The organism is Allobosea sp. GW823-FHT02B03 (assembly GCF_058797755.1).
The window spans coordinates 1-54592 of sequence record NZ_JBXAJY010000009.1; the positions used below are offsets into that span (position 1 = coordinate 1).

At 67.7% G+C, this 54592-nt stretch carries 58 protein-coding genes (1 of these 58 cut by a window edge); 31 read left to right on the forward strand and 27 right to left on the reverse strand.

The annotated features are described in order from the left end of the window. Positions 1-381: 381 nt before the first annotated feature. Together AC1REK_RS26620 and AC1REK_RS26625 are read left to right on the forward strand one after the other, a co-directional pair. Positions 382-2415 (forward strand): peptidoglycan DD-metalloendopeptidase family protein, encoded by a 2034-nt coding sequence (locus AC1REK_RS26620; protein ID WP_492270775.1) that lies wholly within the window; start codon positions 382-384, stop codon positions 2413-2415. Between the two features lie 31 nt (positions 2416-2446). Further along, positions 2447-3364, forward strand: coding sequence for an AEC family transporter (locus tag AC1REK_RS26625; protein WP_327524519.1), 918 nt, complete (start codon positions 2447-2449; stop codon positions 3362-3364). Between the two features lie 35 nt (positions 3365-3399). Here the strand turns inward: AC1REK_RS26625 and gluQRS are convergent, their stop codons facing one another. Next, on the reverse strand, positions 3400-4281 hold the full coding sequence (gene gluQRS / locus AC1REK_RS26630; protein ID WP_492270808.1) for a tRNA glutamyl-Q(34) synthetase GluQRS: 882 nt from the start codon (positions 4279-4281) through the stop codon (positions 3400-3402). 90 nt (positions 4282-4371) lie between these two features. On the opposite strand from gluQRS, the gene AC1REK_RS26635 reads away from it, so the two are divergent. Beyond that, positions 4372-5013: a DNA-3-methyladenine glycosylase family protein gene (locus tag AC1REK_RS26635; protein ID WP_492270776.1), complete on the forward strand. Its 642-nt coding sequence runs from the start codon at positions 4372-4374 to the stop codon at positions 5011-5013. Positions 5014-5115: 102 nt separating this feature from the next. Here the strand turns inward: AC1REK_RS26635 and AC1REK_RS26640 are convergent, their stop codons facing one another. Next, a complete protein-coding gene (locus tag AC1REK_RS26640; protein ID WP_316019909.1) occupies positions 5116-5901 on the reverse strand; it encodes an HpcH/HpaI aldolase family protein in 786 nt (261 codons plus the stop codon). A gap of 176 nt (positions 5902-6077) precedes the next feature. Next, entirely contained in the window at positions 6078-6401 is a 324-nt protein-coding gene (locus AC1REK_RS26645; protein WP_066473726.1) for a DUF1476 domain-containing protein, read from the reverse strand. Positions 6402-6800: 399 nt separating this feature from the next. Between AC1REK_RS26645 and purC the strand changes: the two genes are divergently transcribed. The 5 genes from purC to purQ all read left to right on the forward strand — a co-directional run bounded on the left by purC (position 6801) and on the right by purQ (position 9705). Then, the gene (gene purC, locus AC1REK_RS26650) at positions 6801-7595 is read left to right on the forward strand and encodes a phosphoribosylaminoimidazolesuccinocarboxamide synthase (protein WP_066473723.1); all 795 of its coding nucleotides are present in this window, start codon (positions 6801-6803) and stop codon (positions 7593-7595) included. Positions 7596-7636: 41 nt separating this feature from the next. Beyond that, a complete protein-coding gene (locus tag AC1REK_RS26655; RefSeq protein ID WP_492270777.1) occupies positions 7637-8185 on the forward strand; it encodes a hypothetical protein in 549 nt (182 codons plus the stop codon). Positions 8186-8267: 82 nt separating this feature from the next. Further along, positions 8268-8510: a phosphoribosylformylglycinamidine synthase subunit PurS gene (gene purS / locus AC1REK_RS26660; protein ID WP_316019912.1), complete on the forward strand. Its 243-nt coding sequence runs from the start codon at positions 8268-8270 to the stop codon at positions 8508-8510. Further along, positions 8507-9013 (forward strand): GNAT family N-acetyltransferase, encoded by a 507-nt coding sequence (locus AC1REK_RS26665; protein ID WP_492270778.1) that lies wholly within the window; start codon positions 8507-8509, stop codon positions 9011-9013. Before purS ends, AC1REK_RS26665 begins: the two co-directional genes overlap by 4 nt. Then, positions 9010-9705, forward strand: a complete 696-nt coding sequence (gene purQ / locus AC1REK_RS26670; protein WP_492270779.1) for a phosphoribosylformylglycinamidine synthase subunit PurQ — start codon at positions 9010-9012, stop codon at positions 9703-9705. Before AC1REK_RS26665 ends, purQ begins: the two co-directional genes overlap by 4 nt. A 143-nt stretch (positions 9706-9848) precedes the next feature. Here purQ and AC1REK_RS26675 read toward each other — a convergent pair whose 3' ends face one another. From AC1REK_RS26675 to AC1REK_RS26690, 4 genes are all read right to left on the reverse strand, one after another. After that, positions 9849-10448, reverse strand: a complete 600-nt coding sequence (locus tag AC1REK_RS26675; protein WP_492270780.1) for a DsbE family thiol:disulfide interchange protein — start codon at positions 10446-10448, stop codon at positions 9849-9851. After that, positions 10445-10621: a heme exporter protein CcmD gene (gene ccmD, locus AC1REK_RS26680; protein WP_327524511.1), complete on the reverse strand. Its 177-nt coding sequence runs from the start codon at positions 10619-10621 to the stop codon at positions 10445-10447. The genes AC1REK_RS26675 and ccmD overlap by 4 nt, the downstream gene beginning before the upstream one ends. Beyond that, positions 10618-11376, reverse strand: a complete 759-nt coding sequence (locus AC1REK_RS26685; protein ID WP_316019917.1) for a heme ABC transporter permease — start codon at positions 11374-11376, stop codon at positions 10618-10620. The genes ccmD and AC1REK_RS26685 overlap by 4 nt, the downstream gene beginning before the upstream one ends. A 106-nt stretch (positions 11377-11482) precedes the next feature. Then, complete coding sequence (locus tag AC1REK_RS26690; protein WP_327524510.1) at positions 11483-11725, reverse strand: hypothetical protein; 243 nt, start codon at positions 11723-11725, stop codon at positions 11483-11485. Between the two features lie 202 nt (positions 11726-11927). On the opposite strand from AC1REK_RS26690, the gene AC1REK_RS26695 reads away from it, so the two are divergent. Next, positions 11928-12140, forward strand: a complete 213-nt coding sequence (locus AC1REK_RS26695; protein ID WP_316019919.1) for a hypothetical protein — start codon at positions 11928-11930, stop codon at positions 12138-12140. A 21-nt stretch (positions 12141-12161) separates the two neighbouring features. Here the strand turns inward: AC1REK_RS26695 and ccmB are convergent, their stop codons facing one another. Together ccmB and ccmA are read right to left on the reverse strand one after the other, a co-directional pair. Then, on the reverse strand, positions 12162-12830 hold the full coding sequence (gene ccmB, locus AC1REK_RS26700; protein ID WP_492270781.1) for a heme exporter protein CcmB: 669 nt from the start codon (positions 12828-12830) through the stop codon (positions 12162-12164). Further along, on the reverse strand, positions 12827-13423 hold the full coding sequence (gene ccmA / locus AC1REK_RS26705; RefSeq protein WP_492270809.1) for a heme ABC exporter ATP-binding protein CcmA: 597 nt from the start codon (positions 13421-13423) through the stop codon (positions 12827-12829). The genes ccmB and ccmA overlap by 4 nt, the downstream gene beginning before the upstream one ends. Positions 13424-13681: 258 nt before the next feature. Here ccmA and acnA point away from each other — a divergent pair, with 258 nt between their 5' ends. The 11 genes from acnA (at position 13682) to AC1REK_RS26760 (ending at position 24502) form a co-directional block, all read left to right on the forward strand. After that, on the forward strand, positions 13682-16381 hold the full coding sequence (gene acnA, locus AC1REK_RS26710) for an aconitate hydratase AcnA (protein WP_492270782.1): 2700 nt from the start codon (positions 13682-13684) through the stop codon (positions 16379-16381). Between the two features lie 257 nt (positions 16382-16638). Beyond that, entirely contained in the window at positions 16639-16920 is a 282-nt protein-coding gene (locus AC1REK_RS26715; protein WP_066473700.1) for an acyl carrier protein, read from the forward strand. A gap of 279 nt (positions 16921-17199) precedes the next feature. Then, a complete protein-coding gene (locus tag AC1REK_RS26720; protein WP_492270783.1) occupies positions 17200-17661 on the forward strand; it encodes a 3-hydroxyacyl-ACP dehydratase FabZ family protein in 462 nt (153 codons plus the stop codon). Positions 17662-17663: 2 nt separating this feature from the next. Further along, a complete protein-coding gene (locus AC1REK_RS26725) occupies positions 17664-18794 on the forward strand; it encodes a beta-ketoacyl-ACP synthase (protein ID WP_492270784.1) in 1131 nt (376 codons plus the stop codon). 12 nt (positions 18795-18806) lie between these two features. Further along, a complete protein-coding gene (locus AC1REK_RS26730; RefSeq protein WP_492270785.1) occupies positions 18807-20090 on the forward strand; it encodes a beta-ketoacyl-ACP synthase in 1284 nt (427 codons plus the stop codon). Continuing rightward, positions 20087-20833: an SDR family NAD(P)-dependent oxidoreductase gene (locus tag AC1REK_RS26735; protein ID WP_327524506.1), complete on the forward strand. Its 747-nt coding sequence runs from the start codon at positions 20087-20089 to the stop codon at positions 20831-20833. The genes AC1REK_RS26730 and AC1REK_RS26735 overlap by 4 nt, the downstream gene beginning before the upstream one ends. A gap of 98 nt (positions 20834-20931) precedes the next feature. After that, positions 20932-21171, forward strand: a complete 240-nt coding sequence (locus tag AC1REK_RS26740; protein WP_492270786.1) for a CopG family ribbon-helix-helix protein — start codon at positions 20932-20934, stop codon at positions 21169-21171. Continuing rightward, positions 21168-21452 (forward strand): type II toxin-antitoxin system RelE/ParE family toxin, encoded by a 285-nt coding sequence (locus AC1REK_RS26745; protein ID WP_327524504.1) that lies wholly within the window; start codon positions 21168-21170, stop codon positions 21450-21452. The genes AC1REK_RS26740 and AC1REK_RS26745 overlap by 4 nt, the downstream gene beginning before the upstream one ends. A 13-nt stretch (positions 21453-21465) precedes the next feature. Beyond that, on the forward strand, positions 21466-22488 hold the full coding sequence (locus AC1REK_RS26750) for a zinc-binding dehydrogenase (protein WP_492270787.1): 1023 nt from the start codon (positions 21466-21468) through the stop codon (positions 22486-22488). A gap of 212 nt (positions 22489-22700) precedes the next feature. Further along, positions 22701-23681, forward strand: a complete 981-nt coding sequence (locus AC1REK_RS26755; protein ID WP_316019928.1) for a lipid A biosynthesis lauroyl acyltransferase — start codon at positions 22701-22703, stop codon at positions 23679-23681. Positions 23682-23749: 68 nt separating this feature from the next. Then, positions 23750-24502 carry a DUF1223 domain-containing protein gene (locus tag AC1REK_RS26760; RefSeq protein WP_492270788.1) on the forward strand — a complete coding sequence of 251 codons (753 nt, stop codon included), beginning with the start codon at positions 23750-23752 and terminating at the stop codon, positions 24500-24502. 42 nt (positions 24503-24544) lie between these two features. On the opposite strand, the gene AC1REK_RS26765 is transcribed toward AC1REK_RS26760, so the two are convergent. The 3 genes from AC1REK_RS26765 to AC1REK_RS26775 form a co-directional block, all read right to left on the reverse strand. Further along, complete coding sequence (locus AC1REK_RS26765; RefSeq protein ID WP_316019930.1) at positions 24545-25153, reverse strand: TPM domain-containing protein; 609 nt, start codon at positions 25151-25153, stop codon at positions 24545-24547. A gap of 1 nt (position 25154) precedes the next feature. Further along, positions 25155-25940, reverse strand: coding sequence for a TPM domain-containing protein (locus AC1REK_RS26770; protein WP_492270810.1), 786 nt, complete (start codon positions 25938-25940; stop codon positions 25155-25157). A 208-nt stretch (positions 25941-26148) separates the two neighbouring features. Continuing rightward, positions 26149-26760, reverse strand: coding sequence for a LemA family protein (locus AC1REK_RS26775; RefSeq protein WP_492270789.1), 612 nt, complete (start codon positions 26758-26760; stop codon positions 26149-26151). Between the two features lie 141 nt (positions 26761-26901). On the opposite strand from AC1REK_RS26775, the gene ggt reads away from it, so the two are divergent. Continuing rightward, entirely contained in the window at positions 26902-28665 is a 1764-nt protein-coding gene (ggt, locus tag AC1REK_RS26780) for a gamma-glutamyltransferase (protein WP_492270790.1), read from the forward strand. Here ggt and AC1REK_RS26785 read toward each other — a convergent pair. The 5 genes from AC1REK_RS26785 to AC1REK_RS26805 all read right to left on the reverse strand — a co-directional run bounded on the left by AC1REK_RS26785 (position 28662) and on the right by AC1REK_RS26805 (position 32766). Beyond that, a complete protein-coding gene (locus AC1REK_RS26785; protein ID WP_492270791.1) occupies positions 28662-29417 on the reverse strand; it encodes a hypothetical protein in 756 nt (251 codons plus the stop codon). The genes ggt and AC1REK_RS26785 overlap by 4 nt on opposite strands. 208 nt (positions 29418-29625) lie before the next feature. After that, positions 29626-29973 carry an RcnB family protein gene (locus AC1REK_RS26790; RefSeq protein ID WP_492270792.1) on the reverse strand — a complete coding sequence of 116 codons (348 nt, stop codon included), beginning with the start codon at positions 29971-29973 and terminating at the stop codon, positions 29626-29628. Positions 29974-30287: 314 nt separating this feature from the next. Continuing rightward, positions 30288-30767: a hypothetical protein gene (locus tag AC1REK_RS26795; RefSeq protein ID WP_327524498.1), complete on the reverse strand. Its 480-nt coding sequence runs from the start codon at positions 30765-30767 to the stop codon at positions 30288-30290. Positions 30768-30769: 2 nt separating this feature from the next. Further along, a complete protein-coding gene (gene rlmN, locus AC1REK_RS26800) occupies positions 30770-31996 on the reverse strand; it encodes a dual-specificity RNA methyltransferase RlmN (RefSeq protein WP_492270793.1) in 1227 nt (408 codons plus the stop codon). Between the two features lie 203 nt (positions 31997-32199). After that, positions 32200-32766, reverse strand: coding sequence for an invasion associated locus B family protein (locus AC1REK_RS26805; protein WP_492270794.1), 567 nt, complete (start codon positions 32764-32766; stop codon positions 32200-32202). Between the two features lie 219 nt (positions 32767-32985). Between AC1REK_RS26805 and AC1REK_RS26810 the strand changes: the two genes are divergently transcribed. After that, positions 32986-33957, forward strand: coding sequence for an NADPH:quinone oxidoreductase family protein (locus AC1REK_RS26810; RefSeq protein ID WP_492270795.1), 972 nt, complete (start codon positions 32986-32988; stop codon positions 33955-33957). A gap of 4 nt (positions 33958-33961) precedes the next feature. Here AC1REK_RS26810 and AC1REK_RS26815 read toward each other — a convergent pair whose 3' ends face one another. After that, positions 33962-34342: a YkvA family protein gene (locus AC1REK_RS26815; protein WP_327524495.1), complete on the reverse strand. Its 381-nt coding sequence runs from the start codon at positions 34340-34342 to the stop codon at positions 33962-33964. 159 nt (positions 34343-34501) lie between these two features. On the opposite strand from AC1REK_RS26815, the gene AC1REK_RS26820 reads away from it, so the two are divergent. After that, positions 34502-35287, forward strand: a complete 786-nt coding sequence (locus AC1REK_RS26820) for an SDR family NAD(P)-dependent oxidoreductase (RefSeq protein WP_492270796.1) — start codon at positions 34502-34504, stop codon at positions 35285-35287. 155 nt (positions 35288-35442) lie between these two features. Here the strand turns inward: AC1REK_RS26820 and AC1REK_RS26825 are convergent, their stop codons facing one another. Then, complete coding sequence (locus AC1REK_RS26825) at positions 35443-36075, reverse strand: septation protein A (RefSeq protein ID WP_327524493.1); 633 nt, start codon at positions 36073-36075, stop codon at positions 35443-35445. Next, entirely contained in the window at positions 36072-37286 is a 1215-nt protein-coding gene (gene ftsY, locus AC1REK_RS26830; RefSeq protein ID WP_492270797.1) for a signal recognition particle-docking protein FtsY, read from the reverse strand. The genes AC1REK_RS26825 and ftsY overlap by 4 nt, the downstream gene beginning before the upstream one ends. A 164-nt stretch (positions 37287-37450) precedes the next feature. Here ftsY and AC1REK_RS26835 point away from each other — a divergent pair, with 164 nt between their 5' ends. The 3 genes from AC1REK_RS26835 (at position 37451) to AC1REK_RS26845 (ending at position 40053) form a co-directional block, all read left to right on the forward strand. Beyond that, positions 37451-38131 (forward strand): RluA family pseudouridine synthase, encoded by a 681-nt coding sequence (locus AC1REK_RS26835; protein WP_492270811.1) that lies wholly within the window; start codon positions 37451-37453, stop codon positions 38129-38131. Positions 38132-38220: 89 nt separating this feature from the next. Then, a complete protein-coding gene (locus AC1REK_RS26840) occupies positions 38221-38871 on the forward strand; it encodes a DUF6875 domain-containing protein (protein ID WP_492270798.1) in 651 nt (216 codons plus the stop codon). Positions 38872-38892: 21 nt separating this feature from the next. Beyond that, positions 38893-40053, forward strand: a complete 1161-nt coding sequence (locus tag AC1REK_RS26845) for a GNAT family N-acetyltransferase (protein WP_492270799.1) — start codon at positions 38893-38895, stop codon at positions 40051-40053. 13 nt (positions 40054-40066) lie between these two features. On the opposite strand, the gene AC1REK_RS26850 is transcribed toward AC1REK_RS26845, so the two are convergent. The 4 genes from AC1REK_RS26850 to AC1REK_RS26865 form a co-directional block, all read right to left on the reverse strand. Then, on the reverse strand, positions 40067-40366 hold the full coding sequence (locus AC1REK_RS26850; protein WP_316019944.1) for a 4a-hydroxytetrahydrobiopterin dehydratase: 300 nt from the start codon (positions 40364-40366) through the stop codon (positions 40067-40069). Positions 40367-40370: 4 nt separating this feature from the next. After that, complete coding sequence (gene thpR / locus AC1REK_RS26855; RefSeq protein ID WP_316019945.1) at positions 40371-40949, reverse strand: RNA 2',3'-cyclic phosphodiesterase; 579 nt, start codon at positions 40947-40949, stop codon at positions 40371-40373. 237 nt (positions 40950-41186) lie between these two features. Continuing rightward, complete coding sequence (locus AC1REK_RS26860; protein ID WP_492270800.1) at positions 41187-42242, reverse strand: aldo/keto reductase; 1056 nt, start codon at positions 42240-42242, stop codon at positions 41187-41189. A 73-nt stretch (positions 42243-42315) separates the two neighbouring features. Further along, positions 42316-42909 carry an arylesterase gene (locus AC1REK_RS26865; protein WP_492270801.1) on the reverse strand — a complete coding sequence of 198 codons (594 nt, stop codon included), beginning with the start codon at positions 42907-42909 and terminating at the stop codon, positions 42316-42318. Positions 42910-43102: 193 nt separating this feature from the next. On the opposite strand from AC1REK_RS26865, the gene AC1REK_RS26870 reads away from it, so the two are divergent. From AC1REK_RS26870 to AC1REK_RS26880, 3 genes are all read left to right on the forward strand, one after another. Then, positions 43103-43822, forward strand: a complete 720-nt coding sequence (locus tag AC1REK_RS26870; protein ID WP_316019948.1) for an ABC transporter ATP-binding protein — start codon at positions 43103-43105, stop codon at positions 43820-43822. A 2-nt stretch (positions 43823-43824) separates the two neighbouring features. Then, positions 43825-46419: an ABC transporter permease gene (locus AC1REK_RS26875; RefSeq protein ID WP_492270802.1), complete on the forward strand. Its 2595-nt coding sequence runs from the start codon at positions 43825-43827 to the stop codon at positions 46417-46419. Between the two features lie 220 nt (positions 46420-46639). Beyond that, the gene (locus tag AC1REK_RS26880) at positions 46640-47413 is read left to right on the forward strand and encodes a Bax inhibitor-1/YccA family protein (RefSeq protein WP_316019950.1); all 774 of its coding nucleotides are present in this window, start codon (positions 46640-46642) and stop codon (positions 47411-47413) included. A 229-nt stretch (positions 47414-47642) separates the two neighbouring features. Here AC1REK_RS26880 and AC1REK_RS26885 read toward each other — a convergent pair whose 3' ends face one another. Further along, positions 47643-48011: a DUF2794 domain-containing protein gene (locus AC1REK_RS26885; RefSeq protein ID WP_066473614.1), complete on the reverse strand. Its 369-nt coding sequence runs from the start codon at positions 48009-48011 to the stop codon at positions 47643-47645. A gap of 346 nt (positions 48012-48357) precedes the next feature. Then, positions 48358-48906: a peroxidase-related enzyme gene (locus AC1REK_RS26890; RefSeq protein ID WP_492270812.1), complete on the reverse strand. Its 549-nt coding sequence runs from the start codon at positions 48904-48906 to the stop codon at positions 48358-48360. Between the two features lie 223 nt (positions 48907-49129). Between AC1REK_RS26890 and AC1REK_RS26895 the strand changes: the two genes are divergently transcribed. Then, positions 49130-53971: an NAD-glutamate dehydrogenase gene (locus AC1REK_RS26895; RefSeq protein ID WP_492270803.1), complete on the forward strand. Its 4842-nt coding sequence runs from the start codon at positions 49130-49132 to the stop codon at positions 53969-53971. Positions 53972-53983: 12 nt separating this feature from the next. Continuing rightward, entirely contained in the window at positions 53984-54196 is a 213-nt protein-coding gene (locus tag AC1REK_RS26900; protein ID WP_316019952.1) for a Trm112 family protein, read from the forward strand. Positions 54197-54247: 51 nt separating this feature from the next. Here AC1REK_RS26900 and AC1REK_RS26905 read toward each other — a convergent pair whose 3' ends face one another. Continuing rightward, a protein-coding gene (locus tag AC1REK_RS26905; protein ID WP_492270804.1) for a ubiquinone biosynthesis hydroxylase crosses the window boundary here: on the reverse strand, positions 54248-54592 show its end. It continues 909 nt past the right edge of the window; the window shows 345 of its 1254 coding nt (coding positions 910-1254); the start codon falls outside the window, past its right edge; the stop codon is at positions 54248-54250.

Genomic DNA, 54592 nt, shown 5'->3' on the forward strand with positions numbered 1-54592 from the left:
GTCGCCGTCTCGATGGCCGCTTTATAGGAGGAACCGCTTCCGGGTGTCAACTGCCTTCGTGAAGCTTTTTAGACAGAAAACATCCCGGGCAAAATAGCTTCAGATAATCAAAGGCTTCGGCGAAAATTTTCGGCGAACGGCCGCCCCGGCCCGCGCGAACTCGCCAAAAAGGCCCGCCGCTGGCCGGTCTGGAAGCTCCCGCCCGCAAAGGGCCGCATTCCCCCTTCAATCCCCCTTTCGCGCGCGACTGCACGTCCGCTCTCGTGGGTTAGATTTGATTCCCACGCGCGAGGAAGGCATGTTCGTTCCGGTTTCTAGGAGAACCTGCCGCCTGCGGCACCAGCCCGTCGGGCGATCAATGGACTCGGCCAAGCTCACCACATGAACGCCCCCCCCGAACTGAGATTGCCGCACGAACCGCTGACGCCCGAGGCGGCAGCGCTGCTCGTCGATCTCGGCATCGATCCGCCGATCCAGCCCGCAGGCGTATCCCCTGCCGGGCTCGACCGGCGCGGCGTCTCGCTGCGCTGGCTTTCAGCCTGCATGCTCGTCGGCTCCTGCGGCGCGGCGCTGCTCGGTGGGGCGATTCTCGTGGCCATGCGCGGCGACACCAGTTTTGCCGAGCGTCCGGAAACGGTGACCGCTCGCCAGGTGACGGGCGCAGGCGGCGGCGCGCGCAAGGGCGACAAGCTCGTCGCCGAGCAACCGATCGCTTCGGCGAGGCACACCGCCCGCGCGCCGATGTCCCAGCGCGTCGGCGACCGCGAGGTGATCAAGGTGCGCCCCTATGTGCGCCTCGCCTCGAATCTCTCGCTGACCACCGGCGTCTACGCCACCAACATTCCGCCCTTCAATCCGCTCCGGCTCTTCGCCGAGGGCGCGCCCGGCAGCGAGCGCTACGCCGAGCCGGTGACGGAACTGCCCGATGCCGACGTCTCGATCACCAAGCGGGACCTCGCCGAGCTGACCATCCAGGCGACCAAGGCCAATCTGAGCGACGCCGACGTGATCGCCCAGATGGAGGAGGAGCGTGCCAACCTCGCCGCCAGCGACCGCCGGGCCGCGCTGCCGATTCCGCCGCAGCTGATGCTCAGCCGCACGCTTGGCCAGGGTGCCGCGGCTGCGACGACCGGCGATCTGCTCGGCTACGCGCCGGCGACCGACACCTCCTTCTCCGGCATCGAGGTCCGCGTCGTCCCGGAGAACGTCACCAACGCGTTGAAGGCGCCGATCGCCGCGACGCGCGAGCCGCAGGTCGAAGAGAAGCTGCTGATCACGCGCCGCGGCGAGAATTTCGAGACGGTGGTCCGCAATGCCGGCGCCAATCGCGACCAGATCGTCTCGATGATCAACGCCTTCGGCGGCAAGGTGAAGGTCGCGGCCCTGCCGGAAGGCCAGGTGCTGCAGGCCCTGTTCGCGCCCGGGCCGCGGCCGGGCGACGGCCGCCAGATCGTCCGCGTCTCCCTGCTCGAAAACGGCCGGCCCGCCGCCATGGTCGCCGTCAACGACAAGGGCGTCTTCACGCCGGTCGCCCTGCCCAAGGCCGAGCCGCTCAGCCCGCAGCAGAAGGCCCAGTCGGGCAATGACGACGAGGAGGACGAGGAAGAGGAGAGCGGCGGCACCGGCGCCCGCCTCTATGAGAGCCTCTACGAGACCGGCCTGCGCCACGACCTGCCGCGGGCCCTGATCGACGAGCTCGTCCGCATCTTCTCCTATGATCTCGATTTCCAGCAGCGCGTGCGCGGCGGCGACAGCCTCGAGGTCATTTTCACCGACGAGGACGAGGGCGAGCGCCCGGAGATCCTCTCGGCCTCTCTGACCGTCGGCGGCGAGACGCGGCAGGTTTATCGGTTCCAGGCGCCCGAGGATGGGCTGATCGACTATTTCGACCCGGAAGGCCGCTCGCTGAAGAAGTTCCTGCTGCGCAAGCCGATCAGCGATGCCGAGATGCGCTCCGGCTTCGGCATGCGCTACCACCCGATCATGCGCTATTCGAAGATGCACACCGGCGTCGACTGGGCGAACAAGATCGGCACGCCGATCCTCGCGGCCGGCAACGGCACGATCATCAAGGCGGAATGGGATTCGGGCTACGGCCGGCGCATCGAAATCCAGCACTCCAACGGCTACGTCACCAGCTATTCGCACCAGTCGGCCTTCGCCAAGGGCATCGCGCCCGGCGTCAAGGTTCGCCAGGGCCAGGTGATCGGCTTCCTCGGCAATACCGGCCTCTCGACCGGCCCACACCTGCACTACGAGGTCATGGTCAACGGCAACTTCGTCAACCCGATGAAGATCAAGGTACCGCGCGGCCGCGAGCTCGACGGCCGCACTCTCGTCGAGTTCAACCGCCAGCGCGACGAGATTCAAGGACTGATCGTCCGAGCCGGGGGTCAGACCGCGCAGGCGCGCTAGGCCCCCGTTCCGCGCCGGAGCCCGAGGTCCGATGCTCACATCGCTACTGACCGTCCTGCCCGTCTTCGGCCTGATCGCGCTCGGCTATGGCGCGCGCTGGACCAGGCTCCTGCGCGAGAGCACCGGCGAAGGCCTCTCCGATTTCGTCTTCGTCCTCGCCGTACCCTGCCTGCTGTTCAAGACGCTGGCGACTGCCGCAATTCCCGCGGCCCAGCCCTGGGGCTACTGGATCTCCTATTTCAGCGGGCTCGCCATCGTATGGATCGCCGCCCAACTGGTCGCGAGCCGCGTCTTCGGACGCAAGGGTCCCGAGCTCGTCGTCTCGGGCTTCGCCGCCGCCCAGTCGAACACTGTCTTCGTCGGCATCCCGATGATCCTGAAGGCCTATGGCGATGCCGGCGCGGTGCCGCTCGGCCTGCTGCTCGTCATCCATCTGCCGGTGACCATGACGGTCGCCACCCTGCTGGCCGAGGGCCGCACCGCCTCCTTCGGCCTGCTGATCCGGCGCCTGTTCACGCATCCGCTGATTCTCGGCATCCTGCTCGGCGCCGCCACGAGGCCCGTCGTCGAATACGTACCGACGCCCTTCTGGACGATCGTCGACCTGCTCGCCGCGACAGCCGTGCCCTGCGCGCTGATCAGCCTCGGCATCGCGTTGCGCCGCTATGGCCTGGCCTCCGGCATCGGCCTGCCGGTCGTGCTGAGCACGCTCAAGCTGATCATCCACCCGCTGATCGTGCTGGTGCTGGCGACAAAGGTCTTCGACATGCCGCCGGTCTGGGCCGGCGTCGCGGTGCTGTTCGCCGCCTGTCCCTGCGGGATCAACGCCTATCTCTTCGCCGAGCGCTACCGCCAGGGCATGGCCGACGCTTCGAGCGCCATCGCCTTGTCGACGGCGCTCTCGCTGTTCACCACCATAGGCTGGCTGACCTGGCTCGGTGCCGGCTGAGCCGCGGCTGGTCCGCCGATTCGGCGATCAGCGATTCACGTGAAACCGAGCTGCCCCCGAATCTCGGCAGGCGTCATCCCTTGCGCCCGCAGATCGGCGAGGCCCGGCGACATTCGGCTCTTCGCCAGCTTCTGGCCGGTCTCGTCGGCCAAGAGCGGGTGGAAATGGTAGAGGGGCGTCGGCAGGCCGAGCAGGCGCTGCAGGACGACATGGATATCGGTCGCCGCCTCGAGATCGCGGCCGCGCACGACATGGCTTATGCCCTGCAGCGCATCGTCGACGACGACGGAGAGGTGATAGCTCGTCGGCGTATCCTTGCGAGCGAGCACGACATCGCCCCAGCGCATCGGATCCACGGCGACGCGGCGTTCCCCACCCTCGGCATCGAAGACGGCATAGGACAGATCCGCGCCCGCACATGCGAGCGCGCGATCCATGGCGAGGCGCAGCAGATGCGGCTCGCCGGCCGCCACCCGCCGGTGCCGCTCCTCTTCGGAGAGGCCGCGACAGCTTCCGGGATAGAGCGGCGCGCCATCGGGATCGCGCGGCCAGGGCTCGCCGGTTTCGGCTTCGCGCCGTCGAACAGCGCTCTTCACATCCTGCCGCGAACAGAAGCAGGGATAGATCAGCCCCATCGCGTCGAGCCGGTCCAACGCCCGGCGATAATCGTCAAAGTGCTCGGATTGGCGGCGGGCTATGCCGTCGAAATGCAGGCCGAGCCAGGCGAGATCGTCATGGATTCCCTGCTCGAATTCCGGCCGGCAGCGCGTGAGGTCGATATCCTCGATCCGCAGGAGCAGCCGCCCGCCGAACGCGGCGGCCAGGTGGGCATTGGTCAGCGCCGAGAGCGCGTGGCCGAGATGCAGCCGCCCGTTCGGGCTCGGCGCGAAACGGAAAACGGGTGGGGACTTCGCCATCGCCTCCTGTCTATGGTCGAAGCCGAGCGTCGCCAAGCCCGCGTCCTCCTGACAGGATCGGCGCAAACCTGCACCATAGATTGCCCCGCCATGCCGAGAATCACCTGCGACGCCGATCTCGAAGAGGGCATGGCCGCCCTCGCTGCCCTCGACCCCGCCTGGGAGCGGATCATCGCCCGCACCGGCATCCCGCCACTACGTCGGCGCGAGAGCGGCTTTTCCAGCCTCGCCTCGATCATCGTCTCGCAGCAGCTTTCGGTCGCCAGCGCCCGTGCCGTCTGGACACGGATGGGAGGCGTGCTCGCCCCGCTGACGCCTGAACGGGTGCTGGTCGCGAGCGACGAGGAGATGCGGCTGTCCGGCCTGTCGCGGCCAAAGCAGAAGACCCTGCGGGCGGTCGCCGCCGCGATCGCCGAAGGTCGCCTCGACCTCGCCGGGCTGGAAACGGCGACGCCCGAATTCGTGCACGAGCACATGACCGCCGTCTCGGGCATCGGGCCATGGACGGCCGATGTCTATCTGCTGTTCTGCCTCGGCCACCGCGACGGCTTCGCCGCCGGCGATCTTGCCGTGCAGGAGGCCGCGAAGCTCGCTTTCGGGCTGGCGGCCCGGCCGAAGCCGGCCGAACTGCTCGCCCTCGCTGAAGCCTGGCGGCCCTGGCGCGGCGTCGCGGCCCGCTTGCTCTGGGCTTATTACGCCGCGCTCAAGGCGCGCGAGGGCGTCAACGCCTAGAGCATTTTCGGGCGAAGCGGGCGGCGGTTCGCGTGAAGAAAATGCGAGAAGCAGAAAGCCAAGCACTCCCGCGACTCGAAGAATCGCGGGAGAAGTCGGGCCTCAGCCCTTGATGACCTTGAGCGCCGCCTGGCTCGCCGCACGTAGCAGGCCGGTGTCGCTCATCACCGTGACCAGCCGCGCGCCCATCTCGACGCCCTGCTTGGCGCGCTCGGCGCTCGCCGCATAGAAGGCGACCGGCTTGTTCACCGCATTGGCCCTGGCCACGATATGACGCACGGCGTCGTCGACCTCCTTGGCGGAGGCGTTGACGGAAGCGCCGCCGGAGAGCGCGATCGACAGGTCGGACGGGCCGACGAAGAGCGCATCGATCCCGTCGAGGGCGAGAATGTCGTCGACGATTGCCATCGCTTCACGGGTCTCGATCATCGCGAAGGTCAGCGAGAAGTCGTTGGCCTGTCTGAGATAGCCGTTCTGGTCGAGGCCTGAGGCGCCGAGGCCGCCATAGCTGCCCCAGCTGCGCTCGCCATGCGGCGGGTACTTGGCGTAGGCCGCGAGGCGGCGGGCATCCTCGATCGTATTGATCATCGGCGCGATCACGCCGGAGGCGCCGGAATCGAACAGCTTCGAGACGTTCTGGAACTCGCCGACCGCGATGCGCGCCAGAGCCGGCTTGCCGGCGGCGTTGATTAGCGGAATCGCCCGGATCACCTCGCCGAGCGTGATCGGGCCGTGCTGCATGTCGAGCGTGACCGCATCGAAGCCTTCCTGCGCCAGGATCGCGGAAACGCTCGGATCCGGCAGGCCGCACCAGGCGGAAAGCAGGGTCTCGCCCTTGGCGAGGCGGTCTGCGAGCGAGGAGAGCACGGTCGGCTTGGGGGCGGTCATCGGGCAGCTTCATCCGGTTGCGGCCGCTCATTGTCGGCGGCGCGCTGAAACTGGACCCAATTGCGGGCCAAAGGCAAACAATCCGGCATGCGCCCGGCTCGGGGACGCCTTGCGAATCGTGCGCCTTTCCCCACCGGCAGCCGCGCCTGCCCGGCGCGGCCCCGTGGCGAGGCGCCTCAGCGCCCGGCCTGGATCTCTTCGGCCGCGCGGATCAGCAGATCCTGCATGACCTGGCGGATCTCGGTGTCGCCGGCTGCGACATTGCCGGCCGCGAAATCGGCCTTGACCTTGCGCACCACGTCCTCGTCGCCGGCTTCCTCGAAATCGGCCAGCACGACGGACTTGGCATAGGCTTCGGCGTCGGCACCGCTCTTGCCGAGCTTTTCCGCGGCCCAGAGGCCGAGCAGCTTGTTGCGGCGCGCCATCGCCTTGAAGCGCAGTTCCTCGTCATGCGCGAACTTGTTCTCGAAGGCATCCTTGCGCTGGTCGAATGTCGCCATGACGGTTCTGTTCCTCTCCGGAATCGCGGGGCTCGTGGCTGATCGGTCTAAATCGGCCTTCCCCGCCATATAGAATGCGCCGGCGGATGCGGCTAGAGCACCCGCCGCTTGGCGTAGCTCAACCTGGCCGGACTCGGCTCCTGGCGTGAGCCTTGCAGCGGCTCGTCACAGGCCGCCTGCCGGGGTTTCGCGGCCGCTCGGCGCCCTTTGTTGCCTTTGCAGCGCGAAAGGCCCATATAGCGCGAAGCGTGGCAGTTCCATTCGGAAACATGCGCGCGAGAGCCAGCCGGATCGGCGCGTCAGGATCGAACTCGAAAGAGCAACGGGATTGCGCGACAGCGTGCTGAACAGGGCCAAGATCCCGCCGCGGGAAACCGCGACAAGAGAGAGGCCGACCCTTTGGATTTCCTCAAGCCACGGTATATCCCGATGAACCGCCGTCGTCGCATTTACGAAGGCAAGGCGAAAGTCCTCTATGAAGGACCGGAGCCTGGCACGCTGATCCAGCATTTCAAGGATGACGCGACCGCCTTCAATGCCAAGAAGCATGAAGTGATCGACGGCAAGGGCGTGCTCAACAACCGCATCTCCGAGCACATCTTCAGCAACCTGAACGATATCGGCGTTCCCACGCATTTCATCCGCCGGCTGAACATGCGCGAGCAGCTGATTCGCGAGGTCGAGATCATTCCGCTCGAGGTCGTGGTCCGTAACGTCGCCGCCGGATCGCTGTCGACCAAGCTCGGCCTCGAGGAAGGCACGCAGCTGCCGCGCTCGATCATCGAGTTCTATTACAAGAACGACGCGCTGAACGATCCGATGGTCTCGGAAGAGCACATCACCGCCTTCGGCTGGGCGACGCCCCAGGAGATCGACGACATCATGGCGCTCGCCATCCGCGTCAACGATTTCCTCTCCGGCCTCTTCCTCGGCGCCGGCATCCGCCTCGTCGACTTCAAGATGGAATGCGGCCGCCTCTGGGAAGGCGACATGATGCGCATCGTCGTCGCCGATGAGATCAGCCCCGATTCCTGCCGGCTCTGGGACATCAAGTCGAAGGACAAGATGGACAAGGACCGTTTCCGCCGCGACATGGGCGGTCTGATCGAGGCCTATACCGAAGTGGCGCGCCGCCTCGGCATCATGGGCGAGAACGAAAAAACCGGCCCGGCCGGGCCGCGCCTGGTGCAGTGAGCGCCGGGATCGCTGACGAACCGACATCGAAACGGGGGCGCTTGCGCTCCCGTTTGCGTTTTGGCGCGCTGGCGCTGGCCTTCGTGCTACTCGCCGGCTGTGCCGACCATTTCGGCCCGGGCCTCGTCCAGCTCGCCGCCGGCCGTGGCTGGGAGCCGCTGCCGATCCAGAGCTGGGTCGTCAATGACGGCATCACCCCGAAGGCGATCGTCTATTGCCCGCCTGAGGACTGCGTCCGCCCCGGCGTCGCCGCCCTGCTGAACTTCGAGGGCCGCGAGGCGATCGAGATGGAACGGGCTCTCGCGCTCGACCCTGCCCGGCTCGCCCGCGCCTTCTCGAAGCCCGCGGACAGCAAGACGAAGAAGCCGGCCAAGGTGGCAAAGCCGGCGAGCACCACCACCGTCTCTCGTTTCAAGCTCGACGGCACAAACGGCATCCTGGTCGAGATCCGCGCCAGGGAGGGCCACCGCCTCGCCTCGACCGCGATCCTCTATGCCCGCAAGGACAAGGTGCTTTCGCTCGCCATCGCCGTCACCAATGATTCGCAGGCCGCCCGCGACTATGTCCGCGCCACCTGGGAAAGCCGCTGAGACAGCGTCCAAGACCAGCAAAGAGTTGAGCCGGCGCCGATTCACGGCTAAGCCACCGCCAAACTTCCGACCGGAGATCAAGATGAAAGCCCGCGTCACCGTCACCCTCAAGACCGGCGTGCTCGATCCGCAGGGCAAGGCCATCGAGGGTGCGCTCAAATCCCTCGGCATCGCCGGTGTCGGCTCGGTGCGTCAGGGCAAGGTCTTCGACATCGAGCTCGACGGCGCCGACAAGGCCGTGGCCGAGGAGGCCCTCAAGGCCGCCTGCGAAAAGCTGCTCGCCAATACGGTGATCGAGAACTACCGCGTCGAGCTGCAGGCGTGAGCCTGGGCACGTCGATGATCGTACCGGCGACGCCGGCCGACATCGACGCTATCATGGCCTGCGAGCGCAGGCCCGGCTATGAGGCGACTGTCGGCCGCTGGAGTCGGGAGGAACACCTCGCCGGCATGGCCGACCCGACCCATCGCTATTTCGTCGCACGCAGGGCCGACGGAGCCATCGCCGGCTTCATCATGCTGCAGGACGTTGCGATCGAGGCCGACTCCATTCTGGTGCGCCGCATCGCCGTCGCGGAGCAGCGCCGCGGCCATGGCCGGCAATTGCTCGGCCATGCGCTGCATGTGATTTTCGATGAGCTCGGCGCGCGCAGTGCGCGGCTGGGCGTGCGTGCCTACAATGCAAGCGGCATCGCCCTTTACTCTTCCTTCGGGATGAGGGAGGAGAGCCGGCGTGAGGAGCAGGGGCACGGCAGCGCGGCCATCACGGTGATGACCATGACGATGAGTGCCGAGACCTACCGCCAGTCAAGAAGGGCCAATCCATGAAGGCTGCCGTCATCACCTTCCCCGGCTCGAACCGCGACGGCGACGTCGCCAAGGCCCTGCGCCAGGCGGGCGCCAGCGTCGCGCATGTCTGGCATGGCGACCACGAGCTGCCGGCCGGGACCGACCTCGTCGTGCTGCCCGGCGGCTTCTCCTATGGCGACTATCTGCGCTGCGGCGCCATTGCCGGCCGCGCCCACATCATGGACGCGACCCGGGCCCATGCGGCGCGCGGCGGCCTCGTGCTCGGCATCTGCAACGGCTTCCAGATCGCCTGCGAATCCGGGCTTCTGCCGGGCGTGCTCGCCCGCAACGCCAATCTGAAGTTCGTCTGCAAGCGCCAGCATCTGCGCGTCGAGCGCAACGACACGGCCTTCACCTCCGCCTATTCCAAGGGGCAGATCATCGATGTCTGCATCGCCCATGGCGAAGGCAACTACATCTGCGATGCAGAGACCCTGGCCCGGCTGGAAGGCGAGGGCCTCGTCGCCTTCCGCTATTGCGATGCGGACGGCCAGATCACGGCCGAGGCGGATCCGAACGGCTCGCTCAACCACATCGCCGGCATCTACTCGCCGAACCGCAATGTGCTCGGCCTGATGCCTCATCCCGAGAACCTGATCGACGGCCTCGTCGGCGGCACCGATGGGCGCGGCATGTTCGAGAGCCTGGTCAACGGCCGGAAGGCAGCCTGACGCCTCGCGTCATTCTCCAGGGGAGCGAGGACACGGACCCGCGCCCCATGAACACCGGTGTTTCGAGAAAGCTGCGCCCGTCGCAGCTTTTTTCGTTTCAAGGCGGGCTTCAGCAGTCCAGCCCGACCACGGCGCCGGCGCCCTCACTTCACCAGCGCGGCAGCCTTCGCCAGCATCTTGGCGGCGCTCTCGCCGGTCAGCGCCCCGACATGCTTGTCGACGATGCGCCCGTCCGGGCCGATCAGGAAGGTCTCGGGCACGCCATAGACGCCCCATTCGATCGCGGCGCGGCCGGGCCGATCGACCCCGACGGCCGAATAGGGGTTTCCGAGCGCGCCGAGGAAGCGGCGGGCATTCTCGGCCTCGTCCTTGTAGTTCATGCCGACCAGCACGACCTTGCCCTGCTTGACCGCTGGCGACTCGCCCATCGCGACCAGGAAGGGATGCTCGACCCGGCAAGGCGCGCACCAGCTGGCGAAGACGTTGACGATCGTGGCCTTGCCCTTGGCGAGGTCGGCCATGCCGAAGGCCGGCACCTGCTTGCCATCGCGCTGCAGCCCTTCCAGCTCGGTCAGCGTGACGGCCGGCGCCGGCTTGCCGATCAGCGCCGAGGGCACCTTGCTGGCATCGCCGGAGAACAGGCCCGCCAGAAAGACCAGCGCCAGCGCCCCGAACAGGATGAGGGGTATGGCGAAAAGCCAGGGCGAACGCCTGGCCGGAGCTTCAGCGGAGGTCTCGCTCATGACGTCTTCCGTTCGGAGCGGCGGCCGATGCCCTGCTCCTCGAGCGCCGCCAGCGCGCGGCGCTGGGCCCGGCGGTCGAGCAGGATCAGGGCGGCGAGGCCGCAGAGGATCAGGCCCGAGGCCAGATAGGCGGCGAGGATGAAGCCGCCATGGGGTCCAAGTCCCGCGATCATTCCGCCGCCTGCAGGGAAAGCCGGTCGAGGCGCTCCGCCTCGAGGATCTTCAGGGTCCGCACCCGCCGGCGCAGCAACTCCGCCTGCATCGCCACCGCGTGCAGCCACAGCGCCGCGAGGGTGAAGCCGACGGCGAGGATCAGCAGCGGCCAGAGCATCGAGGTATGGATGGTCGGGCCACTGAGCCGCAGCACCGAGGCCGGCTGGTGCAGGGTGCTCCACCAATCGACCGAGAATTTGATGATCGGGATGTTGACGCTGCCGACCAGCGTCAGGATCGCGACCGCGCGTCCGGCACGCGAGGGCTCGTCGATCGCACGCCGGAGGGCGATGACGCCGAGATAGAGCAGGAACAGCACCAGCATCGAGGTCAGCCGCGCGTCCCAGACCCAGTAGGTCCCCCACATCGGCTTGCCCCAGAACGAACCGGTCAGCAGGCAGACCAGCGCGAACGCAGCCCCGATCGGCGCCGCCGCCTGCTGCGCGACATCGGCGAGCGGATGACGCCAGATCAGCACGCCGAGCGCCGAGCAGGCCATCATCGAGTAGAACATCATCGCCAGCCAGGCGGCCGGCACGTGCAGGTACATGATCCGGATGGTCTCGCCCTGCTGGTAGTCGGCCGGCGCGACGAACCAGGCGAGATAGAAGCCGACGAGCAGCAAAAGCGCCGCGAGGCCGGCGACCCACGGCAGCAGCACGTTCGAAAGGCGCATGAAGCGCGCCGGATTGGCCAGTTCGATCAGGCTTGCCATGGGCTCGCGCTAGAGGACGATGCTCTTCTTTTGACCAGAGAGCATGTAGCAATCGCCGGCCCGGCCCACAATCCGGCGGGCGCGGCTGCGACGTTAGGGCCGACTGCTAGTCCTCTTCCTGGTCCCGGGACTCGTTGGCGCCACTCTTGTCGACCACGCCGAACCGACCCGAGCGCACGCCCTCGCCCGCGACCGCGAATCCCTCGGCGAGCAGGCCACGGCGCAGCAGCTCCCGCACCGCGGCCGCACGGCTCGGCATGCGCTTCTCGAAGCGCCAGTTCTCGACGGCACGCAGCTCGTCGGCGCTGAGCATGATCTGCAGCCGCTCGCCGCGTTCGAGATCCGACATGGCGCCCCCCGCGACGCTGTGAATGAGTAACTGACGATATAGGTGCAGAATGCCCCTTCGCAACCAGAAGGGCAATCGGCAGAATCAGCGGGTCATGCTGGCATGACGGCGTCGGCGCAATCTACTAACTAATTGAAATATCTCATTTTTTCTTGCTTTTCACGGAAAAGGGGGATACTCCTGCGGGCAGGAGGGCATTCCCATGCTCATGAAGCTGTCCGCCCCCATGCAGCGGGATATCGAGACGACCGTGCGCCTGCGCGCTGGCGAGTCCCGCGTCCTCGACGTCTTCGCCGTCGCTGAAGAGGTTCAGTTGCGCTTCAATGGCGAGAATGTCGCGCTGGAGGATATCGCCGCCGTCGTCGCTCAACTCGGCGCCCAGAGCGGTTGCGCGCTCGAACTCGACGGCGCCTGACCGCCGGGCCTCGTTGCGGCTCTAGTCCGACTGCCTCAGCGCAGCCGCGGCGGCGATGCTGCCGACCACAATCGCAGAAAGCGTGATCGCTCCGAGGATCAGCAGCGGCGTGCCGGCCGGCAGCGGCCCGCCGCGTGCGGCGTCGACCGCCGAGACGCCGAAGATCAGCACCGGCACCGTCAGCGGCGCGACGATCACCGGCAGGATCAGTCCGCCTCGGCGCAGGCTCGCGGTCAGCGCTGCTGCCGAAGCGCCGATGAAGCTCAGCGCCGGCGTTCCAATAACGAGGCTCGCGACCAAGGGCAGGATCGCGTCGGCCGGCAAGGCGACGAGCAGGCCGAGCAACGGCGCGGCCAGCGCCAGCGGCAGCCCAGTGGTCAGCCAATGCGCCAGCCCCTTGGCGAAGACGGCGAGCTCGAGCGGCAGCGGCGAAGCCCGCATCAGTTCGAGCGAGCCGTCCTCCTCATCGGCCTGGAACAGCCGGTCGAGCCCGATCAGGGTCGAGAGCAGCGCGCCCAGCCAGAGGATGGCCGGGCCGATGCGCGACAAGAGATTGAGGTCCGGCCCGAGCGCGAAGGGGATCAGCACGACCACGGTCAGGAAGAAGACCAGCGCGAGTTCGCCGCCGCCGCCGGCGCGGGCAGCCAGAGCGAGGTCGCGCCTGAGCACGGCGAGGAAAGCGCGTCTCACGGCCCGATCCTGAGTTCGCGCGCGGCATCGATGCCGAGCGGGCCATGCGTCGCCGCCAGGATCGCCCCGCCCGCGGCCATATGCGCCTGCATCAGCCCGATCAGCATCGCCTGCGCGTTGACGTCGAGCGCCGCCGCCGGCTCGTCGAGCAGCCAGAGTGGCCGTGACGCGACGAGAAGCCGGGCCAGCGCCACGCGCCGCCTCTGCCCGGCAGAGAGATAGCCGACCGGAAGTGCGCCGACATGCGGGAGGCCGACCGCTTCCAGCGCCTGGTCCGGCGTCGCGGCCGCGCCGCCGAGCAGATCCTGGGCAAAGCGAAGATTCTCGGTCGCGGTCAGCGCACTCTTCAGCCCGTCGCGATGGCCGACGAGATGGGCCGCCTCGGTGAGCGGCGTTTCGCCCAGCCCTTCGAGCCGGATCGTACCGGCCTCCGGCCGCAAGCGACCGCAGAGCATCGCGATCAGGCTCGACTTGCCGGCGCCGTTGCGCCCGGTCAGCGCCAGCGCCTCGCCATTGCCGAGCCGGAAGCCGACGCCCTCGAAGATCAGCCGCCCGCCGCGCCGGCAGACGAGGCCCTCGGCGCTCAATGTCAGGGTCTGATGGGAAATCTGCGTCACGAAACCCGCGCTTTTCCTCGAACATGCCGGCCCTCGCGGAGCGCGCATCGACCCTGTAGCGGCCTTCTTGGAATTGATCTATAGAACCCGTGGCTACGCCGCACGCCGATCCGGCGCGGGGCTCGGGCACTCCCGGGGCGGCGCGCGCGTCATGCGCAATAGGCCTTCGACCGGCTGATTCCGCAAGGGTCTCCGGCTCGCGACCGCAACCCCTTGATCAGGATGTAAGCCGATATGGCCTCGCTCGATTCTTTCAAATGTCGCCGCACACTCACCGCAGGCGGCAAGACCTACACCTATTATTCGCTGCCGGACGCCGAGGCGAACGGCCTGCCCGGCATCTCGCGCCTGCCCTTCTCGATGAAGGTGCTGCTCGAGAACCTGCTGCGCTTCGAGGACGGCCGCTCCGTCACCAAGGCCGATATCGAGGCGTTCGTCGCCTGGGCCGATGACAAGGGCAAGGCCGGCAAGGAGATCGGCTTCCGCCCCGCGCGCGTGCTGATGCAGGACTTCACCGGCGTTCCCGCCGTCGTCGATCTCGCCGCGATGCGCGACGGCGTCGTGGCGCTCGGCGGCGACCCCGCCAAGATCAACCCGCTCGTCCCGGTCGACCTCGTCATCGACCATTCGGTGATCGTCGACGAGTTCGGCACCCCCAAGGCGCTCGCGCAGAACGTCGAGCTCGAATACGAGCGCAACGAGGAACGCTACAAGTTCCTGAAATGGGGCCAGGGCGCCTTCGACAATTTCCGCGTCGTCCCGCCCGGCACCGGCATCTGCCACCAGGTCAACCTTGAATACCTCGCCCAGACCGTCTGGACGCGGAACGAGACGATCGACGGCGTCGAGGTCGAGGTCGCCTATCCCGACACCGTGGTCGGCACCGATTCGCACACCACCATGGTCAACGGCCTGGCCGTCCTCGGCTGGGGCGTCGGCGGCATCGAGGCGGAAGCCGCGATGCTCGGCCAGCCGCAGTCCATGCTGCTGCCCGAAGTCATCGGCTTCAAGCTGACCGGCTCGCTGCGCGAAGGCATCACCGCGACCGACCTCGTGCTCACCGTCACCCAGATGCTGCGCAAGAAGGGCGTCGTCGGCAAGTTCGTCGAGTTCTTCGGCCCCGGCCTCTACAATCTGACGCTGGCCGACCGCGCCACCATCGCCAATATGGGCCCGGAATACGGCGCGACCTGCGGCTTCTTCCCGGTCGACTCCGAGACCATCGACTATCTCACCACGACCGGCCGCAAGTCGGACCGGATCGCCCTGGTCGAGGCCTACAGCAAGGCGCAGGGCCTGTTCGCCACGCCTGAGACGGCCGACCCGATCTTCACCGACACGCTCGAGCTCGACCTCTCGACGGTGCAGCCCTCGATGGCCGGTCCGAAGCGTCCCGAGGGCCGCGTCGACCTTTCCGCCGTCAAGGCCGGCTTCGCCGCCGCAATGGAGACCGAGTACAAGAAGGCCGCCGAGATCGCCCGCCGCGTCCCGGTCGAGGGCCAGTCCTTCGATCTCGGCCATGGTGACGTCGTCATCGCCGCCATCACCTCCTGCACCAACACCTCCAACCCGTCGGTGCTGATGGCCGCCGGGCTGCTCGCCCGCAAGGCGGTCGAAAAGGGGCTTTCGGTGAAGCCCTGGGTCAAGACCTCGCTGGCGCCCGGCTCGCAGGTCGTCGCCGAGTACCTGGCCAAGTCCGGCCTGCAGACCGATCTCGACGCGCTCGGCTTCAACCTCGTCGGCTTCGGCTGCACCACCTGCATCGGCAACTCCGGCCCGCTGCCGGCGCCGATCTCCAAGGCGATCAACGAGCAGGGCCTGATCGCCGGCGCGGTGATCTCCGGCAACCGCAACTTCGAAGGCCGCGTCTCCCCCGACGTGCAGGCGAACTACCTCGCCTCGCCGCCGCTGGTCGTCGCCTATGCGCTCGCCGGCTCGGTGCAGATGGACCTGACCAAGGAGCCGCTCGGCACGGGCAAGGACGGGCAGCCGGTCTATCTCAAGGACATCTGGCCCTCCAACAAGGAGATCCAGAGCTTCATCCAGCAGAACGTCACCCGCGCGATGTTCGAGGCCAAATATGCCGACGTCTTCAAGGGCGACGCGCATTGGCAGGCGGTGGATGCGCCCAAGAGCCAGACCTATGCCTGGGACGACAAGTCGACCTATGTGCAGAACCCGCCCTATTTCCAGGGCATGAGCCGCAAGCCGGCCGCCGTCACCGACATCCAGGGTGCCCGCATCCTCGGCCTGTTCGGCGACAAGATCACCACCGACCACATCTCCCCGGCCGGTTCGATCAAGGCCGCCTCGCCCGCGGGCAAGTACCTGATGGACAACGGCGTCGCCGTCGCCGACTTCAACCAGTACGGCACGCGGCGCGGCAACCATGAGGTGATGATGCGCGGCACCTTCGCCAATATCCGCATCCGCAACCACATGATGGGGCCGAATGGTCGCGAGGGCGGCTACACCATCCACTATCCCAGCAAGGAAGAGCTGCCGATCTACGACGCGGCGATGCGCTATGCGGCCGAGAAGGTGCCGCTGGTGATCTTCGCCGGCGTCGAATACGGCAACGGCTCCTCGCGTGACTGGGCGGCGAAGGGCACCAACCTGCTCGGCGTCAAGGCCGTGATTGCCCAGAGCTTCGAGCGCATCCACCGCTCGAACCTGGTCGGCATGGGCGTGGTGCCGTTCACTCTGGCCGAGGGCACGAGCTGGGCCTCGCTCGATCTCAAGGGCGACGAGACCGTGACCATCAAGGGCCTGGCGACCGTCAAGCCGCGCCAGATGCTCGAAGCCGAGATCACCTCGGCCGACGGCAAGGTCAAGAAGGTGCCGATCCTCTGCCGCATCGATACGCTGGACGAGCTCGACTACTTCAAGAACGCCGGCATCCTGCACTACGTGCTGCGCGGCATCGCTGCCTGAGCCGAAGCGCCGAGGCCGCAAGGTCTCGGCGAAGACTTCGCGGCAAAGACTTGGCGGCGTCTTGTCCGTCCTTCGGAACGCCCGGTTTGCAAGCCGGGCGTTCTGTTCTTGCAGCGCCTCAAGGTTGTCCAATTCTGCACCGAGGTGTAAGGGGGCGATCACAGCCATTCCTCGGCGGGGGGCTTGGGGCAGGCGCGGGACCTTTCCGCGCCCGGATGCCATCCGCCTTCATCATTGAAAACGACGGGAGCACCCGCATGTCCGCCACGTTCGAGACGGTCGCCGGCATCATTTCCGAGACCTGCGACATTCCGCGCGAGAAGATCACGCCCCAGAGCCACGCCATCGACGATCTCGGCATCGATTCGCTCGCCTTCCTCGACATCGCCTTCGCGATCGACAAGGCTTTCGGCATCAAGCTGCCGCTCGAGCAGTGGACCCAGGAAGTCAACGAGGGCAAGGCGCCCGCCGAGCAGTATTTCGTGCTCGAGAACCTCTGCAAGCGCATCGACGACCTCGTCGCCGCCAAGGCGGCCTGAGCGCCACCACCTGGACAATTCAGTCCGATAGTCACCCTGCCGGAGCGGCCGATCCGCCCGGCGGCCTTGAGCGCGGCCGGCGCAACCGATAGAGCAGGACGCTGAAGCGCTGCGGCGAGGGGCTGGTCTCCGCGTCACGGCGCCTGGAGCGGAATGCGAAAAGGCGGCAACCGGTTTTTCGCATGCCGCTCCAGCTCTATTCATGAGAGACGGTTCCGGTCTCGGGCGAACGCCATGCGCTTCGCCCGACGGCGTCCGGCTCTAACCGGTTGGAAATGCATGCGCCTCGAATATTTCGACATGATCGATCAGGTCGCGAGCTTCGTTCCGGCGGAGAAGCGCATCGTCACCCGCTCGACCGTCCCTGCCGCGAGCCCGGTCTTCGAAGGCCATTTTCCCGGTCATCCGCTGGTTCCCGGCGTGCTCCTGACCGAGACAATGGCCCAGGCCTCCGGCTATCTGCTGCTGGCGCTCAACCGCCTCTCGCAGATGCCGTTCCTGATGATGGTCGACAAGGCGCGCTTCCGCACCTTCGTCGAGCCGCAGGCGGTGCTCGACGTCAGCGCCGAGCTCGTCCATGAGGGCTCCGGCTACGCTGCGACCAAGGCGAAGATCACGATCGACGGCAAGCCGATCTGCGATGCCGAGCTGCGCTTCCGCCTGATGCCCTTCCCCGCCGACATGCGCACCTTGATGGAGGCGCGCATCGCCGCCATCGGCCTGAACCCGGAAGCGGCCTGACCATGGCACATGACGTCCTCATCACCGGCATCGGCCTCGCCTCCAGCCTCGGCGAAGGCATCGAGCCGCATGCGCAGGCGCTCGCCGCGAGCACGGCCCCGATCGTCGACGAGGCCAGCTTCGCGCCCTATCCGATGCACCCGCTGAAGCCGCTCGAGCTCGACCGGCAGATCCCGAAGAAATCCGATCAGCGCCAGATGGAGCCGTGGCAGCGCCTCGGCGTCTACACCGCCGGCCTCGCCCTCGACTCCGCCGGGCTGAAGGACGATGCGCAGATCAAGAGCTCGCTGCAGGTCATTGTCGCCGCGGGCGGCGGCGAGCGCGACCACGCCGTCGACAGTGCGATCCTCACCGGCCTGCGCGGCGCCAATCAGCCCGGCCCCTTCCTGAACGAGCGCCTGATGGGCGATCTCAGGCCGACGCTGTTCCTCGCCCAGCTCTCCAATCTGCTCGCCGGCAACATCGCCATCGTCCACGGCGTCACCGGCGCCTCCCGCACCTTCATGGGCGAGGAGCAGGCCGGCGTCGACGCGATCCGCACCGCCCATGCCCGCATCGCCTCCGGCCAGGCGCAGGTGATGCTCGTCGGCGGCGCCTACAACGCCGAGCGCCGCGACATGCTGCTGCTCTTCGAGCTCGGTGGCTTCCTGCGCACCGGCGGCTTCGCTCCCGTATTCGCCCGTGAGGATGCACCCGGCATGATCACCGGCAGCGCCGCCGCCTTCCTGGTGCTGGAATCGGCCGAGCACGCCAAGGCGCGCGGTGCCCATGCCCATGCACGGCTGAGCCATGTCGGCGCGCATCGCAGCCGGCGCCAACCCGGCTCGGTCGCCAAGGGGCTCGATCAGTTGCTCGGCGGCTTCGGAGCTGTCACGCCCGGCGCGCTCGCGGTGTCGGCCGCGACCGGCTGCGCCGAGATCACCGCCGAGGAGTCCGCCGCCATCGCCGCCGCCGCACCCAAGGCGAGGCGTGTCGCCACCGGCGATCTTGTCGGCCATGCGGTCGAGGCCGCTTTCCCGGTTTCGGTGGCGCTCGCCGCCGCCGCCCTGTCCACCGGCGCCGCAGCCGAAGCTATCGTCACCGGCGCCGCCCATTGGCGCGGCGAAGGTGCCGCCCGGCTGGTCAAGGCGTGAGGGAGGTTCGAGATGACCGCTAGCCATCGCGACAGCCAGGGCCGTCCCATCGTCGCCGTCACCGGCCTCGGCCTCGTCACCTCGCTCGGCCAGGGCAAGGACGCCAACTGGGAAGCGCTGACCGCCGGCCGCTCCGGCATCCATCGCATCGAGCGTTTCCCGACCGAGGGACTGCGCACCACCATTGCGGCCACGGTCGATTTCGTCTTCGACCGGCCCTTCGCGGCTCCGGAGCTCTCCGAGAAGCTGGCGACGCTGGCCGCCGAGGAGGCCGTCGGCCAGAGCGGGCTCGGCGAGCCCGGCGATTTTCCCGGCGAGCTCTTCATGGCGGTGCCGCCAGTCGAGATGGAATGGCCGCAGAAGCAGGAGATCTCCCAGACGATCGAGGGCGACGCCGATTACGACGCGCTGCTGCGCGCCGCCGCGACCCACAAATACAAGGCGATGCACGAGCTCTTCCTGTTCGGCGGCGTCGCCGAGCACATTGCCGAGAAGTTCGGCACCAGGGGCTCGCCGATCTCGCTGTCGACCGCCTGCTCCTCGGGCGCGACCGCGATCCAGATGGGCGTCGAGGCGATCCGCCGCGGCGAGACGCAGGCTGCCTTGTGCATCGGCACCGACGGCTCGGTTCATGCCGAGGCGCTAATCCGCTTCTCGCTGCTCTCGGCTCTCTCGACCCAGAACGATCCGCCGGAAGCAGCCGCCAAGCCATTCTCGAAGAACCGCGACGGCTTCGTCATGGGCGAGGGCGCCGGCGCGCTGGTGCTCGAGGATTATGACCACGCTCTGGCCCGCGGCGCGACCATTCTCGGGATCGTCGCCGGCTGCGGCGAGCGCGGCGACGGCTTCCACCGCACCCGTTCGAGCCCGGACGGCAAGCCCGCGATCCTCGCCATGCAGGACGCACTCGCCGATGCCGGACTGACGCCGGAGGATGTCGACTACATCAACGCGCACGGCACCTCGACGCCGGAGAACGACAAGATGGAGGCGATGAGCTGCTCGGCCGTGTTCGGCGAGCGCATGGCCAGCCTGCCGATCTCCTCGAACAAGTCGATGCTCGGACATACGCTGACCGCGGCCGGCGCCGTCGAGGCGGTGATCTCGCTCCTGACCATCGCCAATGGCCGGATCCCACCGACCATCAACTACCAGCAGCCGGACGCCGCGATCGCGCTCGACGTCGTGCCGAACCAGGCCCGCGACGCCAAGGTGCGCACCGTGCTGTCGAATTCGTTCGGCTTCGGCGGCCAGAACACCTGCCTCGTCCTGACCGCGGAGCCCAAGGCGCCATGACGCGGATACTGGTCACCGGCGGCGCCAAAGGTGTCGGCGCCGCGATCGTGCGTGCGCTGGCGAGCGCCGGCCACGACGTCGATTTCACCTACCGCTCCTCGGGCGAACAGGCGCAGGCGCTCGCCGCCGAGATCGCGCAGGCACAGTCCGGCCGCGCGATCCGTGCGCTGCCTCTCGATCTCTCGGACAAGCCGGCGCTGGATGCCTTCTGCGAAAAGGCCGAGGACGAAGGCTATTTCGGCTTCGTCCACAATGCCGGCCAGCCCTATGATTCGCTTGCCGCGATGATGGTGCAGGACAAGGCCGAGGCGGCGATGCAGGTCAATTTCTGGGCCTTCACGCGTCTCGCCAAGAGCCTGGTGCGCGGCATGGTCCGGGCCAGGGCCGGGCGCATCGTCGCGATCGGCTCGGTCGCGGCGTTGCGCGGCAACCCCGGCAATGCCGCCTACGCCGCCTCCAAGGGCGCGCTGATCTCCTATGCCAACACGCTCGCGGTCGAGACCGGCAAGCGCGGCGTCACCGTCAACGTGATCGCGCCTGGCTTCGTCGACACCGACATGATGGCGCCCTATGCCGCCTATCGCGAGAAGATGGAAAGCCAGATCCCGGCCGGCCGTTTTGCCAGGCCGGAGGAGGTCGCCGGTCTCGCCGCTTTCCTGATGAGCCCGCCTGCGGCCTACATCACCGGCACGGTTCTGCCGATCGACGGCGGGCTGACGGCTCAGATGGGCGTCCATCGCTAGAGCTCGCCGCAGCGCTTCACGTGAAACATGGTAAACGCGCAGCGCTTGGCGCTGCGCCTCGAACTGCCTATGTTCATCCCGAACCGGAGTGAACCATCATGACGGCAGCCTTTACGATCCGCCTCGACGACGAAACCCTCGCCAAGCTCGACGCGCTGGCGGCAGACACCGACCGCTCCCGCAACTGGCTCGCTGCCAAGGCGATCGAGAGCTATGTCGAGCTCAATGCCTGGCAGATCGCCCGCATCAAGGAAGGCGTCGCCGAGGCAGATCGCGGCGCGTTTGCCACCGAACAGGAAGTCGAGGCCGTCTTTGCCAGATACCGGACCAAGGCGTGAGGCTCTTCTGGACCGTGCGGGCTCTCTCGGAGATCGATGCGATCTTCGCCTATGTCGCCGCTGACAGCCCATTGGCAGCGGAGCGGCTCGCGGTTCTGATCGAGGCCAAGGCCCGATCGCTGATCGATCAACCGAATATGGGCCGCTCCGGCCGCGTTGACGGCACCCGCGAATTCGTGGTGACGGGTACGCCTTATATTCTTCCCTACCGCGTTCGCGACGGACGCGTTGAAATCCTCGCTGCCCTGCATGCCTCCCGGCACTGGCCGGACCAGTTCTGAAAGACCAAGCCCCATGCTCTCCCTCCAGCTTCACGGCGATCGCGACCTCCGTCTCGAGCAGATCGATCCGCCGCCGCCCCCCGCTCCGGGCGAGGTCCAGATCCGGGTTCGCGCCGTCGGCCTGAACTATCTCGATCTCTGGGGCTTTCGCGGCATGGCTTTCGCCAAGCGCAAGATGCCGCAGGCTGCGGGCGTCGAGGCCGCCGGCGAGGTCGTCGCGATCGGAGAGGGCGTCTCGCGCTTCCGCGAGGGCGACACGGTGACCATGTACGGCGCCGAGACCTGCGGCCATTGCAAGGCCTGTCGGGAGGGCCGCGACAATCTCTGCGAGAACGTCGCAGGGATCATGGGCTTCCATATCGACGGCTTTGCCCGCGAGATCATCAATCGGCCCGAGCGCCTCGTCATCAAGGCGCCGAAGGGCGTCAGTTTCGAGGAGGCCGCCTGCGCGCCGATCGGCTTCGGCACCGTCCAGCACATGCTGTTCGACAATGCCAGGCTCGAGCCCGGCGAGTCGATCCTCGTCCATGCCGGCGGCTCCGGCATCGGCACGGCCGCGATCATGATGGCCAAGGCGATCGGCTGCACCGTCTACACCACGGTCGGCGACGACGAGAAGGGTGCCAAGGCCAAGGCGCTCGGCGCCGATTTCGTCGTCAACTACAAGACCGAGCGCTTCGAGGGCGAGGTCCGCCAGCTCACCAAGCGCAAGGGCGTCGACGTCGTCTTCGAGCATGTCGGGGCCGACACCTGGAACGGCTCGCTGCTCTGCCTGAAGCGCGGCGGCAGGCTCGTCACCTGCGGCGCCACTTCTGGCCCCTCGACCACGATGAATCTGATGCAGCTCTTCCAGCAGCAATACCGGATCTTCGGCTCCTTCGGCTGCCGGATGGAGAACATCAGCCAGTCGCTCGACAAGATGGCAGCCGGCATGAAGCCGGTGATCGACTCGGTCTACCCGCTTGCGGAGTTCGAGAAGGGCCTCGCCCGGATCGAGGGCCGCAAGGTCTTCGGCAAGGTCATCGTCACGCTCTGAGCCCGGCCCATGCGCCGGCGAGACTTGACGCGCCGGCCATGATCCCGCAAGTCGCGCCCCGGTGCCTTGCCAACGCCGCCGACAGCGGCTTTCGCGGCGGCAGGGTGCCGGATTTGGAAATCGATCACGTTTACGCATTCGGCCGCTGTCAGCCGCATGCGCCGTGATCCGGCGGCGGGTCCGGCCCGCGCCTATGGGGCCGGGCTGGTAGATTGAAGCGGTTGAAGCAGTTCGCGACGCGCCTCGGCGCAGGCTTGATGATCGGGCTGGTGCGCGGCCTCTTCGCGTTCCTGCGCGCGCTCGGACCGGAGCGGGCCTCGAATCTCGGCGGCTGGCTCCTGCGCAGCGTGAGCCCGCTGATCCCGGTCAACCGCGTCGCTTACGCCAATGTCCGCGCCGCCTTCCCGGGTATCGAGGATGCGGAGGCCAGACGCCTCGTCCGCGGCGGATGGGAGAATCTCGGCCGCACCGTCGCCGAATACGCCCATCTCAAGACGCTGTTCGACTATGACTACCACAATCCCGATCCGAACGGCCGGGTCGAGGTCGTCGGCATCGAGCACTTCATCGCGCTGAAGGACGACGACAAGCCGGGGCTGATCTTCTCCGCCCATCTCGGCAATTGGGAACTGCCGGCGATCTGCGCCGCGACCTATGATCTCGACACCACCGCGGTCTTCCGCGCCCCGAACGATCCGGCGATCGCCGCTGTCGTCCACGAGATCCGCTCGGGCGCCATGGGAGGGCTCGCCGCCGCCAAGCAGGGCGCGGCCTTCGCCATGCAGGGCGTGCTGGAGAATGGCGGCCATCTCGGCATGCTGATCGACCAGCATTTCACCCGCGGCGTCGTTGTCCCCTTCCTCGGGCGGCCGGCGCTGACCAATCCGATCCTCGGCAAGTTCGCCCGTCGCTTCGAATGCCCCGTGCATGGCGTGCGCGTCATCCGCTTGCCGAACCACCGCTTCCGGATCGAATTGACGCCACCGCTCGACCTGCCGCGCGACGCCAATGGCGAGATCGACGTCACCGGCGCCATGGCGATGATGACCGCCGTGGTCGATGGCTGGGTCCGCGAGCATCCCGAGCAATGGCTCTGGATGCACCGGCGCTGGCGCCCGAACATGATCGGCGCCGACGCCTTGCGGCAATTTGGGGAAAGAGCGCCGATCGCCCCGGTTTTCAAGGCAAAGTGATTTCCAAGTGACCGGGCACTGGCGCTTTTGGTAGCGGCCTGCTTGTATCTGGTCCTGAGCTGAAACCGATGCCTGTCCGCAACCGCCTCTTCGCCACGCTCGCCGCCCTGCTCCTGGGCGGACCGATGGCGCTTGCCCAGCAGGCGCCGATGCAGCCGAAAGCGGTGGTCGAGCTCTTCACCAGCCAGGGCTGCTCCTCCTGCCCGGCCGCCGATGCGCTCTTCGTCGAACTCGCCAAGGATCCCGGGCTGATCACCCTCTCCTTTCCGGTGACCTATTGGGACTATCTCGGCTGGAAGGACACGCTCGGCCAGCCGGCCTTCACCAAGCGGCAGAAGCTCTATGCCAAGGCCCGCGGCGATGGACAGGTCTATACGCCGCAGGCCGTGGTCAACGGCACCAGCCACATCGTCGGCTCGGATCGGAAGGGCATCGAGAAGCTCGTCCAGGAACAGGGTACGACCGGCTTTCCGGTCAAGGTCTCGCTCAAGGAAGCCGCTGGCGAACTGCAGATCGCGCTAACCCCGAACGAGGCAAGCGCGAGCGAGAAGCCGGCCGGGGTCTGGGTCGTCGCCTTCAGCCGTGCGACCGCAGTGCCGATCGAGCGCGGCGAGAACTCCGGAAAGACCGTCACCTATGCGAATGTCGTGCGTGGCGTGACCCGGGTCGGCGACTGGTCGGGCTCAGCCGTCACCCTGACCGCGCCTCTCTCGGTGACCCAGCAGCCCAACGCCGACGCTTACGTCGTCCTGGTACAGACCGACCAGCACCAGCGTGGCGGCCCGATTCTCGCCGGTACGATCCTGGGCGCCGCACGCTGAGCGAACGCCCGATGCCTCGCGCCGGATCGGGCGCGTAGCAATCTAGAGGATCACCACCTTGTTCGGGAGTTCGTCGACATCGTCCGCCGCTGGCGGCGCATGGGCGGCGAGGACCTGGCCCACCGAGGCGACCGCAGCCTCCAGCCCCTCGCGCAGCCGGCCCTCGCGAGCAGCGGCGAGCAGCGGCTCGATGATCCCCTTCCAGGTGGCATCGTCGACCTTGCCGTCGATCCCTGCGTCGGCGACGATTTCGGCATAGCGTTCCTGCACGGCGACATAGAGCAGCACGCCGGTCCGCCCGCGCGTCAATGTCAAACCGCGTGCGGTGAACTCGCGCAGCGCCGTCTCATGCGCATGGCGTCGCTTGACGAAACCGGGCACGAAGCGTCCGCCGCGGCCATACCAGAGCAGCACTGCGAGCAGCAGCGCCGCCGCGATCAGCTGCAGCAGGAAGATCCGCGGCGCGCTCGTCATCGTCAGCGCGAGCAGGGGCCAGGGCACGAACAAGGCGACGGCCAGCGCCAGCACCACCGGCACGGCGAGATAGCTGCCGGCAGCCCGGTCGACCACCACCACGATCTCGCCGGAGGTGCGTCGCTCGGCCTCGCGCACCGCCTCGGCGATGGCATCGCGATCCTCGGAATTCAGCATCTCACCAATCTCCCGACGCGCCGCCGCCACCGGACGAGCCGCCGCCGCCCGAAAAACCGCCCGAACTGCCCGAACTCCAGCCCCCGGAGGAAGAGCCCCCGCTCCAGCCCGACCCGCCCGAGGGCGGCAGCGTCACCCAGCGCCCGTCACGCATCCGATGCCGGCGCGCCCCGCCGCTCGCTCGGCCGAGTTCGCGCATGAAGCTGACGATCAGGACGAACACCATGATCATGACGAAGATCACGGCGAGGTCCTCGGCCCAGGAGGATTCGTCCTCCCTGACCTGGGCCCGGCGCTGCCATTCCTCGGCATCGCCGGTCAGGATCGACAGGATCGCGTCGACTCCGCCTTCTATGCCGCCGGAAAAATCGCCGTTCTTGAACTTCGGCGCCACCGCCGTGGTGATGATGACCTTGGAGAGCGCGTCGGTCAGCGCGCCCTCGAGCCCGTAGCCGACCTCGATGCGGACCTTGCGCTCGTTCGGTGCGACCAGCAGCAGCGCGCCATTGTTCTTGGCCTTGTCGCCGAGCCCCCAGGCGCGGAACAGCCCGTTGGCGTAATCCTCGATGCTCAGACCCTGCAAGGACGGCACGGTCGCGACGACGACCTGGTCAGTGGTCTTGTCCTCATGCGCCTTGAGCTTCCCGGCGATGCGGGCGCTGGCCTCGGCATCGAGCAGCTTCGCGCCATCGACGATTCGCCCGCTCAGCGCCGGGTAGCTCGGCTCGGCTGCGACGGCGAGGAACGGGAAGAGGAGGAAGATCAGCAGGGCAAGCCATGCCGCAATGACAGGACGAGCCGGCTTCTTTCCTTCTCCACGCTGGGAGAAGGTGGCGCGGAGCGCCGGATGTGGGCCTGCCGTTTCCGCAGAAGGCACAAGCACGCCGCTGCTCCTCTTCCGGAAAGCGCGGGCCCTCACCCCTGGCCCTCTCCCGCTTGGGAGGGGGGTTCCCCGCGCTTGCCCACGATCGGCAGAGTCCATCGAAGGACTTAAATCAGAACTTCACCGCCGGCGGCCGCTCGGAGCCCGTCGTCGCCGCGAAGCTCTCCATCGGCTTGGCGCCCCAGAACAGGCGCGCCCAGATCACACCCGGAAAGGTCCTGATCTCGGTGTTGAAGGCCTGCACCGCCTGGATGTAGTCGCGGCGGGCGACCGTCACCCGGTTCTCGGTGCCTTCCAGCTGCGATTGCAGGGCGAGGAAGTTCTGATTCGACTTGAGATCGGGATAGCGCTCGACGGTGACCATCAGGCGCCCGAGCGCGCCGGAAAGCTGGTTCTGCGCGTCCTGATATTCCTTGAACTTGGCGGGGTCGGTGATGGTCGAGGCATCGACCTTGACCTGCGTCGCCTTGGCGCGAGCCTCGATCACCTGCGTCAGCACCTCACGCTCCTGCTGGGCATAGCCCTTCACGGTCTCGACGAGATTCGGGATCAGGTCGGCGCGGCGCTGGTACTGGTTCTGCACCTCGCCCCAGGCCGCCTTCGCCTTCTCCTCCAGCGTCGGCACATTGTTGTAGCCGCAGCCGGCTAGCGCGAGGCCGAGCAGACCGACAAGCAGCAGGGCGAAGGAGCGGCGCAAGGCCGGCGGAGGGGCGAGGAGAACCATGGGATGAAACCTTGGCTGGAGCGGAAGAATCCGACGGCCGACCATAGCCGCGCCGCGAGGCAGATCAAAGACACGCCGAGCATGGCGCGACCGGGGCGATTGGGACTAGTCTTAGCCGGCGCAAGGCGAGAGGAATGCACCATGCCGCGTACCCTGTCCCTCCTGGCCGGATTTTCGCTGCCCGTGGCCGGGCTCTGGCTCGCGCTGGGCGCTCCCGTCGCCGCGCAGCAGGGCCTCGCCCCGCCGCCGGAGGCCGCGACCGGCCGCACCGCACGGACGATGGGCACCGCGCAGCGCTACATGGCGGCGGCGGCCAACCCGCTCGCCGCCTCTGCCGGACGCGAGATCCTGCGGGCCGGAGGCAGCGCCACAGACGCAGCGATCGCGATCCAGCTGGTACTCAACCTGGTCGAGCCGCAGAGCTCCGGCATCGGCGGCGGCGCCTTCTTCGTGCACTGGGATGAAGCGGGCAAGCGCCTGACCACGCTGGACGGGCGGGAAACCGCGCCGAAAGCGGCAAGGCCGGATCGCTTTATCGACCCTGACGGCAAGCCGATGAAGTTCGTCGACGCCGTGGTCGGCGGGCGCTCGGTCGGCGTGCCCGGCACGGTCAAGCTGCTCGAGGAGGCGCATGAGCGCTGGGGCAAGCTGCCCTGGTCCGAGCTGTTCGCGCCCGCGATCAAGCTGGCCGAGAACGGCTTTGCGATCTCGCCCCGGCTCCACGGCCTGCTGGCTCTGGAGAAGAACCTGATCAAGGACGCGCGCGCCGCCGCCTATTTCTACGAGGCGGATGGCAGGCCCAAGGCGGTTGGAACCGTGCTGAAGAACCCGGCCTTCGCCGGGACCTTGCGCGCCATCGCCGGGCGCGGCGCCGACGCGTTCTATGAAGGCGAGATCGCGCAGGACATCGTCGCCGCCGTCACCGGCCATAAGGCGAATCCCGGCGACATCACGCTCGAAGACCTTGCGGGCTACACGGTCGAGGAACGCGCGCCGGTCTGCGGCCGCTACCGTGTCTACACGCTGTGCGGCATGGGCCCGCCCGGCTCCGGCGCCATCGCGGTGCAGCAGATCCTCGGCATCGTCGAGAAGGCGGACATGGCCCGTCTCGGCCCGGGCCCGGAAGCCGCGCACTGGTTCGCCGAGGCCGGCCGTCTCGCCTTCGCCGACCGGGCGCTCTACCTCGCCGACCCCGCCTTTCTCAGCGTCCCCAGCTCCGGGCTGATCGACGAGGGCTATCTGCGCGGCCGCGCCGAACTGGTGAATCCCGACAGATCGATGGGCAAGGCGGTCGCCGGCGATCCGCCGAACAAGCGCGCCCAACTGCTCGCCCCCTCGGACGGGATTGAGAACGGCACCAGTCATATCTCGGTGGTCGACGCGGCGGGCAACGCCGTCTCGATGACCACGACGATCGAGGACGGCTTCGGCTCGCGCCTGATGACCAAGGGCGGCTTCCTGCTCAACAACGAGCTGACCGATTTCAGCTTTGCGCCGATCGAGGACGGCAAGCCGGTCGCCAACCGCGTCGAGCCCGGCAAGCGGCCGCGCTCCTCGATGGCGCCGACCATCGTCTTCGACGCTTTCGGCCGGCTTTATGCCGTCACCGGCTCGCCCGGGGGCAGCCAGATCATCGGCTATGTCGCCAAGACGCTGGTCGCCCTGCTCGACTGGAAGATGGATCCTCAGCAAGCCGTCGATTTCGGCAATTTCGGCAGCCGCAACGGCCCGACCGAACTGGAAAGAGGCACCGAGGCGGAAGCCTGGAAGGCGACACTCGAGGCCAAGGGCCATGAGGTCCGCCTGCTCGACATGACCTCGGGCATCCAGGCCATCGTCAAGACGCCGGCTGGCTATCTCGGCGGTGCCGATGGAAGGCGCGAGGGCGTGGCGATCGGGGACTAAGCGAGACGCAGAGCAGCGACATCAAGCAACTGATCCAAAGTGATAAACCTGACGCCATATTCTGCTTCGAGCCAAACTCGATTCGGCGAACTAAATATCGACCGAGTGCCAGAAAGCCCAAAATCATTCGTACAAAGAAGCTCGTTCCCATATGCTATGTGAGCTGCGACGGTTTCACCGTCGGCCCACTCCGCGCATGCCTTATAGAACTTCTTTTCTTCAATTTCAGTTTCTGGCTTGAGATTCCACCCCCCAATTTCATCAAATAGGGCCTTTCCAACGCCCAACTTCTCGATCCTATCCGCTGCGATGATCTGCCTGCCTTCCCGATCTGGGAGCAAACACTCGCTATCCGGAACAAATACCTTTGGATCGCGGAGTTCTGGCGGAGCAGGTAAGCCCATCCACGCTTGAGCCCGGAGCAGTTTAACTCCGTACTTCAATGCAGTATCCAGTTTTATGACTTGCTGCTTAGGAAGCCCAGGATGTACTTCATCCCTTGGCCCCATCGATAAGAACTGTGAATGTTTGCCGTCTGCGGATGATCGAAAACCTTCAAAGCGCACCTCGAAATGGGGCTGAGAAAAATAACTTCTTCGTTCTTTCTTACGAATAGCTTCGATTCGGAAACCAATCTCGCATACATATCCTTTTATCTTACCGTATCGGACAGACTGACGTATCGCCTCATACTTGCCGACTGACAGATCGAAAACCGGCTCCCAAGCATTGCTGTCGAAGGTTACGCGCATTTGACTCGGTTCCTATTCCAGAGCCAGAACATAACAAGAACATAATGACTTGAAAAGAACAGAGGCGATCTGCAGCTCGCGGCGGTCGGCACGTGCCAGCCCGGCTATGCAGATCGGCAATTGAGTGCACCGCTGCCGTACGGCGCGGCAGGCATCGATGACACGACGCCTGCCAGTTGGCTAACTTAGCGGTTCGCGTTGTAGCCGCCTAGCGCACCGCCGTGACCGCCGCGACCAGACCGGTCGCCATGCTCAGCAGCAGGTAGTTGTTGTCGACCTTGACCCAGGTCTGCCCGCGGCCCGGCGTGCGCAGGCCATGGCGGTGATAGTCCCGCACCTGGTTGTGCCGGCGCCAGTCGTTCATGCGCTGGCCCTTCGCCCAGCGAGGGTGGCGGACCTCCTTCTGGCGGACATGACCGCGAGCGGGAACATGGATGACCTTCTTCTCGACATAGTAGGAATTGGAGCTGGGCCCATGATAACGCGGCTGAGCAACAGCTGCAGAAGAAGCGATGACGATAAAGCTCGAAGCAAGAATAATGGAACGCTTGAACATGGCTAAACTCCGTTGTTCGATAGGTATAAATTAGCCGTCAGGTATGAACCAAATCTGAACCGTTCCATTAATGTTCTGTAATGCTCAGGACAGCTGGAGTTATTCTATCCTGACTGGAAAGCTGCGCTCCGCAGCACGGTCCGATCGTCTTCGCCGTCGTTCTGGCTGGTGCGGCGCGGAGCACCGGAATCCATCGCAACGCGCGTCCGGAATGGCGAGGCGGGGGAATCAGCTTTGGTTTGGCTGCTGCCAGCTCTGCAGCGATCGCAAAGCGCTTCGCAGAGTTTGCGGACGCGCTTCGCGTCCCTTTGGGGTCAGGCTGGATCCGCTCGTTCCCCGCCGGCCCCGCGCCCGGCGATCACCCAGTAGACGAAACCGGTCGCCGCTCCGACCAGGAACAGCGCGGAGATGATCTGCAGTTCCGCAACGGTCGGCGCGCGAGAGAGCCCGAGCATGGCGAGCGGCAGCAGCGCCGCGAGCACGCCGGTCAGCCCGCTCTGGATCAACCCGCTGCGCAGGCGGAAAAGCTCGGAGCCGATGGCGACGAGCAGGACCGGCGCCACCAGGATCGCAAAGCCGAGCCGGCCGAGCAGCGAGAACGCCGCATCCGCCGCCGGGCCTGGATCGAAGCCTTGCGCCGCCATGTCGAACAGGGCCGCCATCAGCCGCTCGAAGCCGCCGCCGATCAGCAGGCCGAGATCAGGCGAGATCACGCTGGCGATCAGCAGCGCGAACATCCCGGCGCCGATCGCGAAAAGCAGCGCGAACGGGATCAGCAGCAGCCAGCGCAGCATGGTCAGCCCGCGAGCGCCGCCGGCTGCTCGGCCTCGCCCTGTTCCAGCATCAGCCTCGCCCTTGCCGAGAGCTTCTCCGTCTCGCTCTTGAGCTGGCCGCAGGCGGCGAGGATGTCTCGGCCGCGCGGCGTACGTACCGGCGAGGCATAGCCGGCGCGGAAGACGATCTCGGAAAAGCGCTCGATCCGCTCCCAGTCCGAGCACTCGTATTTCGTGCCGGGCCAGGGATTGAACGGGATCAGGTTGATCTTGGCCGGGATGCCCTTGAGCAGGCGCACCAGCTCGCGCGCATCGCCGTCGCTGTCGTTGACGCCCTTCAGCATCACGTACTCGAAGGTGATGCGCTTGGCGTTCGACAGGCCGGGATAGTTGCGGCAGGCCTCGAGCAGGTCCTTGATCGGGTACTTCTTGTTGAGCGGCACGAGCTCGTTGCGCAGATCGTCGCGCACCGCATGCAGCGAGATCGCCAGCATCGTGCCCATATCGTCGCCGAGCGGGCCGATCTGCGGCACCACGCCCGAGGTCGAGACGGTGATGCGGCGGCGGCCGAGCGAAAGCCCCTCATTGTCGGCGATCACGTCGATCGCGTCGCGCACGCCGTCGAAATTGTAGAGCGGCTCGCCCATGCCCATGAAGACGATGTTCGAGACGAAGCGCCCGCCATCATTCGGCACGAAGGCGCCGTCCGGGGCGCTGCGGTTCGGAAAGTCGCCGAGCCGCTCGCGCGCCACCATCAGCTGGGCGACGATCTCCTCGGTGGTGAGGTTGCGCACCAGGCGCTGCGTGCCGGTATGGCAGAAGGTGCAGGTCAGCGTGCAGCCGACCTGGCTGGAGACGCAGAGCGTGCCGCGGTCGACCTCGGGGATATAGACGCACTCGATCTCGGCGCCGCGGTCGCGCAGGCCGGTCGGCGCCATGCGCAGCAGCCATTTGCGGGTGCCGTCGCTGGAGACCTGCTCGGCGGTCACCTCCGGCAGGTCGAGCGTGAAACGCTCGGCGAGCGCGCTGCGCAGGCCCTTGCCGATCGTCGTCATCGCCGCGAAATCGCGGACGCCGTAGTGATAGATCCAGTTCCAGAGCTGGCCGACGCGCATGCGCCGCTCCTTCTCGGGAACGCCGATTTCGGCCAGCGCCTCGGCCATGCCGGCGCGTGTGCGGCCGACCAGCGAAGGGCGCCGCAAAACGGGTTCGACCGCCGGAGCGGTAGACTCAAGAGCGGTAACAGTCATCGGAACTCGGTTCGAAACGGGCCACCAGGCCCTGAATTTCCGCGGCTCATAGCATGAAAACGCGGCATCGTGAAATCACGAGCGAGCGGCCGGGCATGCATATGCGTCGCGCACCCGGGGACAGACGCGATCGGCAGCGAACGAAAAGGCCACTCCGGCCCGGCCAACCCGGCGAAAGCCGGGCTCTCCGAAGCGAGCGGGCGCTATTTGCAGGCGTCCTCGGCCCGCTTGACGATCTGGGAGATGCCGGCCAGCGAATATTTGTCGCTGGTCGGGTTGCCGCGCTTCGAGGTGCCCTTGATCTCGAGCGCCGAACCCTTGCGCAGCGCGTCGAGCATGCGGCCTTCCTCGGCCGGGTTCTTCAGCCAGACATTCTGGCCCTTGGCGACGAGGACGAAGCGCTCGCTGCCGATGATCGCCTGATGCTCGACATCTTCCTTGAGGTCGAAATTCATCACCAGGCTGATCTCGTTGCGCACGCCCTCGGTCGGCCGGTTCGAGATGAACAGCAGCCCCTCGACATCCTTGAGGTTGGCGGGCGAGCGGCTCTCGGCCTTGGAGAGCGCGTAGCAGATCTTCGAGCGGCCCTGCTGCGAGGAGAAGGCCTGCCACTTGCCGGCGGTCTCGAGCAGGAGAGCCTGCCCCTGGCCGCTGGAGGCGCGCTGCGCCATGGCCGAGCCCGGCGCGAGCAGTGCCAGCGCCGCAAGGCTGAAGAGGACGGCCGCCGTCAACGGGCGGCGGGCGGAGGAGGGAGCCGGCTTGCGAATCATGGATCGCCACTAATCATCAGAAATCTTAACGCCAAATGGAGGCTATGCGAGATCGGCGATCCGGCCAGCGCGCCACGGCGCATAGGATGTCATGATCCTGGCAAAAATGCGAATAATCAGCCGTGCTTTCCGGGCGGTTTCCCCCGCAGCCGCATCGTGCCAGCTTGTCGCGGATCGAAGCTGCGAGCCCAGCGAAGCTGCTGAAGGAACCGACTGCCGATGAAGGCGCTGCTCTGCGAGGCCCATGGCCCGGCCGAAACCCTGGTCGTCCGGGACCTGCCCGAACCGAAGCCCGGGCCGGGCGAGATCGCGATCAAGGTCACCGCCGCGGCGCTCAACTTCTTCGACACTTTGGTCATCCAGGGTCGCTATCAGGTCAAGCCGGCGCTGCCCTTCTCGCCCTCGGCCGAATGCGCCGGTACGGTCAGTGCGCTCGGTGAGGGCGTGACCGGCTGGCGCGTCGGCGAGCGGGTCGCCGCCTGGCTCGGCCATGGCGCGGCGCGCGAGATCGTCGTGGTTCCCAGTGACGCGGCGATCCGGATTCCCGACAGGCTCAGCGATCAGCAGGCCGCCGGCCTCTTCGTCACCTATGGCACCGCCATGCACGGGCTGATCCAGCGCGGCGAACTGAAGCCCGGCGAGACGCTCGCCGTGCTCGGTGCCGCCGGCGGTGCCGGACTCGCCGCCGTCGAAATCGGCGCCCTGCTCGGCGCGCGCGTCATCGCCTGCGCCTCCTCGCCGGAAAAACTCGCTCTGGCCCGTGAGCATGGCGCGCAGGAAGCGCTCGACTATGCCGCGGACGATCTGCGGGCCGGACTGCGTCGTCTCGCCCCCGACGGGCTCGCCGTGCTCTACGATACGGTCGGCGGCGATCTCGCCGAGCCGGCCTTGCGCTCGATGGGCTGGGGCGGGCGCTATCTCGTAGTCGGCTTCGCCGGCGGCGCCATCCCCAGGCCGCCGCTCAACCTGTTGCTGCTCAAGGGCTGCGATCTGCGCGGCGTGTTCTGGGGTGATTTCGTCCGCCGCGAGCCCCAGGCCCACCGCTCCAATATGGAACGCCTGCTCGGCTGGGCGGCCGAGGGCAGGATCCGCGCCCATGTCCACGCCGCCTTCCCGCTGGAGCGCGCCGCCGAGGCCTTCGCGCTGATCGCCGAGCGCAAGGCTCAGGGCAAGATCGTGCTGACGCCCTGAGACATCAGAGTTCGGCGAGGATTTTCTTCGCCCTTGCGCGGTGCTCGACCGTGATCGAGCCCGCCACCGCCGCGATCGCCGCCGCCAGCACGGCCGCATCGTCGGTGAAGCCGAGGAACGGCATGATGTCGGGCAGAGCATCGATCGGCAGCACGAAATAGCCGAGCGCGCCGAGCAGCGTATAGCGCACGCGCCGCGGCGTCGCCGGGTCGCGGGCGCAAAGCCAGGCGGCGAGCCCGTCCTCGGCGAAGGGGATGCGCTTGGCGACGCGCCGGAGCAGGGCCATGAGCTCCGAGCCGAAGCGTTCCTCGTCGCGCAGGCTCCGGCGGATCGCCGCCATCTCCTCGGCGGTGAAACGCTGGCTGAAGCTGAAACCCTCGCTCATCTTTCTCCTCCATGGCGCGCCAATGATGCGCGCTTTCGACGCCAAGATGTGGCCCCGCCCGCAAGCGTGCACAAGGGAGGCCGCTAGAATCGCTCTTGGAGGCGGAGCATCGCGCCTCTAAACCCCTTGCAGCAATGTCAAAAGCTTGAGGAACGCGCCATGCAGCTCGATTCGTCCCTTGCCGCCATCGTCACCGGCGGCGCTTCCGGTCTCGGCGAAGGCACGGCGCGCATGCTCGCCAGCCATGGCGTCAAGGTCGCGCTGTTCGATCTCAACGCCGAGCGCGGTGAAGCGATCGCCAAGGAGATCGGCGGGCTGTTCGTGGCCTGCGACGTCACCGACGAGGCCTCGGTCGACGCCGCGCTGGTAAAATCCCGCGCCGCCCATGGCGTCGCCCGCATCGTCGTCAACTGCGCCGGCGTCGCGCCCGGCCGTCGCGTCGTCTCGAAGAAGCGCGAGACCGGCGAGCTGATCGCCCATGACCTCGCCACCTTCGAGAAGGCGGTCGCGATCAACCTGACCGGCACTTTCCGCCTGATCGCCAAATCGGCGGTGGCGCTGGCGGCGCTCGATCCGGTCACGCCGGATGGCGGCCGCGGCGTCTTCGTCTGCACCGCCTCCGTCGCCGCCGAGGACGGCCAGATCGGCCAGGCCGCCTATGCCGCCTCCAAGGCCGGCGTCGTCGGCCTGACCCTGCCGGTCGCCCGTGACCTCGCCGGGGTCGGCATCCGCATCGTCACGATCATGCCCGGCCTGTTCGAGACGCCGATGTTCGCGGGCCTGCCCGACGATGCCCGCGCTTCGCTCGCCGTCTCGGTGCCGCACCCCTCGCGCCTCGGCCGGCCGGCCGAATACGCCGCGCTGGTTAAGAGCATCGTCGAGAACGACATGCTGAACGGCACCGCGATCCGCCTCGACGGCGCGATCCGCCTCGCGCCGAAATAGGGCCGCTCCCCGCTTGTCATTCCGGGGCGCCGCGCAGCGGCGAACCGGAACCCGCGACGGGGCGAACCCTTCATCGCGAGATCGACAGCGCACAAGCCAGTCGTGGATTCCGGGCTCCTCGCTTTGCGAGGCCCCGGAATGACAGTGCAGAAGCTTTACTCCGCCGCGCCCTCGCGCTTGATCTCGTGCTTCAGGATCAGCGGCGTCTGGGCCAGTGCGAAGATCATGGTCAGCGGCATCACGCCCCAGACCTTGAAGGCGACCCAGAAATCCTGGCTCTGGGTCCGCCAGACCAGCTCGTTCAGCGCCGCCAGCACGAAGAAGAACAGCCCCCAGCGCAGCGTCAGCTTGCGCCAACCTTCCGCGTCGAGCTGCAGCACGCTGTCGAGCACCAGCGCCAGCAGGGACCGGCCGAACCAGAGCCCACCGAGCAGCACGCAGCCGAACAGCGTGTTCACGATGGTCGGCTTGACCTTGATGAAGAAGGCGTCATCGAGCGCGATGGTCAGGCCGCCGAACACAGTGACCACCACCGCGTTGACGATCGCCATCCGCGGCAGATGGTTCATCAGGATTTTCGACAGCGCCAGCGCCAGGAGCGAGGCGGCGATGAAGATGCCGGTCGCGACGAAGATCCGCCGGTCCGAGGCGACGCCGAACAGCCGGTCGCCATAGGAGTTGGCGAAGAAGAACACGGCGAGCGGGCCGAATTCGAGCGCGAGCTTGAGCAGCGGGTTGATCGGCTTCGCCTTGCCCGCCTCCGTCGCGCCCGCTGCCGTTTCGCTCATGCCATCTCTCCCAATCCCGCCACGGCGCGCGCGAAATCGCGCGCCTGGAACGGCTCCAGATCGTCGACGCTCTCGCCGACTCCGATGAAATGCACCGGCAGCTCGAACTGGGCTGCCAGCGCGACGAGAATGCCGCCGCGGGCGGTGCCGTCGAGCTTGGTCATCACCAGCCCGGTGACCCCCGCCGTCTCGCGAAAAGCCTCGACCTGACTGACCGCATTCTGGCCGACGGTCGCGTCGAGCACGAGCAAGGCCGCATGCGGCGCCTGCGCGTCGAGCTTCTGGATCACCCGCACCACCTTGGCGAGCTCGGCCATCAGCCCGGTCTTGTTCTGCAGCCGGCCGGCGGTGTCGATCAGCAGCACGTCGGTTCCTGCGGCCTTCGCCTTCTGCAGCGCCTCGAAGGCGAGCCCGGCGGCATCGGCGCCCTGGTTGCCGGCGACCACCTCGGTACCCGTCCGGGTGCCCCAGACTTTGAGCTGCTCGATCGCCGCAGCGCGGAACGTATCGCCCGCCGCCAGCATCACCGACTTGCCCTCGGCCCGGAACTTGGCCGCGAGCTTGCCGATCGTCGTCGTCTTGCCCGAGCCGTTGACGCCGACCATCAGGATCACGAACGGCTTTTTCGTGGCGTCGATCACCAGCGGCCGGGCGACGGGGGTGAGGATCGCCTCGACCTCGCGCGCCAGGATCGCCTTCACCTCGTCCGGCTCGATCTGCTTGTCGTAGCGCCCCTCGCCGACCGCCTTGGCGACGCGCGCGGCGGTGGCGAGGCCGAGATCGGCCTGGATCAGGATGTCTTCGAGGTCCTCGAGCGTCGCCGCGTCGAGCTTGCGCTTGGTGAAGAGGTCGGCGATGCCGGTGGTCAGCGCCGAGGAGGTCCGCGACAATCCGTCGGCGAGTCGCCGCCACCAGCTGCGCTTCGGCTGCACCGGCTCGGCTGCGACGATCGGCAGCGGCGCGTCCTCGCCGAGCAGCACCTCCGGCGCGAGCGGCGCCTCGGGTTCTGGCTGGGGCTCCGGCTCGGCCGGAAGCTCAGGCGCAATCTCGGCCGGGCTTTCCGGTTCGGGGGTTACCACAGCTTCGACGGCCGGCTCCGGGACCGGCGCGGTCTCGACGACCGGAGCCGCCGGCTCCTGCGGCCTAGGCTTCTCGTCCAGCCCGAACAGCTTCGAAAAGAAGCCGCGCTTTTTCGGTTCGGTCTCGCTCATCGCTCGTCCTGATGCCGCTCGCGGCGACACTTCCGGTTGCATGGCCCTGCGGCCTTCGTTAGCGCAATGCCATGAGCCAGCCCGATCAACCAGCCCTTTCACCAACCGTCGCGCAAGCGGAGCAGTTCGCCGAGCCGCCCGTCCCGCTGCTCTACCGCGACGCGATGATGCTCGTCATCGACAAGCCGGCCGGCCTGCCAGTGCATCGCGGCCCGCAGGCGAAGGGCCGTGTCATCCCGGTGCTGACCGATCATCTCGACGCGCTGCGCTTCGGCCTGCCGCGCCGCCCGGAAGCCGCGCACCGGCTCGACAAGGACACCTCCGGCTGTCTCGTCCTCGGCCGCCACCCGCGGGCCATGGCGCAGCTCAACCAGATGTTCCGCGATGGCCGGGTCGGCAAGACCTATTGGGCCGTGGTCGAGGGCGAGCCGGCCGAGGAGGCGGGGCTGATCGACTTCGCTCTGGCAAAGCTCTCGCCTGATCGCGGCTGGTGGATGAAGACCGACCCGGCCGGGCTGCCCTCGCAGACCCGCTATCGCGTGCTCGGCCGCGGCCGGCTCGACGCGACGCACCTCGCCTGGCTGGCGCTGGAGCCGCTGACCGGTCGCACCCACCAATTGCGGGTGCACTGCGCCGCCAGCGGCTGGCCGATCCGGGGCGACGAGATCTACGGCACCGCGCCGCGCAGCGGCGGCCCCGGCCTGCATCTGCACGCCCACGAGCTGGTCCTGCCGCTCTATCCGAAGCGCGAGCCGATCCGGGTCGCGGCGCCGCCACCGCCGCATCTGCATGCCGCGCTCGCCACCTGCGGCTGGGCCCCCGGCGAAACCTTTCCTAAACCCTAACGGCGATCCGACCTTGTCCGAAGCCCCGGTCAACCATTCCCTAAGCCGCGCCTGCTATCGCTGGTTGCAGAGGCGCGGAGCGCAGGATCATGCTGGAGCAGGTGGCGAGGACGGCTGAGGTGCGCAGCGCGCTTCTGAGCTTTGCGCAGGCGCGCGCCGAGATCGCGGCCCGGCCCGAAGCGAATGCCGCGCTGGCGACGCTCGTCGACTGGGTCGAGAGCTATCTGATGCGCGAGCATCCCGAGCTCGGCCGCACCGGCGCCGTTTGCCCCTTCACCCGCCAGGCGGCCCGCATCGACACGGCGCGGCTCGCGATCTGCGAGGCCGGGCCGGACGAGGAGGAGCGCGCCTTCGCGCTGATCCGCGGCAGTTTCGCCGCCCTCGACGAAATCCCCTGCAAGCCCAGCATGGCGCATTTCCGGACGATCATCGTCGGCTTCCCGCATTGCGGCGAAGCCGGCCTCGCCATGCTCCAGCGCGTCCAGAAGCGGAACAAGTTCCATTCGCTCAGCCGGCGCCGGATGATCGGCCTGATGCATGCGGAGTCGGATGCGCCAGGCCTGTGGAATCCCGATTTCCGGCCCCTGCGCTCGCCCCTGCCCGTGCTCGCCATCCGGCATCTCGTCGAGCATGACGCGCCCTTCGCCGTGCGCCACCCACTGCTGCTTCTGCCCTATCTCGCCCATTTCAGACTGGCCGGCGCCAGGCGCCTGATCCAGCATCTGCGCGGCCAGGCCTGAGCCGTGCTGGCGAGAGCTGCGATGGCCGAGGCCGGAATCCGGCGTCCTACCGGCGATGCCGTCATGGCGCCGCTCACGCTCGAAGTCCTGACGGAACGCGCCGCCTTCGAAGCGCTGAAGCCGGAATGGGACGCCCTTTTCGCCCGCGCCGGCATGCCGCAGCAGCTCTTCCTGCGCCATGCCTTCCTGCGTCACTGGTGCGACCATTATCTCGATGCAAGGAGCCGCATCAGCATCCTCGCCGGGCGAAGCGAAGGCAGGCTGGTGATGCTCTGGCCGCTGGTGCGCCGACGCAGCCTCGGCCTCGACATCGTACAACTCATGGGAGCACCGGTCGCCCAGTTCGGCGATGTCCTGGTCGAGCCCAGTCCGGATAGGCAGCGCTGGCTCGATGCCGGCTGGGCCGCGCTCGGCCGGCTCGGTGTCGATCTCTTCGAGATCCGCCAGCTGCGCGCCGACGCGGCCCTGTCCCGCCCGGGCACGGCGCTTCTGGTTCAGCGGCAGGAGGCGCCCTTCGCCGACCTCGCACAACGCGTCTCGGCCGAAGGTCCGAGCATGGCCTATCCGGCCCGCGAACGCTCGAACTACCGCCGTCGCCTGCGCCGCCTCGCCGAGCGCGGCGAGCTCGGCTTCAGCGCCCTGACACCCGGCGCCGAGGCGCGCACGCTGGCGACCATGGCTGTGGCGATGAAGCGCAAGGCCCTCGCACGGCACGGCATCCTCGCCCCGACAGCCGCCGATCCGCGGTTCCAGGATTTCTTCGCTGCGCTCGCCGGCGACGAGGCCGACGAGGCCGGCCTGCGCCTGTCGATCGTCACCTGCGCCGGCCGGCCGATCGGGATCGACATCTCCTTCGACTGCATGGGCCGCAGCTTCGGCCATGTCATCGCCAGCGACCCCGATTTCGACCGCGAGGGCATTGGCCGAATCTTGATCCATCAGGCCTTCGCCGGTGCCAAGGCGCGCGGCAGTGCCGTCTTCGATCTGCTCGCGCCAGCCGATCCCTACAAGCTCGAGCACGCCGACGGGACGGTCGCCGTCTATGATCTTGCCATGCCGTTGAGCCGGCGCGGTCGTCTCGTTTGCAGATTGGCGTTGCCGCGCCTGCGCCCGGCCTTCAAATCCCTGGCGAAGCGCCTGCCTGCCGCCTGGGTCCGCCGCTGGCTGAAGCCGGGCAGCTGACCGAAGGCAGGTCTCAGCCCGCCATCGCGTCCATGGCGCGCGCCATCCGGATGTCGAGTTCGGTCAGACCGCCCGCGTCATGGGTCGCGAGCGTCACCTCGACCGTCTTGTAGACGTTCGACCATTCCGGATGGTGGTCCATCTTCTCGGCCAGCAACGCCACCCGGCTCATCCAGCCGAAGGCCTCGCTGAAGTCGCGGAAGACGAAGCGCCGGCTGATCGCCTCGCGACCCTCGACCAGCTTCCAGCCGGCCAGGACCGCCAGCGCTTCCTGCCTCGCCTCGGGGCTGAGGCGCTTGGGCCGATCGCTCATCATTTCACCTCCGCTCGGAAGCCGTGCGGCTCGGCCGGTTCGGATAGGCCGGGCCAAGCGGGTAGGCCGCCTCCAGCACATAGGGGCCGCCGCCGATCGATTCGCGCGAGGAGAACAGCGCGACGCGACGCGCCGTGAAGCTGATCGGCCGCACGATCGGATGGGTCGCAAGGTAGTGCGCGACATCGAGCGGCGAGGCATCGCGCAGGCGCGCCAGGGTGACGTGGGGCATGAACTTGCGGCCTTCGGCCGGCAGGCCGAGACGGCGCATCAACCGTTCGAGGTCAGCCTGCAATTCGCCGAGCTGCGGCGTCGGCTGAACACGCGCAAACACGGCCCGCGGGCGGTCGCCGCCGAAGCTGCCGAGCTGGTCGAGCGTGATCGTCAGCGGCGGTGCCTCGACATCGTGGAGGAAGCTGTCGACGTCATGGGCCATGCGCCGGTCGATATCGCCGAGAAAGCGCAGGGTGATGTGGTAGTCGGCGGGCTCGATCCAGCGCGCACCGACCAGCCCACCGCGATGCAGCGTCAGGGCCGAGGCGACCTCGGCGGGAATCTCCAGGGCAGTGAACAGCCGCGGCATAGCTCTATCAGTGCCAAGCGTTTGTGACTCTGGCGAGACGAAGCCTCGCATTGCCGGACGCAACCGGCAAGCCGGCTTGGGACAGGTTCAGCGGCTCCTCTTAGGCCACATCGTCATCCTGGCCGGAGCGCAGCGTAGCGTCGGGAGCCATCGCAGAGCGCCAGAGCCCTGCGATGGATCCCGGAACGGCGCCGCTTACGCGGCTTGTCCGGGATGGCGATGCGCTTCGGCGGCCCCTTACGGGCAGGGATTGCCGAAGCGCTGGTGGATCGCGTCGATCTTCGCTTCGAGCTCGGCGGAAAGCGTCACCGCGGCCGAGCCGATCGCGGTCTTCAACTGCGCCATGCTGGTCGCGCCGATGATGTTGGAGGTGACGAAGCAGCGCGAGGTGACGAAGGCGAGCGCCATCTGCGCCGGGTCGAGCCCGGCCTCCCGCGCCAGGGAGACATAAGCCCGGATCGCCTCCTCGGCACCAACAGTCTCATAGCGCTGGCCGCGGGCAAACAGCGTGGAGCGGGCCCCGGCCGGGCGGGCACCATCGAGGTATTTGCCGGTCAGATAGCCCTGCGCCAGCGGCGAATAGGCGAGCAGGCCGACCTGCTCGCGCAGCGCGATCTCGGCCAGCGCCGTCTCGAAGGTGCGGTTCAGGAGGTTGTAGGCGTTCTGGATCGACTGCACCCGCGGGCGCCCACCCGTCTGCGCCTCGGCGAGGAAGCGCATCGTGCCCCAGCCGCTCTCGTTGGAGAGGCCGAGATGGCGGATCTTGCCGGCCTTGACGAGGTCGGCGAAGGCGTCGAGCTGCTCGGCGATCGGCGTCTCGTCGGCCGCCGGCTCGAAGGCCGCCTTGCCGAAACGGGTCGGGTTCGAACCCCAGGCCATCGGCCGGTCGGGGAAATGGATCTGGTAGAGGTCGATATAGTCGGTCTGCAGTCGCTTCAGGCTCTTGTCGACCGCTTCCTCGATCTGCCGGCGGTTGACCCGCGTCGGCCCCTTGTCGTCGCGGAACCAGTCATTGGCCGAGCGGCCGATCACCTTCGAGGCGAGGATCACCTTGTCGCGATTGCTGCGCGCCTTGAACCAGCTGCCGATGAACCGCTCGGTCGAACCTTGCGTCTCCGCCTTGGGCGGAATCGAGTAGAGTTCGGCCGTGTCGAAGAAGTTCACGCCCTGGTCGAGCGCATAGTCCATCTGCTCGTGGCCTTCGGCCTCGGTGTTCTGCTGGCCCCAGGTCATGGTGCCCAGGCAGATCGCCGAGACCTTGAGATCGGTGCGGCCGAGTTGACGGTATTCCATGACGCAAGGCTCCGGAGACGGACGCGCCGGGCGCGCCGCGGACAGGGTAGGATGAGGCGGAAGGCGCCGGCGCTCAGGAGCGCGGGCGCAGGGTGGCGAGGAACCGCTCCACCGTCGGGAGGATGCGCGTCGCGATGACGCGCACGCCTTCCGCCGTCGGGTGCAGCAGATCGGGCTGGTTCAATACCCGGTCACCGGCGATTCCGTCCAGAAAGAACGGATAGAGGATGAGCCCGTGCTTCTCGGCGATTCTCGGATAGAGGCCGTCGAAGCGCGTCGCATAGTCGCTGCCGAGATTGCGCGGCGCATACATGCCGGCGAGCAGCACCGGGATGCCGCGTGCCTTGAGTCTGGTCACGATCGCGTCAAGCGCCTTCTCCGCCACCGCCGGATCGATGCCGCGCAGCGCATCGTTTGCGCCGAGTTCGAGGATGACTCCGTCCGTTCCGTCGGGCACCGACCAGTCGAGCCGCTCGAGACCGCCCTGCGAGGTATCGCCGGAGACGCCCGCATTGGCGATCTCGACGGAAATTCCCTTCTCGCGCAGCAGCTTCTCCAGCACGGCCGGGAAGGCGGCGCTGCCGGGCAGGTTGTAGCCGGCGGTCAGGCTGTCGCCGAGCGCGACGAGCTTCAGCGGTGGCGTCTGGGCCTGGAGCGGCGTGGTCATGGCGTGGAAACCCAAAACAAGGGCGAACATCAGGGCCGCGGCCCAAAATCCACGCAATGGCTGGATTCGGCCGCCGGAGCGCCCATATCGGTTGGCGGCGCCGGCCTTGCAGGCAACGGTCATGGCGGGTCTTTCTCCTTCGGCTCCGGAAGCGGCGCGAGGGAGCGGCATCGGACGGGATGAGAGCGGAAACATGGCGGTGAGCGAGCAGGGCCCCTCGGCGATCGAATTGCGCGACGTCGAGCTTAGTCTGGGGCGAGGCGCCGCCCGCGTCCATATCCTGAAAGGCGTCTCGCTGGCGATCGCTGAGGGCCAGGCCACCGGCCTGACCGGCCCGTCCGGCTCCGGCAAGTCGACCCTGCTGATGACGATGGCCGGGCTCGAGCGGCCCGATTCCGGGCTGGTCAAGGTCGCCGGCCAGGATCTCGGCGCCCTCGGCGAGGATGAACTCGCCGTGTTCCGCGGCCGCCGCATCGGCATCGTCTTCCAGTCCTTCCACCTCGTGCCGACGATGACGGCCCGCGAGAACGTCGCCTTGCCGCTGGAGCTCGCCGGCGCGGCCGACGCTTTCGAGCGCGCCGCCGCCGAGCTGCGCAATGTCGGCCTCGGCCACCGCATGGACCATTACCCGGCCCAGCTTTCGGGCGGCGAGCAGCAGCGCGTCGCTATCGCCCGCGCCGTCGCGACCGACCCGGCGATCCTCGTCGCCGACGAGCCGACCGGCAATCTCGACGAGGCGACGGGGCGCTCGATCGTCGATCTGATCTTCGGGCTGCGGCGTGAGCGCGGCGGCACGCTGGTGCTCGTCACCCACGACCTTTCGCTCGCCGCCGCCTGCGACCGGACCGTCAGGCTGCGCGCAGGCCGGATCGAGACCCCGGCCGACGCCCCGCAGACAGCGCCGGTGGCCTGACCATGCATGCTCCAGTCAAACCGGCCGCGGCCGACCCCGCCCCGGCGCCGCGCGGCACCGGGCTGAAGCTTGCCTTGCGCCTCGCCTGGCGCGACCTGCGCGGCGGCCTGCGCGGCTTTGGCGTCTTCATCGCCTGCCTCGCACTCGGCGTCATGGCGATCGCCGCCGTCTCCTCGGCCTCGCGCGGCCTCAGCGAAGGGCTCGGCCGCGAGGGCAGGCGGATTCTCGGCGGCGACGCCGCCTTCAGCCTGATCCATCGCGAGCCGACGCCGGAAGAGCGCGCCTTCCTCGAACGCCATGGCACGGTCTCGACCATCGCCACCCTGCGCGGCATGGCCAATGCCGGCGAGAAGGGGGCGGCCCTGGTCGAGATCAAGGCGGTCGACGGCAGTTATCCCACCATCGGCGAGCTGCGCAGCGATCCTGCCGGCTCCGCCGCCGACCTGCTCGCAGCCCGCGACGGCGTCTATGGCGGCATCGCCGATCCCGTGCTCTTCGGCCGGCTCGACCTCAAGCCCGGCGACATCGTCCAGATCGGCTCGGCCCGCGTGCAACTGCGTGCCAGCCTGATTTCCGAGCCGGACAAGATCGCCGCCGGCGTCGGCTTCGGCCCGCGTCTTTTGCTCTCGCAGGAGGCGCTGCGCGCCTCGGACCTGTTGCAGCCCGGCAGCCTGGTACGCTGGACCGCCCGGGTGACGTTGCCCGAGAACGCTTCGTCCGACGCCGCGCTCGATCAGCTTCTCGCCGACGCCGCCCGCGAACAGGCACAGGCCGGCTGGGAAATCCGCTCGCGCTCCAACGCCGCCCCGAACTTCCAGCGCAATGTCGAGCGCTTCACCCAGTTCCTGACGCTGGTCGGCCTGACCGCCCTGCTCGTCGGCGGTGTCGGCCTCGCCAACGCGGTGCGCCGCTTCGTCGAGGCGAAGAAGCTCGACTTCGCCACGCTGAAGGCGCTCGGCGCCACCGGCGGCAAGGTCGTCACCATCCATCTCGCCGAGGTCATGCTGGTCGCCGCCTTCGGCATCGCCATCGGCCTCGCGCTCGGCGCCGCCGCGCCCTTCGCCCTGGCCTATGCGCTCGCCGACAGCCTGCCATTGCCCTTCGAGGCGACGCTGGCGCCGGGCGAGCTCGGCATCGCCGCGCTCTACGGCCTGCTGACCGCGCTCGTCTTCGCCATCATCCCGCTCGGCCGCGCCCATGACGTTCCAGTCTCGGCGCTGTTTCGCGACCAGATCGAGCCCGACCGGCGCCGCCCGCGCTGGATCTATCTCGCCATCTTCGGCGCCGCGCTCGCCGGCCTCGTCGGCGTTGCGCTCGGCTTCGCCTATGAGCGGCGCATCGCTCTGATCTATATCGGCGTCGCCGGCGCGGTCTTCCTGCTGCTGCGCCTGATCGCCTGGGGGCTGATGGCGCTGGCACGGCGCACGCCACGGCCGCGCCGCCCGTCCCTGCGCATGGCCCTCGCCAATATCTACCGGCCCGGCGCACTGACGCCTTCGCTGGTGCTCTCGCTCGGCCTCGGCGTCGCCCTGCTCTCGGCGCTCGCCTTCATCGATGTCAGCCTGTCGCGCCAGCTCACCCAGTCGCTGCCGAAGACGGCGCCGAGCTTCTTCTTCCTCGACATCCCCAATGCCCAGGCCGGCGCCTTCGACGAGTTCCTCGCCAGGCAGCGCCCCGGCGCCGCGGTCGAGCGCGTGCCGATGATGCGCGGCCGCATCACCAGCCTGAACGGCGTGCCGGCCGAACAGATCAAGGCGAGCGAGCAGATGGCCTGGGTGCTGGAGGGCGACCGCGGCATCACCTATGCTGCGACCATGCCGGAAGGCTCGCGCCTCGCCTCCGGCGAATGGTGGCCGGCCGACTACAAGGGCGAGCCGCTGGTCTCCTTCGACGCCCGCGCCATCGAGGGCCTCGGGCTCAAGCTTGGCGACACGCTCACCGTCAACGTGCTCGGCCGCAACATCACCGCGCGGGTCAGCAATTTCCGCAACATCGAGTGGCGCTCGCTCGGCATCAACTTCGTCATGGTGTTCTCGCCCAACACCTTCGCCGGCGCCCCGCACACCAACCTCGCCACCGTAACGGTGACCGACGCCGCCTCTCCGACTGGCGACGCCGCCCTGATGCGCCAGCTCGCCATCGCCTTCCCGGCTGTGACGGCGGTGCGGGTCAAGGACGCTCTGGAAGCGGTGAATGTCATCGTCGCCCAGCTCGCCAGCGCGATTCGCGGTGCCTCCAGCCTCGCCATCGTGGCGAGCCTGCTGGTTCTGGCCGGGGCGCTGGCGGCCGGACAGCGGGCGCGGCTCTACGACGCAATGATCCTGAAGACCCTCGGCGCCACTCGCCGCTTCATACTTTCGTCGTACGCCCTCGAATACGCAGGCATCGGCGTCGTTTCGGCCCTTTTTGGGCTCGTCGCCGGCGCGGCGGCCGGCTGGGGGGTCGTCACGCAAGTGATGAAGATCGAGTTTGTTCCAGACCCCACGGGCGCAATTCTTGCTGCGACTGCCGCGGTCGCCGTCACCGTCATGTTCGGATTGATCGGGACGTTGCAGATACTTTCGAAGGCGCCCGCTTCTCATCTACGCAATTTATGAGTTCGTTACGTCCGCGGCGCAGCGTAAACATGAACAAAGGGTAATGTTGCATCGAAACGCCGGCGCAGTTCTATCGCGCCGGCCCGATTAACCATGGCCACCCCTTGTAAGGCGGCGCATTCCCCCTCATATTCCGCACTGTCGCCACGAAGGTGGACGATGGTGGGCCTTCGCAAGGGCGATGTCCGCCTTTGCCAACGGTTTCAGGGGAACTTTCTGCATGAGCAACTTCGACCGCAATGCTCCGGTCTGGGGTGCGGGCCGCGCACAGCAGACCAGCGCCGTCGAGATGGATCAGGGCCTGCGCTCGTTCATGCTCGGCGTCTACAACAACATGACGATCGGCCTGGCCATCACCGGCCTGTTCGCCATCGGCATCTCGATGCTCGCCATCGCCGGCTACTCGCCGACGGGCAAGGTCAACGCGCTGACGCCGCTCGGCCAGGCGCTCTATCTCAGCCCGCTGAAGTGGGTCGTGATGCTGGCCCCGCTGGCCTTCATCCTGTTCTTCTCGTTCAAGGCCGAGAGCATGAGCTCCTCGACCGCGCGCGCCATGTTCTTCGCCTTCGCGGCGGTGATGGGCGTGTCGATGTCGTCGATCTTCGTGGTCTTCACGGGTGAGTCGATCGCCAAGGTGTTCTTCATCACCGCGGCGGCCTTCGGCGGTCTCAGCCTGTTCGGCTACACCACGCAGAAGTCGCTGTCGGGCATGGGCTCCTTCCTGATCATGGGCCTGATCGGCCTTGTGATCGCCTCGGTCGTGAACCTGTTCCTGGCTTCGAGCGCCCTGTCCTTCGGCATCTCGGTGATCGGCGTGCTGGTCTTCGCCGGCCTGACCGCCTGGGACACCCAGCGCCTGAAGGAGATGTATCTCTACTCGAACCTGGACCCGGAATCGGCTGCGAAGCTCTCGGTGAACGGCGCCCTGTCGCTCTACCTGAACTTCATCAACATGTTCCAGATGCTGCTCTCGCTGTTCGGCAACCGCGAGTAAGCATCCCGCGCCCAGGCGCAGATATCGAGCCCCGGCTGCAAAGCCGGGGCTTTTCTTTTGCCTACCACAGCCGCTTCCGACGCCAGCCCTCGTCACCCGCAACGCCTGCAGGCGAGCGCGCCGGCTTCAGCCTGATCGGCAGCGCTCGCGCCGTCGGCGACGAGCACGCTCGCTGGACCAATCTGTTGAGGATGAAGAAGGTGCCGGGCGCGGCTGACTGAACGGCCGGTCAGCTCACGACGCTGAGGCGCTTGTCCAGCACCCGCAGCACCCGGCCGAGCTCGGCGCCGCGCTTCAGCACCAGCCCGGTCGCGCTGACGACCGAATAGGCGCCCTGGCGCCGCGCCAGCGACGGGTCCTTGACGATGCGGTAGAGCGGAACCTCGCTCGAGCGCCGGAACACCGAGAACTGGGCCTTGTCGCGCAGGAAATCGATCGCGTAGTCGCGCCATTCGCCCGCTGCGACCATGCGGCCATAGAGATTGAGCAGCTCGTTGAGTTCGCGCCGGTCGAAGGTGACGGAGGGCGGGGCGGCCGCCCCCGGGAAGGCGACCACAGCGCCCGCTCGATGCGCTGGCGGAGTTTCACTCTCGCTCATCGCGACTCCTGCCTGGCGATGGTTGGGCCATCGCTTCCGATCTGCCGGGAATGATGACCCGCCGGCCCGACGCTGACAAGCAGGATCGCGCGCCCGCTCAAGACCGTGATCAACTTCATCGTCATCGCCATGATTTTGCCGCGCTTGCGCCAAGCGGCTGCCCTGTTGCGCGTCTCAACTCCCCTCGTTGCCTCGGCGGCCCGGCCTGTGCGGTGCCGGACACGTCAGCCCCCCAGCCCCTCCGGCGCTGCGGCGGGCCGGGCCAACGAGTCGAGGCCAACTCACGGCTGGCGGTCACGCCGGCCGTTTTTCTTGTCTGCTGACTGCGCTGCGAGAGACCATCCTGCTACCGCACCGACCCGTGATATTCGGCATTGGGGCGCATATCGACCGCGGAAGCCATCCGGTTCGACATGTTGAAGAAGGCCGCGACCGCGCCGATGTCCCAGAGGTCGCGCTCGCCGAAGCCCGCCGCACGCAGGGCCTGCCGGTCCTCTTCCTCGATCAGATGCGGCGTCTCGGTCAGCTTGACCGCGAAATCCAGCATGGCGCGGTGCCGGCGCGAGAGTTTGGCGGCCCGGTAGTTCATTACCATCATCTCGCCGAGCACCGGATCCCCCGAGAGCTGGCGCACCGCCTGGCCATGGGCAGTCAGGCAGTAATAGCAGCGGTTCACGCTCGACACCGCGACCGCGATCATCTCGCGCTCCAGCTTCGACAGGCCGGACGGCGCCAGCATCAGATCGTTGTAGAGCGCCGCGAAAGCCGCGAGCTTGGCATCGTCATGGGCGTAGGCGAGCAGCACATTAGGCACATAGCCGAGCTTCTCCTCGCATTTGGCGAAATAGGCCTGCATCGCCTGGGACAGCTCGGCCTGGGGCAGCGGCAGCCCCATCACGGCGGGCGGCGCGTCCTGCTTCGCCGGCGCCTCGCCTACCATCGGCTTGTCATGCTTCTTCGTCATCTCTGCACTCCTTGCGCTGATTTCCGCGCGGATCAGGCACGACTTGCCGCTTCTGCGCCACATTGGTGCAATCTGGCTCCTGCCATGCGACGAAAGTTGCAGCGGCAAGGGAGCTATGTCATCGCTGCCGCAAAATAGCAGGGGGAAGACGATTATGGCCAAGCGTGAAGCGAACGCCACGGCTGCAGCAGTCGCAGCCATCGAATCCTCCGCCCGCGCGCTGGGCGCGGCGATGCCGGAGGACTTTCCCAGGCTGCTCTATGGCCGCACCGTCGCCGAGGACCTGACGGCGCTTTCGCCGGAGATGCTGGCCCGCGCCGCCGCAGCCGCCTATGAGCATCTCGCCGACAAGCGCAAACCGGGCGAGCCCAATCTGCGCTTCCGCGACGAGACGGTCGACGAGGCCGGGCGCGAGCGCCAGATCACGATCCTGGAGATCGTCAACGACAACAAGCCTTTCCTCCTCGATTCGACCCTGGCGGAGCTCGCCGAGCAGGGCTACGAGCCGCGCCTCGTCGCCCATCCGATTCTCGCCGTCGCGCGCAGCGCCGATGGCCGTTTCGAAGCGCTCGCCGGCGAGGCAGCCGCTCGCGCCCAGGAGGGCACGCGCCGCGAAAGCCTGATCCACCTTCATCTCGACCGGATCGACAGCCAGGACGCGCGCGACCGGCTGAGTGCCGGCCTCGCCCGCGTCTATGTCGATGTCGGGCTCGCCGTCGACGACTGGGCCGCGATGCGCGGCCGCATCACCGAGGTGATCCAGTCCTACCGCTCCAACCCGCCGCCCCTGCCCGAAGACGAGGTCGCCGAAGCGCTGCAGTTCCTCGAATGGATCGCCAGCGACAACTTCACCCTGCTCGGCGTGCGGGACTACCGCTTCGCCGGCGGCGACACCGCCGCCGACCCGATCGATTCCTCCGGCCTCGGCATCCTCCGCGACTCCGATGTCCGCGTGCTCCGCAAGAACCGCGAGCTCGTGGTCATGACCCCGGAGATCCGCGCCTTCCTCGCCAAGCCGCATGCGCTGATCATCACCAAGGCCAACGTCAAGAGCCGGGTGCATCGCCGCGTCCATCTCGACTATGTCGGGGTCAAGCTGTTCACCGCCGATGGCCGGCTCGATGGCGAATTGCGCATTGTCGGCCTGCTGACGTCGAACGCCTATACCGGCAGCGCCCGCGCCATCCCCTATCTGCGCCTGAAGGTGGCGCGCGTCGCCAAGCGCATCGGCTTCGACGCTGCGAGCTATTCCGGCCGCGCTTTGCTCAACGTCCTCGACGCCTATCCGCGCGACGAGCTTTTCCAGATCGATGTCGAGACGCTGGAGCGCTTTGCCCTCGACATCCTGCAGCTGACCGAGCGCCCGCGCATCCGCGCCCTCGCTCGCGCCGACGAGTTCGACCGCTTCGTCTCGATCCTCGTCTTCATCCCGAAGGATCGCTACGACACCACGGTGCGCCGACGTGTCGGCGAATTCCTCGCCCGGATCTATCAGGGCCGGGTCTCGGCGGCCTATCCGGCCTATCCCGACGGTCCGCTCGCCCGTACCCACTACATCATCGGCCGCGACGAAGGGAAAACCCCGAAGATCGACCGCGCCACCCTCGAGGCCGGGATCAGCGCGATCGTCCGCACCTGGGCGGATGGGCTGCGCGACGCGCTCGACGCCCAGAAGGCCGGTCCCAAGGCCCGCGCTCTGGTCGAGCGCTATGTCGAGGCGTTCGGCGCCGCCTATCGCGAGCGCTACGACGCCGCCGACGCGCTGATCGACATCGACATGCTGCAGAAGCTCTCGGCCGCACGGCCGCGAGCGGTCAATCTCTACCGCCGCGAGGGCGACGGCGCGACCCGCGCCAATCTCAAGCTCTTCTCCCGCGACGCCGCGATCACCCTCTCCGAACGCGTGCCGATGCTGGAGAACATGGGCTTCCGCGTCGTCAATGAGCGCACCTTCAACATCAAGCCGCAGGCCGGCGAGAACGGCGCCGAGGCCCGCGTCTGGCTGCACGACATGACGCTGGAACGCGCCGATGGCAGCGCCATCGACATCGAACGGCTCGATCCGACGATCGAGGCGGCGCTGATGGCGCAGTTCCGCGGCTTCAGCGAATCCGACCGCTTCGACCAGCTCGTGCTCGCCGCCGGCCTCGCCTGGCGCGAGGCGGCGCTGCTGCGCGCGCTCGGGCGCTATCTGCGCCAGGTCGGCGCGCCCTATGCGCAGGACTACATCGCCGACGCGCTCGCCCGCCATCCGGGCATCGCCGCGATGCTAGTCAAGCTTTTTGCCGCCAAGTTCGATCCAAGGCTCGGCGAGGCGGCGCGCCAGAGCGGCATGGCCGAAGAGCGCGAGCGCATCGAGGCGGCCCTCTCCGACGTCACCAGCCTCGACGAGGACCGGATTCTGCGCCGCCTCGTCAACCTGATCGACGCGATCCTGCGCACCAACTTCTTCCAGATCGGCGCCGACGGCCATCCGCGCGGCACGATCTCGTTCAAATTCGCCTCGGGCCAGGTCGACGGCATGCCGCTGCCGCGCCCGCTCTACGAGATCTTCGTCTACTCGCCGCGCGTCGAGGGCGTGCATATGCGCTTCGGCAAGGTCGCCCGCGGCGGCCTGCGCTGGTCGGACCGGCCGCAGGATTTCCGCACCGAGGTGCTCGGCCTGGTCAAGGCGCAGCAGGTCAAGAACGCCGTCATCGTGCCGGTCGGCGCCAAGGGCGGCTTCGTGCCAAAACTGCTGCCGCCGGCCTCCGACCGCCAGGCCTGGCTGGCCGAGGGCACCGAGAGCTACCGAATCTTCGTGCGCACCCTGCTCGAACTCACCGATAATCTCGACGGCGAGACCGTAGTGCCGCCGGCCGACACCGTCCGGCACGACGGCGACGATCCCTATCTCGTCGTCGCCGCCGACAAGGGCACCGCGACCTTCTCCGACACCGCCAACGCGCTTTCGGCCGAAAAACATCACTGGCTCGGCGACGCCTTCGCCTCGGGCGGCTCGCAAGGCTACGATCACAAGGGCATGGGCATCACCGCCCGCGGCGCCTGGGAGGCGGTGAAGCGCCATTTCCGCGAGATCGACATCGATATCCAGACGACGCCGTTCACGGTCGCCGGCGTCGGCGACATGTCGGGCGACGTCTTCGGCAACGGCATGCTGCTCTCACCGGCGACCCGGCTCGTCGCCGCCTTCGACCATCGCGACATCTTCCTCGATCCCGATCCGGATCCCGCGACCAGCCTCGCCGAGCGCCAGCGGCTGTTCGCCCTGCCGCGCTCCTCCTGGCAGGATTACGACAAGGCCCTGATCTCCAAGGGCGGCGGCGTATTCTCGCGCCAGGCCAAGAGCATCGCGCTCTCGCCCGAGATCCGCGCCGTGCTCGGCTTCGACAAGGCCCAGGCGACCCCGGCCGAGCTTATGACGGCGATCCTGAAGGCGCCGGTCGATCTGCTCTGGTTCGGCGGCATCGGCACCTATATCCGCGCCGGCGAGGAGAGCGACGCCCAGGTCGGCGACCGCGCCAATGACGCGATCCGCATCGCCGGCGCCGAGCTTCGCGCCAGGGTGGTGGGCGAGGGCGCCAATCTCGGCATGACCCAGCGCGGCCGTATCGAGGCGGCGCGCCAGGGCGTCCGGCTCAACACAGACGCGATCGACAACTCCGCCGGCGTCAACACCTCCGACGTCGAGGTCAACATCAAGATCGCACTCGCCGGGGCGGTGAGCAGCGGCCGCCTTTCCGACGCGGACCGCAACAAGCTGCTCGCCGAGATGACCGACGAAGTCGGCCTGCTCGTGCTGCGCAACAACTATCTGCAGTCTCTGGCGCTGTCGCTGACGCAGAACCAGGGCATCGCCGCGACGCCGCATCTGCGCCGGCTGATGGTCCAGCTCGAGCGCGAGGGCCGGCTCGACCGCACGGTCGAGTACCTGCCGCCGGACGCCGCCCTGGTCGAGCGCGAGAAGCGTGGCGAGGGCCTGACCCGGCCCGAGCTCGCCGTGCTGCTGGCCTATGCCAAGCTTGCTCTGCACGATTCGCTGCTCGAATCGGCGGTGCCGGACGATCCCTATCTCGCCAGCGAGCTCGTGCGCTATTTTCCGCAGCCGCTGCGCGATCATTACGGGACCGAAATCGCCGGGCACAAGCTGCGCCGCGAGATCGTCGCGACCCAGCTCGCCAATGCCATCGTCAATCGTGGCGGCCCGGCGATCGTCACCATGCTGGCCGACCAGACCCGCGCCGAGGCGCCGGAGATCGCGGCGGCCTACGCCATCGCGCGCGACGCCTTCGACCTGATCGGCCTCAATGCCGGCATCGACGCGCTCGACGCGAAGATTCCCGGCAAGATCCAGCTCGGACTCTACGGCGCGATCCAGGAACTGGTCGTCGACCGCATGCGCTGGTTCCTGCGCCGCGGCGTCGCCAGGCCGGGCGCCATCGAGCAGACCGTCGCGCATTATGCGAAAGGCGTCGCGGCGCTCGCAGCCGCCCTGCCGACCATACTGCCGGAAGCGGCTGCGCAGGCCCGCACCGCCGCCATCGCGGCCCTGATCGCCGAGCAGGTGCCCGAGGCGCTCGCGACCAGCGTCGCCAGCCTGCCCTGGCTGGCGCAGGCGACGGACATCGTCGACATCGCCGGCCGCAGCGGCGGCGACATCATCGAGGTCGCGCGCATTCATTTCGCTGCCGATTCGGTCTTCGGGCTCTCGGCGCTCGCTACCGCGGCGGCGAGCGTGCCCGCCACCGACGATTACGAGCGCATGGCGCGCCAACGCGCGGTCGAGACCCTGACCGATGCCCATGCCGGGCTGACGCAGGAGATCGCCGCCGGCGCCAGCGGGCCGGAGGCGCTTCAGGGCTGGCTCGAACTGCGCAGCCCCGAGGCCGAGCGCATCCGCGCCACCGTTTCGGCCATTGCCATGTCGGGCCTGTCTTTGCCAAAGCTGATGGTCGCGGCCGGCATGCTGGCCGATCTGCCGCGCCGGCCAGCCTGACGGAGATCTGCAATGAGCACCGAAACCAAGTCCGGGGTTGCCACGGCGGCGCCCCGCATCGACCCGAAACTGCTGGAGATTCTGGTCTGCCCGATCAGCAAGGCGACGCTGGAATACGACGCCGCGCGGCAGGAGCTGATCAGCCGCGCCGCCAAGCTCGCCTATCCGATCCGCAACGGCATCCCGATCATGCTGCCGGAAGAGGCGCGGCAGATCGAGGGGTAGGGCCGGTAGTGCGGCTTTCCTTCTCCCCTTGGGGAGAAGGGTTTCACGCGATCACAGCATCTCGCCGCGCAGCAGGCGCGGTGCCTCGGCGGAAAGCCCTGCCGCCTCGCGGATGAACATCCGCTTCAGCCCCGGCAGGCGCTCGACCACGCCGAGGCCGAGATCGCGCATCAGGCGCAGCGGCGTCGAATCGTTCGAGAACAGCCGGTTGAGCCCGTCGGTGACGACCCCCATCGCAACCGTGTCGAAGCGCCGCGCCTTCTCATAGGCCTCGAGCACGTCCGCGGCGCCGGGATCGAGCCCGAGCCGGGCGGCATCGACGATCGTCTCGGCCAGCGCCGCGACATCCTTCAGGCCGAGATTGAGCCCCTGCCCGGCGATCGGGTGGATGACATG

Bases quoted from the DNA above. Each gene is read 5' to 3' on its own strand.
- AC1REK_RS26825 (WP_327524493.1), bottom strand. From the start codon at position 36,075: ATGAGCGAAACGGCAGCGGGCGCGACGGAGGCGGGCAAGGCGAAGCCG.
- AC1REK_RS26625 (WP_327524519.1), top strand. From the start codon at position 2,447: ATGCTCACATCGCTACTGACCGTCCTGCCCGTCTTCGGCCTGATCGCG.
- AC1REK_RS26820 (WP_492270796.1), top strand. From the start codon at position 34,502: ATGCAGCTCGATTCGTCCCTTGCCGCCATCGTCACCGGCGGCGCTTCC.
- AC1REK_RS26895 (WP_492270803.1), top strand. From the start codon at position 49,130: ATGGCCAAGCGTGAAGCGAACGCCACGGCTGCAGCAGTCGCAGCCATC.
- AC1REK_RS26740 (WP_492270786.1), top strand. From the start codon at position 20,932: ATGACGGCAGCCTTTACGATCCGCCTCGACGACGAAACCCTCGCCAAG.
- AC1REK_RS26685 (WP_316019917.1), bottom strand. From the start codon at position 11,376: ATGGCAAGCCTGATCGAACTGGCCAATCCGGCGCGCTTCATGCGCCTT.
- AC1REK_RS26870 (WP_316019948.1), top strand. From the start codon at position 43,103: ATGGCGGTGAGCGAGCAGGGCCCCTCGGCGATCGAATTGCGCGACGTC.
- AC1REK_RS26785 (WP_492270791.1), bottom strand. From the start codon at position 29,417: ATGCGCGTAACCTTCGACAGCAATGCTTGGGAGCCGGTTTTCGATCTG.
- rlmN (WP_492270793.1), bottom strand. From the start codon at position 31,996: ATGACTGTTACCGCTCTTGAGTCTACCGCTCCGGCGGTCGAACCCGTT.
- ggt (WP_492270790.1), top strand. From the start codon at position 26,902: ATGCCGCGTACCCTGTCCCTCCTGGCCGGATTTTCGCTGCCCGTGGCC.
- AC1REK_RS26890 (WP_492270812.1), bottom strand. From the start codon at position 48,906: ATGGGGCTGCCGCTGCCCCAGGCCGAGCTGTCCCAGGCGATGCAGGCC.
- AC1REK_RS26865 (WP_492270801.1), bottom strand. From the start codon at position 42,909: ATGACCACGCCGCTCCAGGCCCAGACGCCACCGCTGAAGCTCGTCGCG.
- AC1REK_RS26790 (WP_492270792.1), bottom strand. From the start codon at position 29,973: ATGTTCAAGCGTTCCATTATTCTTGCTTCGAGCTTTATCGTCATCGCT.
- AC1REK_RS26725 (WP_492270784.1), top strand. From the start codon at position 17,664: ATGGCACATGACGTCCTCATCACCGGCATCGGCCTCGCCTCCAGCCTC.
- AC1REK_RS26635 (WP_492270776.1), top strand. From the start codon at position 4,372: ATGCCGAGAATCACCTGCGACGCCGATCTCGAAGAGGGCATGGCCGCC.
- AC1REK_RS26900 (WP_316019952.1), top strand. From the start codon at position 53,984: ATGAGCACCGAAACCAAGTCCGGGGTTGCCACGGCGGCGCCCCGCATC.
- purS (WP_316019912.1), top strand. From the start codon at position 8,268: ATGAAAGCCCGCGTCACCGTCACCCTCAAGACCGGCGTGCTCGATCCG.
- ftsY (WP_492270797.1), bottom strand. From the start codon at position 37,286: ATGAGCGAGACCGAACCGAAAAAGCGCGGCTTCTTTTCGAAGCTGTTC.
- AC1REK_RS26645 (WP_066473726.1), bottom strand. From the start codon at position 6,401: ATGGCGACATTCGACCAGCGCAAGGATGCCTTCGAGAACAAGTTCGCG.
- AC1REK_RS26885 (WP_066473614.1), bottom strand. From the start codon at position 48,011: ATGAGCGAGAGTGAAACTCCGCCAGCGCATCGAGCGGGCGCTGTGGTC.
- AC1REK_RS26640 (WP_316019909.1), bottom strand. From the start codon at position 5,901: ATGACCGCCCCCAAGCCGACCGTGCTCTCCTCGCTCGCAGACCGCCTC.
- AC1REK_RS26810 (WP_492270795.1), top strand. From the start codon at position 32,986: ATGAAGGCGCTGCTCTGCGAGGCCCATGGCCCGGCCGAAACCCTGGTC.
- AC1REK_RS26845 (WP_492270799.1), top strand. From the start codon at position 38,893: ATGGCCGAGGCCGGAATCCGGCGTCCTACCGGCGATGCCGTCATGGCG.
- AC1REK_RS26675 (WP_492270780.1), bottom strand. From the start codon at position 10,448: ATGAGCGAGACCTCCGCTGAAGCTCCGGCCAGGCGTTCGCCCTGGCTT.
- AC1REK_RS26795 (WP_327524498.1), bottom strand. From the start codon at position 30,767: ATGCTGCGCTGGCTGCTGCTGATCCCGTTCGCGCTGCTTTTCGCGATC.
- gluQRS (WP_492270808.1), bottom strand. From the start codon at position 4,281: ATGGCGAAGTCCCCACCCGTTTTCCGTTTCGCGCCGAGCCCGAACGGG.
- AC1REK_RS26730 (WP_492270785.1), top strand. From the start codon at position 18,807: ATGACCGCTAGCCATCGCGACAGCCAGGGCCGTCCCATCGTCGCCGTC.
- AC1REK_RS26760 (WP_492270788.1), top strand. From the start codon at position 23,750: ATGCCTGTCCGCAACCGCCTCTTCGCCACGCTCGCCGCCCTGCTCCTG.
- AC1REK_RS26835 (WP_492270811.1), top strand. From the start codon at position 37,451: ATGATGCTCGTCATCGACAAGCCGGCCGGCCTGCCAGTGCATCGCGGC.
- AC1REK_RS26620 (WP_492270775.1), top strand. From the start codon at position 382: ATGAACGCCCCCCCCGAACTGAGATTGCCGCACGAACCGCTGACGCCC.
- AC1REK_RS26850 (WP_316019944.1), bottom strand. From the start codon at position 40,366: ATGAGCGATCGGCCCAAGCGCCTCAGCCCCGAGGCGAGGCAGGAAGCG.
- AC1REK_RS26735 (WP_327524506.1), top strand. From the start codon at position 20,087: ATGACGCGGATACTGGTCACCGGCGGCGCCAAAGGTGTCGGCGCCGCG.
- AC1REK_RS26720 (WP_492270783.1), top strand. From the start codon at position 17,200: ATGCGCCTCGAATATTTCGACATGATCGATCAGGTCGCGAGCTTCGTT.
- AC1REK_RS26695 (WP_316019919.1), top strand. From the start codon at position 11,928: ATGCTCATGAAGCTGTCCGCCCCCATGCAGCGGGATATCGAGACGACC.
- AC1REK_RS26750 (WP_492270787.1), top strand. From the start codon at position 21,466: ATGCTCTCCCTCCAGCTTCACGGCGATCGCGACCTCCGTCTCGAGCAG.
- thpR (WP_316019945.1), bottom strand. From the start codon at position 40,949: ATGCCGCGGCTGTTCACTGCCCTGGAGATTCCCGCCGAGGTCGCCTCG.
- AC1REK_RS26775 (WP_492270789.1), bottom strand. From the start codon at position 26,760: ATGGTTCTCCTCGCCCCTCCGCCGGCCTTGCGCCGCTCCTTCGCCCTG.
- AC1REK_RS26880 (WP_316019950.1), top strand. From the start codon at position 46,640: ATGAGCAACTTCGACCGCAATGCTCCGGTCTGGGGTGCGGGCCGCGCA.
- AC1REK_RS26840 (WP_492270798.1), top strand. From the start codon at position 38,221: ATGCTGGAGCAGGTGGCGAGGACGGCTGAGGTGCGCAGCGCGCTTCTG.
- AC1REK_RS26690 (WP_327524510.1), bottom strand. From the start codon at position 11,725: ATGTCGGATCTCGAACGCGGCGAGCGGCTGCAGATCATGCTCAGCGCC.
- purQ (WP_492270779.1), top strand. From the start codon at position 9,010: ATGAAGGCTGCCGTCATCACCTTCCCCGGCTCGAACCGCGACGGCGAC.
- ccmD (WP_327524511.1), bottom strand. From the start codon at position 10,621: ATGATCGCGGGACTTGGACCCCATGGCGGCTTCATCCTCGCCGCCTAT.
- AC1REK_RS26860 (WP_492270800.1), bottom strand. From the start codon at position 42,242: ATGGAATACCGTCAACTCGGCCGCACCGATCTCAAGGTCTCGGCGATC.
- AC1REK_RS26765 (WP_316019930.1), bottom strand. From the start codon at position 25,153: ATGCTGAATTCCGAGGATCGCGATGCCATCGCCGAGGCGGTGCGCGAG.
- AC1REK_RS26715 (WP_066473700.1), top strand. From the start codon at position 16,639: ATGTCCGCCACGTTCGAGACGGTCGCCGGCATCATTTCCGAGACCTGC.
- AC1REK_RS26805 (WP_492270794.1), bottom strand. From the start codon at position 32,766: ATGATTCGCAAGCCGGCTCCCTCCTCCGCCCGCCGCCCGTTGACGGCG.
- AC1REK_RS26815 (WP_327524495.1), bottom strand. From the start codon at position 34,342: ATGAGCGAGGGTTTCAGCTTCAGCCAGCGTTTCACCGCCGAGGAGATG.
- AC1REK_RS26875 (WP_492270802.1), top strand. From the start codon at position 43,825: ATGCATGCTCCAGTCAAACCGGCCGCGGCCGACCCCGCCCCGGCGCCG.
- acnA (WP_492270782.1), top strand. From the start codon at position 13,682: ATGGCCTCGCTCGATTCTTTCAAATGTCGCCGCACACTCACCGCAGGC.